Here is a 56102-nt window from a genome sequence, read left to right on the forward strand (position 1 = left end):
CAGGACTCTGCCGCCCACGTTTCTCTTTCTTCAATCTTCAATTGTCAAAGAACAGACATCGCTTCACGCAATGTCGCAGCCCGTTCGCTTTTCGGCTTCGGGCCACTCGAGTGTCGCTCACGCGGCTCTCTTGAATTTCAACAGAGGGCAGACCTAGAAGCAAACTTCTTCGTCGCCAGCGGCGCACCGCCCTCGTTCGTGGGCCGTATATAGTCGGACCTCCCTCGACGCGTCAACACCGATTTCGAACTTTTTTGAATTTTTTGCGACGAATTTTTCGAACCACTTTTTCGATAGCCGACTGCCCTTGCGGCAGCCCCTGGGTTATCCGCAACGAGGCCCTATTGCCGCCGCATTAGGGCGTGAAACCGGCCCCTATAAGGAAGGCGCGCGCGTACATGCGAGGCGCGCCGACGACGGATGACAGGGCGCCCTGCGCAAGGGGGCGCATGATTGGGGATATCGGCCCCGGCCTGCCGCTTCGTTTGACTTCAACCGCCGTGACAGGCAATTGTCATGGCCACAACGACAACGACAAGCCGTTTCGCCTGGGGAAGAAGCAGCCTTTCTGGATGCCAGACACCGAAGAGGTCATAGCCGAACTCGGCAACGAGCCGCCGCTGATCGCGGACGGCCGCAGCGGTCCGCCCGACCGCCGCGAAGTCTCGGCGCGCTGGCTGTCGGGCACCTTCCTCACCGGCGTGACATCGAGCGTGTTGATGGGCGTGGCCTTGTTCGCCGCCCTTGACGGGCGCCAGCAATTGGCGACCCCGCCGGAAATCGCCGAGCTCATCGGTCTTGCCAGCGGCGGCGATGATTCCGGCGAGCAGGCAAAGACCACAAGGCTGGTGGCACCCCGCCAGATCGCCCGGGCGAAGGACCGGCGGCGCATGGAAGTGTCGATGGTCACCAAGGTCGGCGACCGTGACGTTATCCACACCATGCCCTTCGTGCAGATCAAGATGGCCCTGGCCGCCGGCCACACCACCAGCCGCCCCTACCCGCCTTTCGACCCGATGCAGGTGTTCGGCGACGACGGCGACGACAACGCGCAGCCGGCAACGGCTACCGCGGTCGCCGGACAGATCTACGGCGCCAAGGTCGAAAGCGAGATGAGCCTGAAGACGGTCGATTTCCCAATCGAGACAGCCTCCTTCGACGAAAAGAGCGATCTCTCCGCCGATGAGGTTGAAAAGGTGGTGCGGGACGCCGGCACCGGCTTGAGCGACGGCGCCGTCCAGGTGGCAGCGCTGCACTATATCGATCCGCAGCGGTTCGGCGATGCCTTCGCCGAATCGATGGCCGGCTCCTACGACGTGAAGATCACCCAGGAAAATGTGTCGGTGGCGCCGCGCGCCACGCCGGACGACCAGACGCCTGCCTTTGCCGAGGAAATCATTCCCTTCACCAAGGATACCGATATCGCCGAGGCCTATGCCGATTCGGGCTATACCGGCGACGACGCCACCGGCATGGCGGAGGCGATCGCCAAGCTCTTGAACGCCCCGGCGCTAAAGGCCGGAACAGTGTTGCGCGTTGGCCTCGAGGTGCGCGGCGACATCGCCAAGGTCGTGCGCACCAGCGTCTACGACAAGACGACGCACATCGTCACCATAGCGCTCGACGACCGTGGCCAGTATGTGCCGGCGCAGGAGCCGGAGCCCAATCCCGAGCTTTTGACGGCGTTCGATGATTCGCAGCCCGTCGTAGTGCGCGGAAACCTGCCCAATGTCTATGACGGCATCTACCGCACCGCCTATTCCTACGGCATGTCGAAAGCGATGACGCAGAAGCTGATCAAGCTGCTCGCTTCCGACGTGGATTTCCAGTCGCGGCTCTCGCCTTCCGACCGCCTCGAAGTGCTGTTTTCCCAACCCGACGGCGACGACCAGGCCTCCGACGACTCCGAGCTTCTCTACGTCTCGTCGACCTTCGGCGGACAAACGCGCAATTTCTATCGCTTCCAGATGCAGGACGGCAGCGTCGACTATTTCGACGAGAACGGCAGCAGCGCCAAGCAGTTCCTGCTGCGCAATCCGCTGCCCAATGGGCGCTTCACATCCGGCTTCGGCGCACGCCGGCATCCGATCCTTGGCTACGTCCGGATGCACACCGGCACCGACTGGGCAGCTCCGATCGGCACGCCGATCATCGCCGCCGGCAACGGCGTCGTCGAGAAGGCCGGCTGGGCCGGCGGCTACGGCAAGCAGATCATCATCCGCCACGCCAATGGCTACGAGACCTCCTACAATCACCAGAGCGCTTTCGCCAAAGGCATCGAGGAAGGCGTTCATGTCCGGCAGGGGCAGGTCATCGGCTATCTCGGCCAGACCGGCCTCTCTACCGGCCCGCACCTTCACTACGAACTGATCGTCAACGGCACCAAGGTCGATTCGATGCGCGTGCGCCTGCCGGTCGGCAAGGTTTTGAAGGGCGACGATCTCGTCGCCTTCAAGAAAGAGCGCGAGCGCATCGACGATCTTCTGAAGCAGGAAGACGGCAACTCGCTGAAGGTCGCCAGCGCCAAGACTGATTCGCAGCTCCCGAACTAATCTTGCTCATCGTTTGTCTTTTGCGGCCAGGGCGATGCCTGTCCGGGAACCGTGAACCAGGCGGTGAGTGAAGACAGCACGCAAAGCAGCGCCGTGATCGCTGCGACCGCGGCGAAAGCCGAATCGCTTGCCGCAATCCTGGCCGCTTCGATGTTGGCGGCCAGTCCGGAGGCGGGCGGCTCGCCGAAACCGGGCAGCCCGGCGGCATTGCCGGTCATCCGCGCGTAAACCCAGGCCGCCAGCGACCCCATCGCCGCCACCGCGATCAGGCCGCCGACGCGCGAGACAGCGTTGTTGATGCCGGATGCAGCCCCGGTATCCTTGTCCTCGACGGACGTCATGACCGCGGTCGACAGCGGCGACACGACCTGCGCCATGCCAAGCCCCATCAGCGCCATCAGCGGAAAGGTGCCGATCCAGAAATCGTGGATGCCGAAATGGGTAAGCAAGGCAAGGCCGGCGAAGGCGATGGCGACGACCATGCTGCCGCTGGCGATCGGGAAACGCGGACCTATGCGATCCGACCACTGGCCGACCGGTCCGGACAAAAGCGCGATCGGCGCCGACAGCGGCACGAATATGAAGCCGACCTCGGCCGCGCTCAGCCGCCAGCCGGCGATCAACAGCATCGGCAGGTAGAACAAATTGGCCGACAGCGCGAAATAAAGGAAAAATGTCGCCAGATTGGCGCCGGCAAAGGCCCTGATCCGGAACAGGCCGAGATCGATCATCGGGTCGCGCCGCCTGTGCTCGTAAAAGATGAAGACAGCAAGCAGGACCACGCCGGCAACGATCGCCGGGCCCGACATCAACCCTGCGCCTTCGGCATTCATCGCCGTCAAGCCGTAGGCGAGCAGGCCGAAAGCAAGCGTCGCCAGCGCCGCGCCGCCGAGGTCGAGGCTGCGTTTTTCGGTCGGCTTGTCGGCCGGCACCTTGGCCAGAAGCAGATAGATCGAGATCAGCCCAAGCGGCAGGTTGATGGCGAAGATCGCGCGCCAGACGCCATTGCCGAAAGTCGAGAGCACGAAGCCGCCCAGCACGGGACCGAGCGCCGTGGTCAGCGCCGAAGCGGCGGCCCAGATGCCGATCGCCCGACCGCGCTCCTTCTTCGGATAGGCTTTGGCGATGATGGCCAAGCTGCCCGGCACCATGATCGCCGCACCGATGCCCTGGATGGCGCGGAAGGCGATCAATATAGCCGGATCGGGCGCCAACGCGCAGGCGAGCGATGCCGCGACGAACAGCGCGATCCCGGCCACGAAGGCGCGCCGCAGTCCAAACCGGTCGCCGGCAGCGCCCCCCACCAGGATGAGCGCCGACAGCGTCAACGCATAGGCGTTGGAAATCCACTGCGCTTGCGCCAGACTGGCGCCGAGATCCGCGCGCAGCGCCGGCATGGCGATCGCCAGGACCGAACCGTCGATGAAGCCGAGCGCAGAAGCGAGGATCGCAGCGACCAGCACGAATTTTCGCCGGGTCTGAGGACAAAACGTGCCGTTCGCCCGCGCGGGCGAATGCGAATCGGCAGTGGTTTCATTCGCTGATGACATCGGATCCCTGCTTAGCCCCATCGCAAGGGCGCAACAACAAGCCAGAGCATCGCTGTTCTTGAAACCAGATGACAGAGCATGATGCCGAAAAGTGTGAAGCGTTTTTCGGACGACATCATGCTCTCTCTTTTTGATCCAGGGCCGGATGACGAGGTGGGCTCAATCCTGATGCAAACCGCCAACGGCGTGCTAGGTTCCGCAATCATGTGTGAGAGGGGGAAGCCATGAAGCGGCCGCTCGAACCGTCCGCGGAAGGACGCGGACGCATCGTCGGAGTGACCGACGGCGTTTTCGCCATCGCGCTAACCTTGATCGTGCTGGAGATCAGGGTGCCGTCGCACGAAGCGGTGCATTCGGAAGGCGAATTGCTCGCCGCGATCCTCGCATTGGCGCCGCGATTCCTGACCTATGCGCTGAGCTTCCTCACGCTCACCATCTTCTGGTTCGGACAGCAGGCACAGCATGGCCTGATCGCGAAATCGGACCGGCGGCTCGCGACGCTCAACCTGTGCTTCCTTGCCTTTATCGCGCTGCTGCCCTTCTCAACCGACCTTCTCGCCGATTTCCTGGCATTCAGGGGCGCGGTACTGGTCTACTGGCTGAACCTGCTCATGCTGGGCGCCACGCTGTTCGCGAGCTGGTGGTATGCCGACAGGAACGGCATGATCGCCGAGGATGTCGACGCGGAGACGCGACGCACCGTCTACAAGCGGATCGTCAAGGCGCAGATCCTGTGGGCGGTCGGCGCGGCGCTTTGCCTGATCACGCCGCTGCTCAGCATAGGCTTCATCCTGCTGGTGCAGCTCATCTATGCCGCGGCGCCGCGCGCCTTACTGCTGCGTAAACTCATCGGTTGAGGTCCCGCCGACATCCGCGATTGTTGATCCGCCCACGAACTCCACCGTGACGCCCGGCGATACCACCTTGGCAAGCTCGCGCGCATCCCAATTGGTCAGGCGAACGCAGCCATGGCTCTCGGTTTTGCCGATCTTGGAGGGATCGGGCGTGCCGTGGATGCCGTAGGTCGGCTTGTCGAGCGCGATCCACACCGATCCGACCGGACCGTTCGGTCCCGGCGGGATGGTCAGGATCTTGTCGTTCTGGCCCTGCTTGAAATTGATGTTGGGATTGTAGGTATAGTTCGGGTCGAGCGCGATGCGCGACACCGTGTGGATGCCGGTGGGCGAGGGCGTGTCGGCCGAGCCGATCGTCGCGGGATAGGCCGCGACCAGCTTGCCGCCCGCGTCGTAGGCGTAGACTTCCTTCTTGGTCTTGTCGGCGACGATGCGCGCCACCGGCGTCGACACCAGCTTGCCGAAATTGGCGACCTTGATCATCGTGCCCGGGCGATTGAAGTCCACGCCCTTGTTGATCGACTTCAGGTAGGTCTCGTCCATGTGGAAGCGCTCGGCCAGCGCTTCGGTGACCGAGGTGTAGCCCATACGGTCGAGCCTGGCTTTCTGGCTGTAGTCTTCGGGGATCGAGGCGACGTAGGGACCGGCCGCATCCTCAGGCGTGATCGTGTAGGAGGCAAAGGCGTCGCCGCCGGACTGGGCAAGCGCTGCCTGGATGCCGACCGCATCGGTCGACTTCAGATTGGTGCCGTTTATTTCGTTATAGGCGGCCAGCGCCTTGTCGACATTCGAGCCGAAACGCCCGTCGATCACACCCGGCGAGGCGCCGCCGCGGTCGAGCAGCACCTGCAGCGCCGCGACGTCCTGGCGCACGCCGAGCGACAACGACGGATCGACCGTGGCCTTGCCACCAGTGTTCGGCGGCAGTGCCGCCTGGGCATCCGGATTGGTCTGGAGCACTTCGCCCTGGCCCGGCTGCTCCGGATCGACCGACGCCTCGTTCAGCGGCTGGCGCTTGATTGTGTTGGACCTCGGCGCCTCCGGATAAGTGGTGGCATAGCCTTCATCGTTGTTGGGCGCCGGCGGATAGGCATCGACGGAATTGTCGTTGAGGTCATATTCGTCGACCGGCGGCGGGATGACCCGGCCATTTTCCTCGAGCTGCCGCCGGCGGAAGCGAGCCATGTCGTCGGGATTGTCGAGATAGTAGCGGTCGTCGTCTTCGGCCGGCGCGCGGCCGAGTTCCTGCATGCGCATCTGCCGGCGAAGCGCGCGGCGGTCGAGCCTGCTGCCCGGCGGCTGGATGGCGATGACCTTGCCGGTGTCGGCATCGACCAGCACGCGGTTGCCCCTGGCGTCGTAGTAGATATCGATATTGCCGTCCTGGGCCAGCATCAGCGTGCCGCGCTCAGCCGGGTGCGCAGCCTGCGCACCATCCGCGCTCGGCATGGCGAACGCACTGGAAGACACCAGCCCGGCCGCGAGTGCCGAAAGGGAAAAGATCAAGCGCAGCATGGGGGTCAAGCTCTCCGGTCGACTCGGGCTTCTGGCGGGCGAACCTTCGTCAGCAAACCAGCTAGCCAAATTAAGATTCCAACATGAACCGGGCATGAAGATGGCGGCTTTCCGGTACCTTGAGGAATATGAGCTCATGCATGTTGCAGCGGTTCTGGGGGCCGACATGCGAAACAACAGCTAAAGCGCATCGACTGCATCCTTTTCGGCGCGACGCGCCTTAGCCTGCGGCAAGCCCCAATTCCTTGCGTGCCTGTCTGGTCAGCTTGAGGACGACCAGGCGATGGCTCTCTCGCAGATAGTCCTCGAGCGCCGCATCATCCATGCTTTGGCTTGTCTGACGCTGGATCCATTTCATGCCGCGCGAGGCGAGATAGGGCGCCGGCCGGCAGCCCGGCTGATCTTTCAGCACGTCATAGGCCATCTCGGAACATTTGAAGGTGACGAAGAGCTCGCCGCCCTCGTTCCAGCCGCCGATGGCGAACACCTTCGCCGACCTTCCAGACATGGGCGCCGCCCCACTGAACGACATGCGTCGTGGCGGGCAATGAAGCGCAGAAGGCGTTGTAATCGTCGAGCTTCATGAAGTCCTTCGCCGTCATCCGAATCGGCAGCTGATTATGCGCAATCACTGCGAATAACAAAGCGCGCCGCACCATACGATGCGACGCGCTTCGCGTCATTCAAGCTCGCCCGAAATCAGGCGGCGGCTTCCGTCGCCACCACGGTCGGCTTCGAGCGGAAGTTCAACCGGTCGGAGCCCGCGGTGACCTTGACGGTCGAACCGTCGAGAATCTCGCCGAGCAGGATCTTCTCCGCCAGCGGATCCTGCAGCTCCTTCTGCATCACCCGCTTCAGCGGCCTGGCGCCATAGGCCGGATCGTAGCCCTTCGACGCCAGCCACTCGATGGCGTCGTGATCCAGCGACAGCGCGATCTTGCGGTCGGTAAGCAGATTCTCCAGCCGCTTGAGCTGGATCTCGACGATGCGGTCCATGTCCAGCCGGCGCAGCCGGTGGAACAGGATCACCTCGTCGACGCGGTTGAGGAATTCCGGCCGGAACGAGGCCTTCACCACGCTCATCACCTCGTCGCGCACGGCGTCGACATCCTGGTCGTCGCTGAGATTGACCAGATACTCGGCGCCAAGATTGGACGTCATGATGATCAGCGTGTTGCGGAAATCGACCGTGCGGCCCTGGCCGTCGGTCAGCCTTCCGTCGTCGAGCACCTGCAGGAGCACGTTGAACACGTCCGGATGCGCCTTCTCGATCTCGTCGAACAGCACGACCTGATATGGCCGGCGCCGCACCGCTTCGGTCAGCGCGCCGCCCTCCTCATAGCCGACATAGCCGGGAGGCGCGCCGATCAGCCGGGCGACGGAGTGCTTCTCCATGAACTCCGACATGTCGATGCGCACCAGCGCCGTCTCATCGTCGAACAGGAAGCTGGCCAGCGCCTTGGTGAGCTCGGTCTTGCCGACGCCGGTCGGTCCGAGGAACATGAACGAGCCGATCGGCCGGTTCGGATCCTGCAATCCGGCGCGGGCGCGCCGCACGGCCTTGGACACCGCCTGCACGGCTTCGCCCTGGCCGACGACGCGCTTGCCGATCTCGTCTTCCATGCGCAAGAGCTTCTCGCGCTGCCCCTCCAGCATCTTGTCGACCGGAATGCCGGTCCAGCGCGACACGACATGCGCGACATGGTCGGGCGTGACCACCTCTTCCACCATGCCGGTCTTGCCGTCCTGCGCCTCGGCTTCCTTGAGCTTCTTCTCGAGCTCCGGGATCTTGCCATAGGCAAGCTCGCCGGCGCGCTGGAACTCGCCCTTGCGCTGCGCGATCGCCAGTTCGTTGCGCGTCTCGTCGAGCTGCTTCTTCAGGTCGGCGGCAAGGCCAAGCTTCTGCTTTTCGGCCTGCCACTTGGTGGTCAGCTCGCTCGATTCCTCCTCGAGATCGGCGAGCTCCTTCTCCAGCCGGGCAAGCCGGTCCTTCGAGGCCTCGTCCTTCTCGACCTTCAGCGCCTCGCGCTCGATCTTGAGCTGCATGATGCGGCGGTCGATCTCGTCCAGCGCCTCAGGCTTGGAATCGACCTGCATGCGCAGCCTGGACGCCGCCTCGTCGACCAGGTCGATTGCCTTGTCCGGCAGGAAGCGGTCGGCGATGTAGCGGTTGGAAAGCGCGGCCGCCGACACAAGCGCGGAATCGGAGATGCGCACCTTGTGGTGCTGCTCGTATTTCTCCTTCAAGCCGCGCAGGATCGAAACTGTGTCTTCCACCGTCGGCTCGTCGACGAAGACGGGCTGGAAACGGCGGGCAAGCGCGGCATCCTTTTCGACATGCTTGCGGTATTCGTCGAGCGTGGTCGCGCCGACGCAGTGCAATTCGCCGCGCGCCAGCGCGGGCTTCAACAGGTTCGAGGCGTCCATTGCGCCGTCCGCCTTGCCGGCGCCGACCAGCGTGTGCATCTCGTCGATGAACAGGATGATGTTGCCGCTGGCCGAGGTTACCTCGTTGAGCACGGCCTTCAGCCGCTCCTCGAACTCGCCGCGATATTTGGCGCCGGCAATCAGTGCGCCCATGTCGAGCGCCATCAACTGCTTGTCCTTCAGCGATTCCGGCACGTCGCCATTGACGATGCGCAGCGCCAGGCCCTCGGCGATCGCCGTCTTGCCGACGCCCGGCTCGCCGATCAGCACGGGATTGTTCTTGGTGCGCCGTGACAGCACCTGGATGGTGCGGCGGATCTCGTCGTCGCGGCCGATGACCGGATCGAGCTTGCCGGCGCGGGCGTCGGCGGTGAGGTCGCGCGCATATTTCTTCAGCGCGTCATAGCCCTGCTCGGCGCTGGCCGAATCGGCGGTGCGGCCCTTGCGGATGTCGTTGATCGCCTGGTTGAGCGCCTGCGCGGTGACGCCTGCCTTGGACAGGATGTCGGCGGTTTTAGCCGACTTCTCCATGACAAGCGCCTGCAGCAGCCGCTCGACGGTGACGAAGCTGTCGCCGGCCTTCTTGGCCAGGTCCTCGGCGGTTGAGAACACCTTGGCGAGCGGCTGGGCGAGGTAAAGCTGGCCGTTGCCGCCTTCGACCTTGGGCATCGCCTCGAGTGCCGTTTCGACGCCGAGCTTGACGTCGCGGACATTGCCGCCGGCGCGCTCGATCAAGGATGCGGCGAGGCCCTCGTCATCGTCGACGAGCACCTTCAGTATATGTTCGGGCGTGAATTGCTGGTGGTTGCGCGACAGCGCCATGGTCTGCGCGGACTGGATGAAGCCGCGCACGCGCTCCGAGTATTTTTCAAGATTCATTCGCTGTCTCCTTCCATCACCGGCCCGCTTTGCGGCACCGGATCAGATTGCGGTGACGGACCCGCTCAAAAGAGCCGAGCCCTGTTCAGCGCAGATATGGTGTATGGGCCACGGTCCCTCAAGACGCCTTGATGTCGATCAATGCAGAATATTCCCAGGCGCGCATATGCAAAAACGGCGGAGATTTCTCTCCGCCGTCAGCGATGCTTGAGATGGCGTCTGGATCAGTTGTTTGCGTCGGCGGCTATGGGCTCGCCGGGAGCTTCGTTGACAACAGGTGCCGGCTCGCTGGCGGCAGGCTCCCTCGCCTGGTTCGCCTCTTCGGCCGGCTTGGCGCCGACCTCGTCGCTATTGTTCGCAGCGTTGCGCGTTTCGCCTGAACTTTCGGGACCGGAACCTTCGAGGCTCGAGCCCTCCGGCTGGTCGCCCTGCCCGCCACCGGCCTGGTCGGCATAGCTGCCGCGGGGACGCCGCGGACGCCGCGGACGGCGGCCGCCATTGTCCTGGGCGGCTTCGTTGAGCTCGGCCTGTGCGGCAAGGGCAGCCGGCGAGAAACTGTCGAACTGCGGCGCCTGCACGGCCTGTGAACCAGCCTCGCCGGTCGCCTCGGGCTGCGCCTGTCCCTCATTGCGGCGGTTCTGGTCGAACTGCTGGCCGCCCTGCTCGCCGCGCTGGGCGTTTTCGCCACGCTGACCGTTCTGGCCATACTGGCCGCCGCTGTTGCGGCGGTCACGATGCCGGTCGCGGCCATTGTTGTCGCGCTGGTTGTTGTCGCGACGGCTGTTGTTGTCGCGGCCGTTTTCCTGGTTGTAGGCGAGTTCCGCCGGCGTGCCTTCGATCACTGGCTGCGGGCCGGAGCCGTTCGCTGTGCCCGGCGCATCGGCGCCATTGCCGCTGTTGTTGCCGATATTGTCGAACTCCTCGCGATCCTCGTCCATATCGTCGTCGAAATCGTCGCGATTCTGCTGGGCGTTCTGGATCGGCATCTGCGCCTGCGCGGCGGCAATGATGCGATTATAGTGCTCGGCGTGCTGGAGGTAGTTCTCCGCCATAACCCGGTCGCCGGAGCTTTGCGCGTCGCGGGCGAGTGTGGCGTATTTCTCGGCGATCTGTTGAGCCGATCCGCGGATTTTCACGTCCGGGCCGTTGCTTTCGTAGTTGCGGGTCAGGGGGTTCGGCCCCTTGCGGTTGTTGTTGTTGCCACCGCCGCCATTGTTGTTGCGACCGCGCATGCGCCTGTTCTGCTGTTGTGGCCTCATTAGACTCTCTTCATAGTGAATTTTCGAAAAACTCTTCACGAACGGTGGCGCTCATGCAGCCAGCCGCTTCGTCTCTTCACCGGCGTTCGCCCGCATCAATTGCGTTGGCGCCACGTGCCATCCTGTCCCGGTTACATCACTTGCCGGATGATTCCCGCACGAAGCTTGGGCGTCGTTTGCGCAAGAAGGCAGCTATTTCCAAGGAAAACCGAATCGCTGGGAGCACTGCCTGCTTCGTCTCATCCGGTTGAGCCGGACCCTAACTGCATTCCCCGGTATTGCCAAGCGGTTTTTTCTCACTGCATCAGGGCTTTCAACGCTCGAACACCAGAACCCTGTCATTGCCGCCGAGATCGCGATGTGACCCGGTTAACACATAGCCGGCTGCCGCGAATATCCCGGTGACCTCGTTTTTCTGCGTATGGCCGATCTCGACCGCTACCTTGCCTTGCGCTTGCAGAAATTCCGCCGCTTCAGCGGCAATGACCCGATAGGGGTCCAAACCGTCCGCACCACCGTCGAGGGCCCGGTGCGGGTCGAAATCGCGGACCTCGTCCTGCAGATTTCCAATGTCTCGACTGAGTATATAGGGAGGGTTCGAGGCAATTACATGGTAGTGGCCCGAAACTTTTTCGAACCAGTTGGAATGCAAGGCTTTGAAGCGTTCGCCGAGCCCCAGGTCCCGGGCGTTTCCGGCCGCAACTGCCAATGCGTCGAGCGAAATGTCGACGCCCGTCGCGGTGGCCGCCGGAACGGCGCTGAGCAGCGCCAGCGCGATGGCGCCGGTGCCCGTGCCGAGATCGAGAATGCGGCATTCGCCAAGCCTTTCGGCCGTTGCCCGCGCAAAGGGCAGGACGGCGTCGACCAGCGTCTCGGTGTCCGGCCGGGGCTCCAGCGTCTCTGGCGAAAGCGACAGGCGCAAACCATAGAATTCGCGGTAGCCGAGGATACGGTGCACCGGCTCGCCTGCGACGCGACGCCTCAGGGCCGCTTCGATGGCCGAAAACGCCGCCGAACCCACTTCCTGTCCCGGTTCGGCGATGGCCTGGGTGCGGGTCGTGCCCGAGAAATGCTCGACGATCAGCCGCGAATCGAGCGCCGGATCGTCGATGCCGGCTATGGCCAGACGCTCGCGCGCTGCCCTGAGCAGCGGTCCGAGCGCAGCGGGCAGTCGATCAGCCATCGAGGCCCATATCGGCAAGCAGCTTCGACTGATGGTCGGCGATCAGCGCGCCGACGATCTCGTCCAACTCGCCCATCATCACCCGGTCGAGCTTGTAGAGCGTGAGGTTAATACGGTGGTCGGTGACACGGCCTTGCGGGAAATTGTAGGTGCGGATGCGCTCCGAGCGATCGCCCGAGCCGACCTGCGATTTTCGCGACGACGAGCGCTCCTCATCCGCGCGGCTGCGCTCGAGATCGTAGAGTCTGGCCCTCAGGATCTGCATGGCGCGCGCCCGGTTCTGGTGCTGCGACTTTTCCGCCTGCACCACCATGATGCCGGTCGGCAAATGGGTGATGCGAACCGCCGAATCGGTGGTGTTGACGTGCTGGCCGCCCGAGCCGGAGGCCCGCATCGTGTCGATGCGGATGTCCTCCGCCCGGATTTCGATATCGACCTCCTGGGCCTCGGGCAGCACGGCGACGGTCGCGGCCGAGGTGTGGATGCGCCCGCCGGCCTCGGTTTCCGGCACGCGCTGCACGCGGTGCACGCCGGATTCGAACTTCAGATGCGCGAACACGCCCTTGCCCGACACCGCGGCGATGATTTCCTTGTAGCCGCCGACCTCGCCCTCGCTCGCCGATACCACCTCGAAGCGCCAGCCGCGCGAGGCGGCATAGCGCTCATACATTCGAAAGAGATCGCCGGCGAACAAGGCCGCCTCGTCGCCGCCGGTACCGGCGCGGATTTCGAGGATGGCGTTCCTCTCGTCGGCCGCATCCTTGGGCAGAAGCAGGATCTGGATGTCCTTCTGCAGCATCTCGATGCGGCTCTCGACCTCCGGCAGGTCCGCTTCGGCCAGCGCGCGCATGTCGGCATCGGTCGCTTTGTCGGCAAGCATCGCCTCGAGGTCCGCCTGCTCCTGCTCGGCGGCGCGCAGCGCCCGGATCTTGCCCACCATCTCTTGGATATCGGCATATTCCGAAGCCATCTTCACATATTGATCGGCGGCGGGTCCGGCCGCCATCTGCGCCTCGAGCATGTCGAAACGCTTGACGACTTGATCCATACGGTCGCGGGGCAGGTTGATCATGATCTTCGAACTTCGATGGAATTCACGTCAGGGCGAGCCGAAAATGGGGAATTTCGAGAACCGGATCGGAATGTACATTTAGGTACATGAGCACCGGCCTACGCCGGCCATAGCCTTAATTTAGCTGCCGCGCCACTCACGAATGCTTCGGCCGGCGAAGGCCGGAAGCGCAGAAAATCGCCATTTGCAGACCGCCCTCACGTGAATCTAGAGCGGAATCGAACGATCGTCTGCAAAGGCCTGCAGCAAGGCTCGCATCGGCAATTTCTGGCTGGGCGCCATCAGATTGTCGTCGAAAAAGGCCTTCAGTTCCTGCAGCGGCAGCTCGGTCAGCATCGCCTTGACCGGGCCGATGGATGCCGGCGACATCGAGATCGAGCGGAAGCCCAGGCCGATCAGCGCCATGGCCGAGATCGGCTTGCCGGCCAGCTCGCCGCAGAGCGTCACCGGCGTGTCGTTGCGCGCGCCGGCATCGGCAATCGTCTTCAGCACCCGCAGGAACGGCGTCGACAGGTTGTCGAAGCGGTCGGCGAGCTGGGTGTTGCCGCGATCGACGGCCATGACGAACTGGAAGAGGTCGTTGGAGCCGACCGAAACGAAATCCACCGCCTTCATCAATTCGTCGAGCTGGAACAGCAGCGACGGCACTTCCAGCATCGCGCCGAGCTTGAGGCTGGTGGGCAGGTGATGCGCAAAGCGCGACAGATGCCGGACCTCGCGGTCGATGATCTCGCGCGCCTGCGCGATTTCCGACAGCTCGGTGACCATTGGCAGCATCAGCTTCAGCTCGCGGCCGCCGCTGGCCTTCAGCAGCGCCCGTATCTGCGTCCTGAGCAGGCCGGGACGGTCGAGGGTGAGCCGGATCGCCCGCCAGCCCAGCGCCGGGTTCTCTTCCTGCACCGCGCCCTTGAAATAGGGCAGCACCTTGTCGCCACCGATGTCGATGGTGCGGAAGGTGACCGGCTTGCCGCGCGCCGCCTCGAGCACGTCGCGGTAAAGCCGTTCCTGCGCCTCGGCGCGGGGGAAAGTCGAGGCGACCATGAACTGCAATTCGGTGCGGAACAGTCCGATGCCGGCGGCGCCCGATTCCGTCAGCTGCGGCAGGTCGACGGCCAGGCCCGCATTCATCAGCAGATCGACCGGAACCCCGTCCTTGGTCAGCGACGGCTTCTTGCGCAGCTCGCGATAGACCTCCTGCCGCCGCGCCCTGAAGCGGACTTTTTCGGCATAGGCGGCTTCCAGGTCGGATTGCGGCCTGAGGTGGATCGTGCCTTCCTCGCCGTCGACGATGATGGCGTCGCCGTTTTCCGCCATGGAAACGGCGCCCTTCATTTGTCCGGCGACGGGAATGCCCATGGCGCGCGCGACGATCACGACATGGCTGGTGGCGGCGCCGTCCTCCAGCACAAGGCCGCGCAGCTTGTCGCGCGGATAGTCGAGCAGCTCGGCCGCGCCCATCGAGCGGGCGACGATGATAGCGTCCTTGGGCAGCGAGGCCGCGACATCTTCCGGACCGCGTCCCATCAACTGGCGCAGCAGCCGGTTGGCGAGGTCGTCGAAATCGCTCATCCGCTCGCGCAGATAAGGATCGGTCATGTGCAGCATGCGCGCGCGCATGTCGCTCTGCACCTTTTCGACGGCGGCTTCCGCCGTCAGGCCGTTGCGGATCGCCTCTTCCAATCGCCGCACCCAACCGCTGTCGTTGGCGAACATGCGATAGGCCTCGAGCACCTCGCGGTGCTCGCCCTCGAACGCGACCTCGCGCCGCTCCAGCATGTCGTCGATGGAGAGCCGGAGCGAGCCGAGTGAGGACTGCAGCCGGCGCACCTCCTCTTCGCTGTCCTCGTTGAAGAGGTTGGTGACGACGATGCGCGGCTCGTGCAGCACGACATGGCCGAGCCCGACGCCCTCATTGAAGGAAAGGCCGGTGAAGCTCACCGGGCGGCGCAGGTCGAGCTCCAGCCCCGGCTTGGTCAGGCGGGCGAGATCGCCGGTGGCGATCATTTCGGCGATCACCATCGCCGTCGTTTCCAGCGCCTCGACCTCGTCGTCGCGGTAATGGCGCATGGTCTTGTTCTGCACCACCAGCACGCCCAGCGTGCGCCCTGCCCGCAGCACCGGCACGCCGAGGAAGGAGTTGTAGATCTCTTCGCCCGTCTCCGGCAGGTAGGCGAAAGCCGGATGCTCCTGCGCGTTGGAGAGGTTGAGCGGTCGCGCGCTGGCGGCGATCGTGCCGACCAGGCCCTGCCCGAGCCGCAGCTGCGCCAGGTGGACGGCGTTGGGGTTCAAACCCTCGGTGGCGTAGAGCTCGAGCACCGAATCGGCGCGCAGCACATAGAGCGAGCAGACTTCGGCGACCATGTTGGAGGCGATGTCGCGCACGATGCGGTCGAGCCGCTCCTGCGGCTCCAGCGGCTCCTGCATGAGCTCGCGAAGCCGTTTGAGCAGAACGCGCGGGCCACTGGCCGTATCACGCATCGCGGCTTGTTCTCCAATGGGCATTTCGCCCGCCGCAGTTTCTCCCGCGGCCGGCGTTCACGCAACAACTGACTCAGTTCTTGCTATTGCTTATCGAGCCCGTAGACGGAATGCAAAGTACGAACTGCAAGTTCCGTATAGGGACCGTCGATCAGTATCGAGATTTTGATCTCGGAAGTGGTGATGGCGCGGATGTTGATCGCCTTGTCGGCCAGCGCCTTGAAGGCGGTGGCGGCGACGCCGGCGTGGCTGCGCATGCCGATGCCGATGACCGAGACCTTCGACATGCCGGCTTCCGACTGGACGACATCGTAGCCGACATCGGGTTTCAACCTCTCCAGCACGGCAAGCGCCTTGTCGACGTCGCCGGACGGGACGGTGAAGGTCATATCGGTGAACTTGCCGTCCTCGGAGATGTTCTGGACGATCATGTCGACATTGATGTTGGCTTCGGCCAGCGGGCCGAAGATGCCGGCGGCAACGCCTGGACGGTCGCCGACGCGACGCAGCGAGATCTGCGCTTCGTCCTTGGCGTAGGCAATTCCGGTGACGACCTGCTGTTCCACGATCTCTTCCTCGTCGCAAATAAGCGTTCCGGGCGGATTGAGCAAATCCCCCATTCCGGGCGCGTCGGGATCGTCGAAGGACGACCGCACGAAGGTACGCACCCTGTGTACCATGGCAAGCTCGACCGAGCGTACTTGCAGCACCTTGGCGCCGAGCGAAGCCATTTCGAGCATTTCCTCGAACGAAATCTTGGCCAGCCGACGGGCTTTCGGCTCGATGCGAGGGTCGGTCGTATAGACGCCGTCGACATCGGTATAGATGTCGCAACGGTCGGCCTTGACGGCAGCGGCGATCGCCACGGCGCTGGTGTCGGAGCCGCCGCGGCCGAGCGTCGCGATGCGATTGTCCGGGCCGATGCCCTGGAAACCGGCGATGACGGCCACCTGGCCCTCGCCGAAGCGCTTGATCAGGAAGGCGCCGTCGATATCGAGGATGCGTGCCGCGCCATGCGCATTGTCGGTCTTGATCGGGATCTGCCAGCCCTGCCAGGATCGTGCATGGATGCCCATGTTCTGCAGCGTGATCGCCAGGAGACCGGCGGTAACCTGCTCGCCCGATGCGACAACCGCGTCATATTCGCGCGCGTCGTGCATGGGCGAGGCCTCGCGGGTCCAGCCGACAAGCTCGTTGGTCTTGCCGGCCATGGCCGAGACCACCACGGCAACCTCGTGGCCGGCATCGACCTCGCGTTTGACATGGCGCGCCACATTGCGGATGCGGGCGATGTCGGCGACCGAGGTTCCGCCGAATTTCATCACGATACGCGCCATGGAAGCGAAATGCCTTTGACTGAAGCCGGCTCGAGCCCGGAACGAGAGGAAACGCCGGGTTTAAGCCCGGCGCCGGAATGCGGCCTCCTTAGCCAAAACAGCAAGGCTTCGCAAGCGAGCGCGGCCACGAGCGGCCCAGCACCACCTCTACTGACAGAATCTTGTCGCCGACCATGCCATAAGACTGGCGAAACGGCCCGCTGGAGAGTCTCATGACCGAAACCCTGGAAATCGTCACCTTTCGCCTCAAGCCCGACGCCGAAGCCGGCTTTGTCGCCAGCAACGGCGTCATCACCGACTGGCTTGCCCGGCAGCCGGGCTTCCTCAGCCGGCATCTCGGCCGGCGCGAGGACGGAAGCTGGGTGGATGTGGTGCGCTGGCAGAGCATGGAACAGGCCGGGGCGGCAGCCGACCGCATCATGGCCGAGATCGGCGGCAGCGAGGCCGTGCAGGCGATCGAGCCGGCCAGCGTCGCCATGAACCATGCGACGATCGCGCTGTCGCGTTGATCGCGGCATTGCCGGTCGCGCGCTCGCGGCTCAGGCAGCGCACCGCCACAGGCCGGGATAGTCGAGAACGAAACCGGCCGGCGAGACCGTCAGGACGGCATCGTAGCCGTACACCGGCGCGGCATAAGCATATCGGCTGTCGTCGAGCCGCCGATAGATCTGTTCGAGACGCGAGAGCCTGAGTTCAGGAAAGGCCAGATAGGCGGCCGGCGCCGGCGCCGCCATGCCGGCGCCAAGCTCGAGCCGACGGATCGCCAGAAGGTTGGTGGCGGGCGTGAAGCCGAGATCGACGTCGACGAGGCCGGCAACCTCCGCCTGGCCTGCGCCGTTCAGCAGCCACTGGCCGTCGGCAAGACGTTCAATCCGATAATGCATCTCCCGCATGCCGCAAAAACCGTCGACCCGCGCCCTGCGGGTACGCCAGCTCAGGTCGCAATCCACCTCATAGGCAAGGCCGCACGGACCGGCGTCGTGGACGAAAAGCGCATGGCCCTTGAGGGTCCGGCTATGATCCGTCTCGCCAAGCAGGCAAGCGTCGTGCCCCTCCAGGTCGAGCCGTTTCCAAAGGATCGAAGCCAGAATTCGCATTTTCGCACACTCCCGTCTCGGCCTGCCGCTCCCTGTCGATAACAGCCTTTCGTTCGCCCATCCGATTTGTTTCGGCAGCGCGGCAACCAAGCTGCCAGGGGCTGACAGAACGCGGCCTGACCCATCGACATGGTTGGGCTTGCGGGCGGTCTGACGTCAGCAGCAAAAACCCGCCTTGACATTCCCTCCCCCGCGCCCGACTTCCTAGCGTTCCCCGACTTCTTGGCGTTCGAGGAGACCCGCCTATGCCAGAGCCCCGCCGATCGACCATCGATGCCGCAGAAGTGGAACGCTTCTCCGCCCTTGCCGCCGAATGGTGGAACCCGAATGGCAAGTTCCGTCCGCTGCACAAGTTCAATCCGGTGCGGCTTGCCTATATCCGCGACCAGGTTGCAGCCCGTTTCGGCCGCGATCCGCGCGCGGCGCGGCCCTTCGATGGCCTGCGCTTCCTCGACATCGGTTGCGGCGGCGGTTTGCTGTGCGAGCCGATGGCCAGGCTTGGCGCCGAAGTGGTCGGCGCCGATGCTTCCGCAACCAACATCGAAGTGGCGAAGCTGCATGCGGCGGAGGCCGGCGTCAGCGTCGACTACCGCGCCACCACGGCCGAGGCGCTGGCCGATGCCGGCGAGACCTTCGATGTCATCCTGAACATGGAAGTGGTCGAGCATGTCGCCGATGTCGACCTGTTCGTTGCCAAATGCGGCCAGATGGTCCGCCCCGGCGGCATCATGTTCGTCGCCACCATCAATCGCACGCTGAAGGCTCTCGGCCTTGCCATCATCGGCGCCGAATATCTGCTGCGCTGGCTGCCGCGCGGCACGCATCAGTTCGGCAAGCTGGTCCGTCCGGAGGAGCTTGCGAAGGCGCTGGGCGCCGCCGGGCTCACGGTGGTCGACCGCACCGGCGTCATCTATCATCCGCTGGCCGACCGCTGGCAGAGGTCCAGGGACATGGATGTCAATTACATGGTGCTGGCGGAGAAAGCTTCGGTCTGAACGGCAGCAAGCCGGCCCGCCCGCTTCACACCTCCAGTGGGCGCCGGCAAGGAGAACTAGCTCCGGAACGCCGCCGACTCGACCCGGACCGCCGCCGGCGCGCCGGCCTGGCTTTGCGCCTTGGTCGTGATGAAAACGCCGACGGTGATGATGGCGGCGCCCAGCCAGGTCAGAAGCTGGTAGTGCTCGCCGAGGAAGATCGTGCCGGCGAACAGGCCGACCGCCGCCGCCACATAGCCGATCTGGCTGAGATAGACCGGCCCGCCGACCGCCTGCAGGCGGAAGAAGAAGGCGAACATCGCCGAGGCCGACGCTACCTGGCCGACCACCACGAGCGGCACGCCGCCGAGCGGAATGAAGGCTTGCCCGCCCAGAAGGGTCGAAATGCCGATGAGGAGCAGCGTGGCCGACGCCAGGTGACTGCCGACCGCCAGCTCGATCGGGCCCGTGCCTTGCGGCCAGTCGACAGTGCGGTAGATGTTGCCGGCGGCAAGGCTGACCGGGATGAGCAGCCCGATCGCCACCCAGAAATAATCGGCCGGCTGCCCTGCCTCGCCGCGCGTCAGCGCGACCATGGCCGCGCCGACAAAGCCGACGGCGATGCCGATGACGCCGAGCAGATTGGGGCGCCTGACGCCAAGCACGATCGAGAACACCAGCGTGATCACCGGCGACAGGGTGAACATGATGCCGGTGTAGCCGGCGCCGAGATGCGGGATGGCCGAGAACATCAAAAGATTGGGAATGGCGTAGGAAATCGCCGCGGTGACGAAGAAATAGCGCAGCTTGTGCGGCGTCAGCCGGATGCGTTCGCCGCGCAGCAGAAGCGCCAGAAACAGCACGCCGCCTGCGCCCAGCGAGATGACGAAGGCCCAGACCATGGCCGGCACCCCGGCGGCGGTGGCGAGCTTGCCGAACGGCAGCGTCATGCCCAGCAGGCCGCCCGTCACGACCAGAAGCCAGATCGCTGAATCCCAGAGAAATCTCATTGGTTCGTCCTGTCGCTGCGAGACCGCTTGGCGGCCAGTCCTTCCTGCAGTAAGATAATGGAAAGATTCTTTATGTCAAGATACTTTTCGGTGAGCGATATGGATCGAGCGGGCAAAGCCATGGAGCAGTGGCGACGGGAGCGACCGGACCTTGACGTGTCGCCGATGGGCATCATCGGGCGGCTGAACGAGGTCTCGGCGCTCATCGCCCGTGATCGCCTGGCGCCGGTATTCGCCCGCTTCGGGCTGCAGTCCGGCGAATTCGATGTCCTGGCGACGCTGCGCCGTTCCGGCGCGCCCTATGCGCTGACGCCGACCGAGCTTTACGAGGCGACGATGGTGACGTCGGGCGCCATGACCGCACGCCTCGACCGGCTGGAGAAGGCCGGCCTAATCCAGCGCGCGCCGCATCCCAACGACCGGCGCGGTGTTGTGGTGCAATTGACCGGGAAAGGGCTTGAGCTCATCAACGAAGCGCTTGCCGCCCACGTCGCCAACGAGCATGAAATCCTCGCCGGCCTGACACGCGAGGACCGCGAAGTGCTGGCGAAACTGCTGGAAAAACTGATCGGAAGCTTGAGCTAGTCCCTGCTCAGTTCCGATCGTCCGGAAAGCTCGGAATCGGCATGAACTCGACGCCGTCCTCGACGAGGCTTTGCGCCTCTTCGGGCGTCGCTTCGCCGTAGATGCCACGCGGGTCGGTCTCGCCGAAATGGATCTTGCGCGCTTCCTCGGCGAACTTGTCGCCGACATAGTCGGCATTCTCGCGTACCTTCTCGGCCAGCGCCTTGAGCTGCGCCAGCGCCTGCTTCTGCGCCTCGCCGATGGCCAAAGCGACCTTCTCTCGGCTGCGGGACGTTGAGACGGCCGGCGCCATCAGCGCCTTCTCTATCCTGTGCGAGCCGCAGCGCGGGCAATCGACGAAACCGCGCTTCTTTTGGGTGTCGAAGTCGTCATTGCTGCGGAACCAGGCTTCGAATTCGTGCTCGTGTTCGCAGATCAGGGAAAAACGGATCAAGAGGCGGCACCTCTGAAACGCGGCGCTTCGCTTGTCCCGGCATTGACGGTGAAGTCCCGCGCATTCTTCAGATTGGGGATCTTGCGGCGCGCGGCAAGCGACTGCGCCGGATCGATCTCGGCGACGATCACGCCGGGCTCGTCATGCGCGGCCTCGGCGAGGATGCGCCCCCACGGGTCGACGATCAGCGAATGGCCATAGGTTTCGCGCCCGTCCTCATGCAGGCCGCCCTGCGCGGCGGCGATGACATAGGCGCCGTTCTCGATGGCGCGGGCGCGTAGCAGCACATGCCAATGCGCCTCGCCGGTCTGGCGCGTGAAAGCGGCCGGCACCGTCAGCACCTCGGCCCCGGCCATCGCCTCGGCGCGAAACAGTTGCGGAAAGCGCAGGTCGTAGCACACGGCAAAGCCCAGCCTCGTCCCCTCGATATCGGTCACGACCGCTTCCGTTCCGGGCTCGTAGGAGGCGGATTCACGCCAGCTCTCGCCATTGTCGAGGTCGACATCGAACATATGGATCTTGTCGTAACCGGCAATCAGGGCGCCGTCGGGCGAGAACAGGAACGCGCGGTTGGCGAGCTTGCCGTCGGCGCGCAGGATCGCCGTCGAGCCGACATGCAGATGAATGCCGAGCTCCTTCGCCAGCCTGCGCGCGGTCGCGACGACCACGTCCTTGTCTTCGGTGGTGAAGGCGGCCGCCCCCGCCCGCTTGTCGCGGATCAGCGCGCCGGTCATTTCCGGCGTCTGGACGTAGGTGGCGCCCCGATGTGCGGCATCGCGGACCAGCCTTTCCATGTCGGCCGCATTGCGCTCCGGGCTGGTCCCCGAACGCATCTGCACCGCCGCCGCCTTGAAAACACCCATGATCAAGCCCTCGCTTCGTTGGCAAGCAGCACGTCCAGCCGCCCCTGCGACTCCAATTCATGGAGATCGTCGCAGCCGCCAACATGCGTGTCGCCGATGAATATCTGCGGAAAAGTGGTGCGCCCATGCGCCCGTGAAATCATTTCCTGGCGCAGTTTCGGCGAGAATGAAGCGTCGTGCTCGGTATAGGTCACACCCTTGCGCTCGAGCAACCGCTTGGCGGCCGTGCAATAACCGCACATCATGCGCGTATAGATCGTCACATCGACCATCAGCAAAATCCTGGCTGTGCACATCGCCCACGCTTGCGCGAAAACGAGGTGCACCAAAACAACAACTTAAGCACTATATAGTTGCAGACTCATCGGCCCGGAAGTCCCCCGGCAGAACGCGCGCGAAGGTCAGCACGTCGACCGCGCCGGCGCCGCCCCTCTTCAGCGCCTTGGCGACGGCCCGCACCGTTGCGCCGGTGGTATAGACATCGTCGACCACGAGCACCCGGCGCCCTGCTATCTCGATTTCGGCGTCCGGCGGGACGCGAAACGCGGCGCGCACATTCTCCTCGCGCTCGTGCCGTTCGAGCCCGACCTGCTGGCGCGTCAGCTTCACGCGCCTGACCGCGGATGGCGAGAAGGGCAGCCCGCTGAGTTTTGCAACAGCCCGGCCGAGTTCCGCGGACTGGTTGAACTGGCGCCGGAAGAAGCGCCGCCAGTGCAACGGCACCGGCACGACTAGGTCGGCCTCCGCGATCAGTTCCGCGCCGGCCCGCATCATCCAGTTCGCCATCCAGGGCGCGAGGTCGGTGCGGTCCTGATATTTCAGCCCTTGCACCATCTGCCGCGCGACGCCCGAATAGAGGACGGCGGCCCGCGCCCGCTCGAAGGGCGGCGGATCGGCGATCGCCTCGGCGGAAAGAAACCCCTCGCCCATGTCGTGGGTGAAGGGCGTGCCCATCACCGGGCACCATGGTTTTTCCAGCAGCCTAAGCTTCGGCCAGCAGGCGCCGCACAGCACGCCGGGTTGCGACACATGACGACGACAGCCGGCGCACACCGGCGGAAACAACAGCCGCGCCGGCCAGGCCAGTGCCTGCCGCGTCATATCCTGGACCGCTATGGTCTTGATCTTGCGCACCGGATCGGCCACGTGAAAGGAAACCCCGCGCCACCTTAACACCACTCCGGCAGGCGCCGACAACAGGAAGCTTTTCATTGCAGCCCTTGATCGACACCGCGCTCTGGCTCGCGCGCAAGCGCCGGGCACTCGCGCGCCCCATCGAAGGCGCCGATTTCCTGATGCGCCGCGCCGCTGAGGACCTTGCCGACCGGCTGGGCGCCGTCGAACGCCGCTTCGGCAAGGCGGCCGCGCTGTTTTGTCAGACTTCAGCGGCCGTGGACGTGCTTGCCGGCAGCGGCAAGGTCGGCGAGATCGTGCGCGTTGAGATGGACAAAGCGCTTCTGGCCGGCAGCCCTGGGCTGGTAGTGCCCCCTGAGACCGTGCCGTTCGAGGAGGCGAGCCTCGATCTCGTCGTCTCCCTGCTGTCGATGCATGCGATGAACGACATTCCCGGCGTGCTTGCGCAAATCCGCCGGGCGTTGCGACCGGATGGGCTTTTCCTCGGCGCTTTCGCCGGCGCTGGCACTTTGGCGGAATTGCGCGAGAGCATGCTGGCGGCCGAGACGGAGCTTTACGGCGGCGCAAGCCCGCGCATCCTTCCCTTCACCGACGTGCGCGACGCGGGCGCGCTGTTGCAGCGCGCCGGCTTGGCATTGCCGGTCGCCGATGTCGAAACGGTCGCGGTGCGTTACGACACGCTGTTCGATCTCGCCGCCGATCTGCGCGCCATGGGCGAAACAAGCACGCTCGTCGATCGCAGCCGCAGGCCGGCCGGCAGACGGCTTTTTGCCCGTGCCGCGGAACTCTACGCCGAGCGGTTCGCGGATCCGGATGGCCGTATCCGAGCAAGTTTTTCGATTGTCTGGATGTCCGGCTGGGCGCCCGACGCCTCGCAGCAAAAGCCGCTCAAGCCGGGGTCCGCCAAGGTTTCGCTCAAGGCGGTCCTGGAGAACCCGTCCAGGACCTGAGTGCGCTCGTGATGCCGTCAGTGAGCGAAGGCGTTGGCAAGCTTGCTGTTGTTGTCGGTGAACAGCCACACCAGCCCATCTGCCGCCTGTTTGACCCCGGCGATGATGGCCAGCGACAACACCACGACGATCAGGCCATATTCGACGGCCGTAGCGCCCGTTTCGTCTTCAATGAATTGCTGCAGCAGGTTTTTCATGATCATCGATCCCTCATGCAGAAACTCTAATGTCCTACCTGTTAAGAAAGGTTAACGGCAAAAGCTTAACAGCGAGTGAAACGCCGTCGCGGCGGAAAATCATTAACCAAGTCAGCACTCGCCGCTGCGGCTGCCGTCATTGCGGATGACGCAGATTGAACTGGGAAAGGGCTGCAGCACGCTGCGGCGCACCGTATATGTATTCCGATGGCCGATCGATCCGGTCGCGGTCATGTCGAGCCCGCCCGCGAAGCCGTCGCGAGCGCTCTGCGGCCGGGTCTGGTTGTCCAGGAAAGGCGTTGCGATCAGCGCCAGCGCCACCGCCGCCGAGCCGAAGAGAAGCGTGATCCGCAGGATGCCCATGCCGGCATCCACCGCGCGAAACCCCCGGTCGGGCCGGATCGAATCCCAGTCTCTTTCAAGGCTCATGCCGTGTTTCCCAGTCATCGACGATATCGCCGCGCGAAACGGCCTCGCGCAATTTTTCACGTCGAGATAAATCTTCCATTAACGCTGACTAAACCAACTCCCGGAAACGTGCGGAAACCCTCCGCCGTCCGGAAACGGTGACCTGCTGCCAGGTCGGCGCGAAACTACAAAAGATCGATGAGGAACTGGATCAGCGGCGCGTCGGCCGGCGGCATCGGATAGTCGCGCATCTGCCGCGGTCTGACCCATTTGAGCCCTTGTCCTTCCCTGGGCTGCGCGATCCCGCGAAAGCGGCGGCAGACATAAAGCGGCATCAGGAGATGGAAATCGTCATAGGAATGGCTGGCGAAAGTGAGCGGCGCCAGGCACGGAATCTCGGTTTCGATGCCGAGTTCCTCATGCAGCTCGCGGACCAGGCACGCCTCCGGCGTCTCGCCGGGCTCGACCTTGCCGCCTGGAAACTCCCACAGGCCGGCAAGCTGCTTGCCTTCCGGGCGCTGCGCCAGAAGCACACGCCGGTCGGTATCGACCAGCGCGCAGGCGGCGACCAGCAGCAGTCGCTTTCCGGCCGGTTTGACCTCGCTCATGCGCCCGGCGGCCGTCGATAGTGGTAGCGATAGACTTCCTCGAAGCCGAGCGACCGGTAGAGCGAGAGCGCCGGCGCATTGCCGGCCTCGACCTGCAGCCAGGCCTCACGCGCGCCGCGCAGCCGTGCCCATTTCAGCGCCGACAGGATGAGATTGCGGCCATGGCCCTTCTTGCGCGCCGACTTTTCGGTAGCGACCTCGAACAGACCCGCGAGATCGCCGTCATGAACGCAGATCAGCGTCGCCAGCGGCTCGTTGCCGTCCTCGAGCGCGAACAGCCCCGCTTCCGGCTGGATGGCGCCGATGACCTCGGACAGGCCGGGCCGCAGCGAGGCGTCCGAGCCGCTCGTCCTCAGCGAGGCGCCGATGAAACGGCTGATGTCCTTGAGCGGAATCTGGTCCATGGCCGCGCCAAGCTCGACCTCCTTCAGCGGCAGCCGCATCACCAGGGATTCGTCGAACATGTTCCAGCCGGCCTTGTCGAGATGCGTGGACAAGACCTGCCCCGACAGCGGCGACATGCGAAAGGTCAGCGGCCGGCCATAGGCGTCGAAGCGTCTTGCGGCGCGGCCGATGCGCTCTTCGATGGCGTGCGTGTCGCCCGGATCGAGCGGATTGACCGAGTTGAGGCGCTTGGCGGGGAGACCTGCGGTCAGCCGCACCACCCAGGTCCCGTCATAATGGACGGCGGCCGCGGGCCAGGCGCGAAAACCCGCCGCCTCGTAGCGACGCACGACCGCGAGCACGCTTGCCGGATGCCTCGACACCGGCGCCATCAGCTCCGGTAATCGCCATTGATGGCGACATATTCCTTGGTGAGGTCGCAGGTCCACACCGTCGCCTTGCCGCGGCCGATGCCGAGATCGGCGCGGATGCGGATATCGTCGCGCTTCATATAGGCCGAGGTGGCTTCCTCCGAATAGGCCGGATCGCGCTCGCCCTCATGCGCCAGGCGGTTGTCGCCGAACCAGATCGACAGCCGGTCGCGGTCGGCTGGCTCGCCGGCCTTGCCTACGGCCATGACCACGCGGCCCCAATTGGCGTCCTCGCCGGCGACGGCCGTCTTGACCAGCGGCGAGTTGGCGATCGAGAGCGCGATGCGCTTGGCCGAGCGGGCGGACTTCGCGCCGGTGACGGTGACCTCGACCTGCTTGCGTGCGCCCTCGCCGTCGCGCACCACCTGCAGCGCCAGCGACTTCAGCACCTTGCCGAGCGCCCGGCGGAAGGCGCCGAGCCGCGCGTCCTTGGGATCGCCGATCGCCGGCGCGCCGCGCGCGGCGGCCTTGCCGGTGGCGAAGAAGAGCAGCGTGTCGCTGGTCGAGGTGTCGCTGTCGACGGTCACCGCATTGAAGGTCTTGGCCGTGCCGCGCGACAGCAGGTCCTGCAGCACGGAAGCGGCGATCGGCGCGTCGGTGGCGATGAAGGAGAGCATCGTCGCCATGTCGGGCGCTATCATGCCGGCGCCCTTGGCGATGCCGTTGATGGTGACGTCGGTGTCGCCGAGCTTGACCGTTGCCGTCGCCACCTTCGGATAGGTGTCCGTGGTCATGATTGCCTTGGCCGCCTCAGTCCACTGATCCGGCCTGCCGTCCTTGACCAGGCCGGCGAGCAGATGGCTGAATCTGGTCGTGTCGAGCGGCTCGCCGATGACGCCGGTCGAGGCCAGGAACACCTCGCTCTCGGAGCATCCGGCGGCCTTCGCCGCCGCCTCGCCGGTCAGCGCGGTCGAAGCCTGGCCCTTCTTGCCCGTGAAGGCGTTGGCATTGCCGGAATTGACCACCAGGACACGCGCCTTTCCGGCGGGCAGGTTCTGGCGGCAGAAGTCGACCGGCGCCGACGGGCATTTCGACCTGGTGAACACGCCGGCGACAGCCGTGCCCGGATCGAAGGCCATGGCCAGCAGGTCGGTTCTGTTGCGATACTTGATGCCGGCTTCGGCGGTCGCGATGCGCACACCCTCGATGACCGGCATCTTTGGATATTTCTTCGGTGCGAGCGGCGAAATCGTAGCAGACATCGGTATCCCGGAGCGGCAAGAACACGAAAGGAAGGAAGCCGGTTTGCCCGATAGCGCGCGCCGGCGCAAGAGGCGTTCTGGCCGCGCCCTGCCCGGCTTGGCCGGCGGCCTTGCAATTGGAAACACGTCGTTTCGTTTCATCGCCGAAGCCAATATGATCGGCTGCAGATTCACCGGCCAAGGAAGACCTCGATGGGCGAAGCCGCCGCTCGCGGGCGCAAGTCGATCGGCGCAAAACGCAGTCCCGAGAGCGCCGATGCCATCCTCAACGCCGCCGAGGCGGTGTTGCGCGAGGCGGGCTATGCCGGCTTCTCGATCGAGGCCGTCGCCCGGCGGGCGCGGGCGGGAAAGCCGACCATCTATCGCTGGTGGCCGAGCAAGGCGGCGCTGCTGATCGAGGTCTACCAGCGGCAGAAGCGCGTCGAGACGCCCGACACCGGAAACATCGAGGACGATCTGGCCGGCTTCCTCGAGAATCTGTTCGCGCATTGGCGCGACACCCCGTCGGGCAACATCTTCCGCTCGCTGATCGCAGAGGCGCAGTCGGACGAGACGGCCGCGGCCGCGCTCGCCGAATATTCAAAAGGACGCCGCAGCCATACCGGCCGGATGATCGAGCGCGCCAAGGCGCGCGGCGAGGTGGCGGCAGATGTCGATGCCGGGATCGTCGCCGACCTGGTCGCTTCCTTCGCCTGGCGGCATCTTTTGACCGAACGGCTCGACGAGGACGAGGCGGCGATCCGCGCCGCCATTCGCTACATCACGCGGGGCATAATGCACGCTTGACCCCCGAATGCTAAAAGGGCGCCCCAAGGCGCCCTTTCTGAACATCCAGCCGCAAGCGGACTACTTGCCGGCTTCCAGCGTGTCGACATCCTTCTTGAGCTTCTCGTCCGGAATATCGACCTTGGCGGCCGCGCGCAGCTCCTTGACCATGGCGAAATACTTGTCGCGGATCACCGCCTGCTTGGCCTGGTCCTTGACGTCGTCGAAGGCCGGCGGCTGCTTGGCGCGCTTGTCCTCGACCTTGATGACGTGCCAGCCGAACTGCGACTGCACCGGCTCCTTCGAATATTTGCCGACGTCGAGCGCGAACGCCGCCTTGTCGAATTCCGGCACCATCTGCCCCGGGCCGAACCAGCCGAGATCGCCGCCGCTGGTCTTGCCGCTCGGGTCGCTGGTGTGTTCGTTGGCGAGCTTCTGGAAATCGGCGCCACCGTCGAGCTGCTTGATAATCGCCTCGGCCTCTTCCTTCGTCTTCACGAGGATGTGACGGGCATGGATTTCATTTACCGGCGGCGTGTTGGCGATCTCCTGGTCATAGCGGGCGCGCACTTCGGCGTCCGTCACCTTGTCGACCACTTCCTTCTCGACGACCTCGCCATGCAGGGCTCGCGCCTGCAGGAAAGCCATGCGGCGCTGGAAGTCGGCGTCCTTGTCGAGGCCGCTGTCGACGGCCTTCTTGGCCATGACGCGGATTTCGATCGCCGCCGAGAGGGCCGCCGCGCGGCGCTGTTCAGGCGGCAGTTGCGCGAACTGCTGCGACAGTTCGCCTTCGGCGAGCCGAAGATCGGCCTCGGTCAGCGTCTCGCCATTGACGGTGGCAACCACGGCATTGGGATCGACCGGCGCCGCCGCGGGCGCCGTGGCGTCCGGCTGGGCGGGCTTGGTCTCCTGCGCCATCAGCGGCGACAGGCAAAGAGCCGAGAGCCCGAAGGCCAGACCGAGGCTGGCGAGCGAGGCGCGGCGGATCGACAGGGACATCAAGATAAACTCCAATGGGGATTGCCAATAAGGATCGCGTGAGCGGAAGGGTTCCAGATCAGTCGAATTGTGGCGGAATTTGGCGCTGCCGATAGGGCTAACGCGGCGTTGACATCGATTGAGCCCCCTCTTATCTGTCCAACGACTTGGCGTCCAGAACCGTTTTCCGGGCGCTTTTTGCGTTTGTCCGCACTCACGCGGATTTGATAGGCCCGCCAGGTGCCTGTCGCAAACGGCTAAATTGCTATCGAAAGGACCATTGGATGGTCAGTCTCGGCGGTCTCGCCCGTAAGGTTTTCGGTTCTTCCAACGACCGCCGCGTCAAGTCGACCCGGCCAAGGGTCGAAGCCATCAACGCCATGGAAAACGAGATGCGGGCGCTTTCCGATGCCGAGCTTGCGGGGCGCACGGAAAAGTTCCGCCAGGATCTGGCCAACGGCGCTGCGCTCGACGATCTCTTGGTTCCGGCCTTCGCCACGGTGCGCGAGGCGGCCCGCCGCGTGCTTGGCATGCGTCCCTTTGACGTGCAATTGATCGGTGGCATGGTGCTGCACAATGGCGGCATCGCCGAGATGCGCACCGGCGAGGGCAAGACGCTGGTCGCCACTCTGCCGGTCTATCTCAACGCCCTTGCCGACAAGGGCGTCCACGTCGTCACCGTCAACGATTATCTCGCCACCCGCGACTCCGAATGGATGGGCCGGGTCTACAAGTTCCTCGGCCTCAGCGTCGGCGTCATCGTCCACGGCCTGTCCGACGAGGAGCGCCGCGTCGCCTACGCCGCCGACGTCACCTATGCCACCAACAACGAACTCGGTTTCGACTATCTGCGCGACAACATGAAGTATGAGCGCGCGCAGATGGTGCAGCGCGGCCATTCCTATGCCATTGTCGACGAGGTCGATTCCATCCTGGTCGACGAAGCGCGCACGCCGCTGATCATTTCCGGTCCGCTCGAAGACCGCTCGGAAATGTACAACACCATCGACGCCTTCATGCTGAAGCTCGGCCCGGCCGACTATGAGGTCGACGAGAAGCAGAAAACGACGATCTTCACCGAGGACGGCACCGAGAAGCTGGAAAACATGCTGCGCGACGCCGGCCTGTTGAAAGGCGAGTCGCTCTACGACGTCGAGAATGTCGCCATCGTCCATCACGTCAACAACGCGCTGAAGGCGCATCTGTTGTTCCAGAAGGACAGGGACTACATCGTGCGCAATGGCGAGATCGTCATCATCGACGAGTTCACCGGCCGCATGATGCCGGGCCGCCGCTATTCGGAAGGCCTGCACCAGGCGCTCGAGGCCAAGGAGCACGTGCAGATCCAGCCCGAGAACCAGACGCTGGCCTCCGTCACCTTCCAGAACTATTTCCGCCTCTACAAGAAGCTCTCCGGTATGACCGGCACGGCGCTGACCGAGGCGGAGGAATTCGGCAACATCTACGGCCTCGAGGTCACCGAAATCCCGACCAACCTGCCGGTCATCCGCAAGGATGAGGACGATGAGGTCTACCGGACGGTCGAGGAGAAGTACAAGGCGATCGTCAGAGAAATCCGCGAAGCCAGCGCCAAAGGCCAGCCGACGCTGGTTGGCACCACCTCGATCGAGAAATCCGAGCAGCTGGCCGAGCGTTTGCGCAAGGACGGGTTCAAGGACTTCGAAGTGCTGAACGCCCGTCACCACGAGCGCGAGGCGGCCATCGTCGCCCAGGCCGGCAAGCCCGGCGCCATCACCATCGCCACCAACATGGCCGGCCGCGGCACCGACATCAAGCTCGGCGGCAATGCCGAGATGCGCATCGCCGAGGAACTGGGCGACATGCCGGCCGGGCCGGAGCGCGAGGCGCGGGAAAGGGAAATCCACGCCGACGTCGAGCGCCTGAAGGAAAAGGCGCTGGCCGCCGGCGGCCTCTATGTTCTGGCTACCGAACGCCACGAATCGCGCCGCATCGACAATCAGCTTAGAGGTCGTTCAGGAAGGCAGGGCGATCCCGGCCGCTCGAAATTCTTCCTGTCGCTGCAGGACGATCTGATGCGCATCTTCGGCTCCGAGCGCATGGACGGCATGCTGCAGAAGCTCGGCCTCAAGGAAGACGAGGCAATCATCCATCCCTGGATCAACAAGGCGCTGGAAAAGGCGCAGAAGAAGGTCGAGGCGCGCAACTTCGACATCCGCAAGAACCTCCTGAAATATGACGACGTTGCCAACGACCAGCGCAAGGCGGTGTTCCAGCGGCGCATCGAGCTGATGGACGGAGAAGGTCTCGCCGAAACCATTGCCGAGATGCGCGAAGGCGTCATCGAGGAGATCGTCGCCAAGAACATCCCCGAAAACGCCTATGCCGAGCAGTGGAATGTCGCCGGCCTCAAGGAGGAAGTGGCGCAGTACCTCAACCTCGACCTGCCGGTCGAGGAATGGGTCAAGGAAGAGGGCATCGCAGAGGACGACATTCGCGAGCGCATCACGGCCGCCGCCAACGCCGCCGCCAAGGAGCGCGCCGACCGCTTCGGCCCCGACGTGATGAACTATGTCGAACGCTCGGTGGTGCTGCAGACGCTCGACCATCTGTGGCGCGAGCACATCGTCAATCTCGACCATCTGCGCTCGGTCGTCGGTTTCCGCGGCTACGCCCAGCGCGACCCGCTGCAGGAATACAAGAGCGAGGCCTTCGAGCTGTTCCAGGCCATGCTCGGCAATCTGGAGCAGGCCGTCACCGCGCAGCTGATGCGCGTCGAGCTGGTGCGCCAGGCGGCCGATGCGCCGCCGCCCGAAGCGCCCGAGATGTTCGGCAGCCATATTGACGGCTCCACCGGCGAGGATGATTTCCAGGGCGGCGAGACCGCGCTTCTGGTGCGTCAGGACACCAACGCCGTCGTCGCACCGGAAAACCGCGATCCGAAGAACCCCGCGAGCTGGGGCAAGGTCGGCCGCAACGAACTCTGCCCCTGCGGCTCCGGCAAGAAGTACAAGCACTGCCACGGCACGTTCGCCTGACGCCTGTTTCCTTCTCCCCGTTCTGCGGGGTTGAGGAGTGGTCCGCGCAGCGGACGAAAAGCCAATTGCTTGGCTTTTCGAACGATGAACGCCCGGAGCCATAGCGAAGGGCCGGCTGGTGCCCGAAGGGCGGATGAGGGGCAGCACTGGGGCCGGCGGTTTCCTTCAGGCGCAGAAAACAAGCCTCACACCAGACCTGACGCGCGCGCCGCGGCAGCCGCTTCGCCGCGCGAGATGACTTCCAGCTTCTCCAGCACGGCCGAGACGTGGTGATCGACCGTCTTGGGCGAAATGGTCAGATGCGCGGCGATCTTCTTGTTGGAAAAGCCTCGCTCGAGAAGTTCCAGGACTTCCATCTGGCGCTGCGTGAGGCCGGCCTGATTGGCGCGCGTCGCCTGTCGCGGCCCTCTCGCGATGTGACTGACGCCGCTTTCCCGCATAAGGCTGCGCGCCTGCTGCGCGACCGCCCTCGCGCCAAGGTCCTCGAAAATGGCGAGCGCCTCGCGCTGCGCCGCTTCGTCGCCGAGCAACAAGGCCATTGCCTGTTCGAAAGGCGCCCCCATTTCGGCCCATAGCCTGGCGGCGGCGCGCCAGTCGCCCGTCAGTTGCTGGCGGTGCGGCTCCGCCATGCCGTCCGTGTCGCCGGGTTCGGATCCCGGCGACAACAGTTCCCGCCAGGTGGCAAGTTCGCCGATCACGGCCGGCGTCGGCGCGAGATTTTCGGCAACCGCGATCAGGCGCAAGGCTTCCTGCCTGTCGGCTTGTCCAAGCCAGGCCGATTCGGCCAGCACCTGGGCAAATGCCACGAGGCGCTGCAGCTCCATGCCCTTGTCCAGGAACCGCCTCATCTCTTCGACGATCGGCTCGGCCGACGGGTCGCCGCGGCGGATGCGCAATCGTGCCAGCGCCACCAGCGACGGATAGCGCACCAGCGGCGTCGTTGCGTCGTCGTCGACAACCTCATGCGCCATTGTCGCGGCGTCGTTCCACAAGCCGCGGCGAAGCAAAAGCTGCGCCTGCACGCCGCGCATGTAATCGCGCCATGTCGCGAGATCGTTCTCGACGCAATAGCCGATGCCGCGATCCAGAAACGACGCCGCCGCCTTGAAGTTGAGCCTGTTCATCTCGACGCAGGCGCAGTTCGTGAAGGCGCGCGCCGCATGCTCCTGGTAGTTGCCCGACAGAGCAATCCCAAGGCTGCGGGCGAGATCGCGCCGCCCCTTGGCAAGATCCAGCCATTGTCCGGCGGCGCCGACATTGTTCAGCGCATGACAGAGAATGTCCGTCCGGTTGAGCCGCTCCGCCAGCTCGACCGCCTTGCCGCCGAGCGAAAGCGCGTCCTCGAGCCGCTCGGCCAGCATCGCGAGTTGCGAGAGGTTCGAATAAGCCATCGCCAGCTCGGCGCTATCGGGCGCGGTCTCCAGAAGCTCCACGGCCTGCTCTCCGAAACGGTCCGCTGCCTCGCGATCGCCGAGCAGATAGGCAAAGCGCGACAGGCATCTGAGGCTGTCGCCTTCCTTGAGCCGGTCGCCTAGCGCCTGGCGCAGCTGGCGCGCCCGGCCCTGCGCCTCCATCGCCGCCTCGACGCGGCCGATCAGGTGGCACTCGAAGGCATGCCCTTCGTAAAGTTCCGCCCGCTTGTCGATCGGCAGGATATCCGCATAGCGCAGCGCGACCTCGTAATAGCCCGCCGCATCGCGATGCGCGCCGACGCGAGATGCCTCGCGCGCGGCAACCGGCGCGAGCTCGCGCACCACGTCCAGGCTTTGCGCTTCCACGGCATGATGCACCAGCCTTGCGGTGGCGACTTGCGGATTTTCCCGTAACGCCGCCAGCGCGCGCTCATTGTACTCGCGTCGTTTGCTGGGCGTCAGCGCCATCTCGATGGCCGTGCGGGCGATCTCGTGCCGGAAAGCATAGCCATCGCCGAAATCCTCGAGCAGGCCGTTGGCGACGCATTCGGCGAGCTGGCCGGCGGCGGCGATGCCGCAAAGGCCGCTCAGCGCCCAGGCATCGGCGCGACGCGGAAACACCGAGACCGCGTCGAGCATTGAGCGGGCGCCGGGCGACAATCTTTCGGCGCGCGCCAGCACGGCGTCGCGGACGCTCGCCGGCAACGCGCCATCGACTGCGGCGGCGAGCAGCTCGGTGACGAAGAAGGCGTTGCCCGCCGTTGCGCGGTAGATCGCTTCGCCGTCGCGCTCGGCCGCCTCGGCGAGCGAGAGCACCGCGCTTTCGCTGAGCAGCGGCACTTCTATGCGATGGATGTTGCCGGCCGGTATCTCGCCGAGCGCCCGGCGCACGCGCATCTGTCCTTCGCTGCGATCGGTGCGCGCCGTGATCAGAAGCAGGACGTGCGTGTTTGCAATGCGCCGGCCGAGGAAACGCACGAAATCGAGCGTCGCGTCATCGGCCCAGTGCAGGTCCTCGATGACGAGCAGGCAAGGACCTTTCGCTTCGAAGACGTCGAGCGCCTCGGAAAACAAGGGCAGCCGCTGCACCTGGCGGTCGTCGATCGCTCGCGGCGGCTCCCACTGCGCCTCGCGCGCCAGATCGTAGAGCGGCCCCAGGGGATCGGGAATGGAGAGATCCTCGCAGGCGCTGCGAAGCACGGTCAGACCCTTGCCCAAGCGGCTTGCGAACGCCTCGGCCAGCGCCGTCTTGCCGGCGCCGGCCTCCCCCGACAGGACCACGACGCGGCCGCGGCCGCCTGTTGCATCCGCCAGCAAGGCATCCATTTGCTGCAGCTGCGTCTGCCGTTCCAGAAGCATTGTCACTCTCTCGCCAAATCAGAATTTCCATCGTGGCGGGCCGCCGCCGCGATAGAATGGGAAACGGCGCGACAATGTGACTTTCCACACATTGAGGTGCCATCTTCCACATAAAACGTCGCAAAGATAGGGATTCGTCCCGGCCAATATGGGGAATGGCTCCGATGCGCGCCTGCCGCGAAGGTGATTTCTGCTGGGTCGCGCTTGAACCGAGCGCAATTCACCAATGAAAGGAAACCGAATCGTGCCTCGCTACCTGATTGAACGTACCTTCCCCGATGGGCTTCACGTGCCGATGAACGATGCCGGCGCAACCGCGATGGGCGGCGTCATCGCCCGCAATGCCGAGAAAGGCGTCACCTGGGTGCAATCCTTCGTCTCGCCGGACAAGAGCAAGAGCTTCTGCATCTACGATGCGCCCTCGCCGGAGGCGATCCGCAGCACCGCGCAGAAGAATTCGCTTCCCGTCGACAAGATCACGGAGGTCCGGGTCCTCGACCCCTACTTTTATCGCTGATCGGGCAGACCATGTTGGGCAGACCATACCCGTCGCCGGCGGACCTGACGCCGTGCCAGAGGACGAGGCTGTATCCGCCGCGGCGGATATCGTCCCGCCACGGCGCGGCTTCATGCGACGGGCTGTGTCGGCGTTGCTTTCGCCCCTGCGAAACCGGCGACGCCTTCTGCCACCGCAGGACGACTACCTGAGACGCGACATCGGCCTGCATGAGCGGGAAAACCCGCGCGAGTACTGGGAATATTGGTGGCATCACAGCTGATCCCGGGCAGGGCAATTCCAGGAAGACTGCGCAGCGGTTTTCCGTCCCGAATTGCGCAAAACAAAGACTTGGAGCGGTTCGTTCGGTGAACCGCTCTGGTCGGGATCAGCGACCATCCCTTTTACAGACAGGCGCCGCCGGCGTTCGGAGTTGGCCTACCGGCCGACCGCCGCCGCTTGCGCGCCTCAATTGGAGAGACAAATGAACATTCAGAGCTTAATCAAATGCGTTGTCGGCGCTTCTGCTTCGATCATCATGCTGATGGCGGGCGCGGCCACGGCCGAAACCGTCAATCCGCTCGCCGAAAAGGTGCGGGCGCTCGACAGCCGCTTCGAGGATGTCGCGGTGGCGAAAGCCGAAGGCTATGCGCCGATCCCCTGCGCCAGCGGCCTTACCGGCGGCGCCATGGGCATCCACTACGTCAACGCCGCCTATCTGAAGGACGACGCTGTCGACGTCGCCAAGCCGGAAGCCGTGATGTACGAGCCGATGGCCGACGGCACGCTGAAGCTGATCGCGGTCGAATACGTCACCGCGAAGGGCCCGGCCTCGCTCGAAGGCCATCTGTTCAACTTCAACACCGCGCCCAACCGCTACGGCCTCGGCCCCTTCTACGAGCTGCATGTCTGGGCCTGGAAGCAAAACCCGACGGGCGCATTTGCCGACATGAACCCGAATGTCTCGTGCGACGCGATGCAGGGGATGTGAGACACCCTTCCCTTCTCTCCGTTTCACGGGGAGAAGGTGGCCCGAAGGGTCGGATGAGGGGCGGCGCCGACGATTGCGATTGGCCGCGTTTCGCAGCTAGTGACCTGAAATTAATGCCAAAACGGCAACAAAATACGAGACTGCAATCATGGCGTAGGCAATCTGGAGAAAGGTCATTCTGTCACCCTTAATTCGAGAATGACCTCCCAAATATTCCCAAAAATCTTGTCCCGCCACGGGAAAATTCAGCGCGAATTCCCGTACGAGATGTCTACTTATTTGCTATCATGCCCGCGCAGCTTTCTAGCTTTCTACGGCTTGCGCACTTCAGCGCAAATTTCCGAGACCGGCGCTGCCCCTCATCCGCCTGCCGGCACCTTCTCCCCGTGAACGGGGAGAAGGAAGCACCCCACCCACCCTTTCTTAAGGTGTTTCGGATAGACCCAAAACCTTGGAAAGAGGCGGAAAACGGAGAGAATTCGGGGTGCGCTTTTCCGCGGCAACGACTGCCGGGCGGTTCCTGCCGCAGCGCTGGGCGCTGTGCATGCGGCCGTTGCTTGGCCGCATCGACGCCGTGCTGTCCACCGCCGACGAGCGCGGCGAAGCCGGGCGCATGTCGCTGATCGCCTTCTCCATCCGCATCGTCAGCGCCTTGATCGCCTTCGTCAGCCAGGTGCTGATGGCACGCTGGATGGGTTCGTTCGAATACGGCATCTCGGTGCTGGTCTGGGTGACGATGGTCATCGTCGGCAATCTCGCCTGCCTCGGCTTCCACACCTCGGTCATCCGCTTCATCCCCGAATATCGCGAGCGCGGCATGCTGGCTGAGTTGCGCGGCATCGTGCAGGCGAGCCGGCTGTTCGTGCTCGTCGCCTCGACGCTGGTGGCAGGCCTTGGCGCGCTTGGCGTCTGGCTCGCCTCGGACTGGATCGAGAACTACTACGTCATCCCCTTCATCCTCGGCGTCATCTGCCTGCCGATGATCGCGCTCGGCGATCTCCTGCAAGGGCTGGCGCGCGCCAATTCCTGGGCGCTGCTGGCGCTGTCGCCCACCTATCTGGTGCGGCCGGTGCTGATCCTGGCGTTCATGGCGCTGATGCTTGGCCTGCACTACGTGCCCGACGCCAAGACCGCGATCTTCGCCTCCATCGCCGCAACCTATGTCACCACGCTCGGCCAGCTGATGGCCGTCACCTCGCGCATGGAGAAAAAGATACCGGCCGGGCCGATGGCGCTGCATTTCGGCCAGTGGATCCTCGTCTCGCTGCCGATCTTCCTGGTCGAGGGCTTCTTCTTCCTGCTCACGAACGCCGACGTGCTGATGGTTGGCGCCTATCTCGATCCCAATGACGTCGCCGTCTATTTCGCCACGGTGAAGACGCTGGCGCTGGTGCATTTCGTCTATTTCGCGGTCAAGGCCGGCGTTGCACAGCGCTACGCCCAGTTCACGCATGGCGAGCCGCATCGGCTCGCCGCCTTCGCCCGCGAGACCGTCTCCTGGACCTTCTGGCCCTCGCTGCTGATGGCGCTCGTGGTGCTGGCGCTTGGCGAGCCGATGCTGGTGCTGTTCGGTCCCGAATTCACCGCCGGCTACCCGCTGCTCTTCCTGCTGGTGCTGGGCGTCGTGGCGCGCGCCGCCGTCGGCCCCTGCGAAAGCCTGCTCACCATGAGCGGCAATCAGAACATCTGCGCCGCCGTCTATGCCATGACGCTTGCGCTCAACATCGGCCTCAACGTGATCCTCATCCCGCTGTTCGGCCTCTGGGGCGCGGCAATCGCCACCAGCCTCGCCATGGTCTTCGAGGCCGGTGCGCTCTCCTTCACCGTCTGGCGCAAGCTCGGCATCGTGATGGCGATCTTCGTGCCTGCAAACAAGGAAGTCGCCTGATGGCCGCCGTCCCGTTGCTCGAGGAGACCAGCGGCGGCCCCGCCGGCGCCATGGTCTCCAACCTTGCCGGCCTGGCGCGCGAGGTCGACCCCGCCCATATCGAGCTCTTCGCCAGCAACAGGCCGGAGCGCAAGCTCGCCATCTACCCGGCCTCGGCCGGCTTCGACCTTGTCGAGGAGCTCGACTATCTCAGCGCCCGCACGATCGAGCCGAACGTCTTCTTCAACCCGCGCTTCCTGGCGCCGGCGATGCCGCGGCTGGAAGACCGCGAGGTGCGGCTGGCCGTCATCCGCGACGGCGACGAGTACCGCAACCGGCTGCGCCTTCTGGCGCCGTTCTCGGTCGAGCGGCCGGCGATCCCGCTCGGCATCCCGGTGATGCGCACATGGTCGAGCCCGTTCGGACCGCTCGGCACGCCGCTGGTCGACCGCGACGATCCCATCGGCGTCATCGAGGATTTCTTCTCGATGCTGTCGCGGCCGCATCTCAAGCTGCCAAAAGTCTTCGTGCTGCCCGATATGCGCCTCGACGGTCCGGTGGCGAGCCTGCTCACCTCCTTTGCCGACAGCCGCGGCCTGACCATGGTGACCACCGGCAAGGTCGAGCGGCCGGTGCTGGAAAGCGATGCCGACGGCGAGGACTACCTCAAGGCCTCGCTGCGCGCGCATCACCATCGCGAATTCCGCCGCCTGAAGCGGCGTCTCGCCGACCTCGGCAAGCTCGAGCACACCGTGGCGCGCGGGCCGGACGAGATCCGCCACGCCATCGAAAGTTTCCTGACGCTGGAAGCGGCCGGCTGGAAAGGCCGCGAGCGCACCGCGATGGCGATCGACCGCTACCGCGCCGCCTTCGCCCGCGAGGCCGTGCACAGGCTGGCCGAACAGGATATGTGCCGCATTCATTTGCTGACGCTCGACGGCCGCACCATCGCCTGCCTGGTCGTCTTCGTCGAGGCCGGCGTCGCCTATACCTGGAAGACGGCCTATGACGAGACGCTCTCCGCCTATTCGCCGGGCACGCTGCTGATGATCGAGGTGACCAGACAGCATCTCGATGACCCGAACATCGTCATGACCGATTCCTGCGCGGTTCCGGACCATCCGGTGATGAGCCGTCTGTGGAGCGAGCGCAAGCCGATGGGCACGCTGGTGATCGGGCTGACGCCGGACGCCGACCGGCTGGCGCGTCAGGCCGCCTCGCAACTGCATCTCTACCGCGAGACCCGCAACATGGCGCGCATCCTGCGCAACCGCATGCGGAGCCTGCTGAAAAGGCGCTAGATGGGCGGCGAGACACCGGCTATGGCTTGCGGCGGCCGGACCCGGCCTGCCTTCACCACAAAGCACTTCAAATGATCGATATCGTCCTGCGCTTCGCCCGCCTTTGTGCGCCGCTTGTCCTGCTCGCCATGTTTCCGGCTCGAGCCGTGGCCGATACCTGTCCGGAGGATTGCAGCGATCCGCCGCCGCCTCCGGTCAACATCTACAGCCAGACCACTGCCGGCCATCTGAGCCCCGCCACCGCCGGCGCGCTGCCGCGCGTCTATGTGCCGAACCGCTCTTCCAACTCCGTCTCGGTGATCGACACCGTCACCTTGAAGGAAGTCGGCCGCGTCCCGGTCGGCAGCAAGCCGCAGCATGTCGTTCCGTCCTGGGATTTGAAGACGCTGTGGGTCGCCAACAACGGCACCGGCAGGAACGGCAGCCTGACGCCGATCGACCCGATGACGGCCAGGCCCGGCCAGCAGATCCCGGTCGACGACCCCTACAATCTGTATTTCATGCCGGACGGCAGCGCGGCAATCGTCGTCGACGAGGCGATGGAGCAGCTCGATTTCCGCGATCCGCACACCATGGCGTTGAAATCGAGCCTGCCGACGCCGACCTGCCCCGGCATCAACCACGCCGACTTCTCTGCCGACGGCTCCTACGCGATCTTCACCTGCGAATACGGCGACGGCGGCCTGGCCAAGATCGACCTGAAGAACCAGAAGCTGCTCGGCCGCCTCGACTTCTCCAGGATGGGCATGCCGCAGGACATCCGCCTGTCGCCCGACGGCAAGGTCTTCTACGTCGCCGACATGATGAATGACGGCGTGTTCCTGGTCGACGGCGACAGTTTTCGGGAAATCGGCTTCATCCCAACCGGCATCGGCGCGCACGGTTTCGTCGTCAGCCGCGACGGCAAGCGGCTCTACGTCTCGAACCGCGGCTCGCACAAGATGGAGCAGGGCAAGGCCAGGGGTCCGGGAAGCGTCACGGTGATCGACTTCGCCACCTGCGCCGTGGTCGCGCAATGGCCGATCCCCGGCGGCGGCAGCCCCGACATGGGCAATGTCAGCGCCGACGGCAGGCAGCTATGGCTGTCGGGCCGCTTCGACAGCGAGGTTTATACGATCGACACCACCAGCGGCGCGGTGACGAAAATCCGCGTCGGCGCCGAGCCGCATGGCCTCACCGTGTGGCCGCAGCCGGGGCGCTACTCGCAGGGGCATACGGGGAATATGCGGTAGGGCCTTCGGATGGCCTGCCATGCGAAGCTCATTGGGGCAATGGCCTGCCACCCGAAGCTTCGTAAAGGTGGCCTGCCATCCGAAGCTCGCAGAGCGAAGGGTGGCCTGCCATCCGAAGCTCGCAGAGCGAAGGATGGTGCCCCTAGCCGGGATCGAACCAGCACTCCTTGCGGAACTCGATTTTGAGTCGAGCGCGTCTACCAATTCCGCCATAGGGGCTCAGGCCGGGCGGCCTGGATGGGCGCGGACTATACGGGCGGATGGGTGTTCGTCAACTGGCCTGTTGCGGATTTACCGGCGCCGCTTCGGCCAAACAGCATCCGGCGGTCTTGTAAGGACCGCCGCCATTGTGCGCCGCAGGAAATCTTTCTAGAGAGGCGAATGTTTAAGGTGCCCGGTCGATAATGGCGGCTGCGGCGCTTTGGGTCCTTGTTTCGTGCATGCCGGTGGCCGAAAACCGCTGTGCCGTTTGGGGTGACATGCATTAGGCAGTTCCAGGAAAAGCACAGCGGTTTTCCGTCCGGAATTGTGTCAATCGCATTAGGAGAGCCGATGCTTCGCGGACTTTACGACTGGACCCTGTCGCTGGCGGCGCGCAAATCGGCCGAATGGTGGCTGGCCTTCATCGCCTTCGTCGAAAGCTCGGTCTTCCTGGTGCCGGCCGACGTGCTGTTCCTGCCGATGGCGCTATCCAAGCCCGAGCGCGCCTATCGCTATGCGCTGATCGCCACGGTCGCTTCGGTTCTGGGCGGCGTCGCCGGCTGGTTCATCGGCCACTATGCCTATGAGACGGTCGCCAAGCCGGTGCTCGAATTCTACGGCAAATATGACGAGTTCGAGCAGTTGCGCGCTTCGTCCGGCGTCGGCTTCATCATCCTGATGCTGGTCACCTCCGGCGCGGCCCATCTGCCGCCGATCAAGGTGGTGACGATCCTGTCCGGCGTCATCGGCGTCAATCTGTTGCTCTTCATCGGGCTGGCGATCGTGGCGCGCGGCGCGCGTTTCCTGCTGCTTGCCTGGCTGCTGCGCCGCTATGGCGAGGAGATCAGGGAGTTCATCGAAAAGCGCTTGGGATTGATTGTCGGCGCCGGCGCCGCTGCCCTGATTTTGCTCTATATCCTCGTCAGATACGCCCACGGGTAGCGACGCAACAACGGATCCAACAGATGACCGCGACCATGAATGCCGACACCGGACGCCAGCGCACGCGCGCGGCGCTCTTTCTCGCCGTCGCCATGGCCGCGACGGTCGGCTCGGCGCTCGCCTTCCAATATATCGGCGGCTACATCCCCTGCCATCTCTGCCTCGAGCAGCGCACGCCCTACTATATCGGCGTGCCGCTGATGGTGCTGGCGGCGATCGCCTCGATGCTGCGCGCGCCCGCCTGGGTGACGCGCGGCCTGCTCGCGATCGGCGGTCTGCTGATGCTCTACGGCCTCTATCTCGGCGTCTACCATTCGGGCGTCGAATGGGCATGGTGGAAAGGTCCGGCCGACTGCACCGCCGGCGCCGGTCCGGTCGACACCGGAGGCAAGGGCGTGCTCGACGCGCTCGACAAGTTCGTGCCGCCCTCCTGCGACAAGGCCGCACTTCGCATCCTCGGCCTGTCGCTCGCCGGCTGGAATGCCATCGCCAGCCTCGTCCTCGCCGCCGTCGCCTTCCGCAGCGCGCTCGCGCGGGATTGAGCCAATTGATCGAGAAACGCGACGCAGAGTTCGAGCAAAAATTCGGCAGGCTGAGTCGGATGGCGCGGCTTTCGAGAACCGGAGCGGAGCGTACTTAAGTACGTGAGCACCGGAAGCGCAGAAAGCTGCGGCAGGCGACCAGCATGGCGAATTTGTGCCGAACTCTAAGGCTCCAGTTCGACATCCCAGTACAGATAATCCATCCAGCTTTCATGCAGATGGTTGGGCGGGAACAGGCGGCCGTTGTTGTGCAGGTCGTGCACCGTCGGCTGATAGGGTTTCTGCAGCGGCCACATCTTGGCCTGGGCCGGCATCATGCCGCCCTTGCGAAGATTGCAGGGCGAGCAGGCGGCGACGACATTCTCCCAGGTCGTCGCTCCGCCGCGATGGCGCGGGATGACATGGTCGAACGTCAGATCCTCGGGCGTTCCGCAATACTGGCACTGGAAGCGGTCGCGCAGGAACACGTTGAAGCGCGTGAAGGCGGGATGCCTGGACGGCTTAACATAGGCTTTCAGGCTGACCACGCTCGGCAGCTTCATCGAGAAGGTCGGCGAAGAGACGGCGTGCTCGTATTCGGCGACAATGTTCACCCGGTCGAGGAACACAGCCTTGATGGCGTCCTGCCACGACCAGAGCGACAGGGGGTAATAGCTGAGCGGACGGTAGTCCGCGTTCAGCACCAGCGCGGGAAGCCCATCCGGAGATACGGCAACCGTCACGTCCTTCGCCTCCTTGCTTCTAGAACCGAACGGCGCGGATACTGTAAGCCCGACATGACAGGGATGTGAAGCGGATTGTCGTGCGTCGAAATCGCCAAAACCGCATGATTTTCAGGCTTTTTTGGCCATTTCGACAGTCGGCGCCGCATCCCTGCCCTTCAATTCCCGGTAATAGGCCCAAAAAAGCCGCGACGCGACACCCCGATACGGGCTCCATGATTCGGCCAGCCGGATAAGCATTTTCTCCGGCGGGCGCGGGTCGATGCCGAGCGCATGCCCGACCGCCGTCTGCAAAGCGACATCGCGCGCGGGAAACACATCTGGGTGGCCGGCGGCAAACAAAAGGTAGCATTCGGCCGTCCATGGGCCGATGCCGGGCACGGCCGTCATCGCTGCGATCGCCTCGCCGGCGTCCAGCGTGCACAGGTGATCGAGATCCAGCCCCCCAGCCACCGCTTCGGCGACGGCGAGCAGCCCGCGCTGCTTCGGCCGCGACAGCCCGGCCTCGCGAAACACGCCCTCGCCGGCGGCAAGGATTGCCTGCGGCGTCAGCGGATCGACAAGCTTCACCAGCCGCCCGAAGATGGCGTCGGCGCTGGCGCGGGAAACTTGCTGTGAAACGATAATGGACGCGAGGCTTTGAAAGCCAGGTTCCGAAAGCCGCAGCGGCACTTCGCCCGCCCGGCCGCGCACGGTCGCCAGCCGCGGATCGATCCGGCAGAGCGCGTCGAGCCCTGTCGCAATGTCGTCCAGCGAGGCGATGCGTTGCACGTTGCTTGTTCCCAGGGCGCCCGCGAAATGGCAATTGATGGCTAACTAGCAACCGGCGGAAGCGCCTTTCAACCCGAATACCGCCCGAGATATGACACTCCTGACATTCCGCTTCGCGCCGAGCCCCAATGGCGAATTGCATCTCGGCCATGCATACTCGGCTCTGCTCAACCAAAAGATGGCGGCGCAGACCGGCGGGCGCCTGCTGCTGCGCATCGAGGATATCGATGTCACCCGCTGCACGCCCGAATTCGAAGCCGGCATTTTTCGCGACCTTGAATGGCTGGGATTGCATTGGGAACTGCCGGTGCGCCGCCAGTCCGAGCATTTCGCCGAATACCGGGAGGTGCTCGAGCGGTTGATCGCCGAGGAACTCGTCTATCCGGCCTTCATGAGTCGCGGCGAGATCCGCGCCTTCATCGCCGAGACCGGCGGCCGCGATTGGCCGCGCGATCCGGACGGCGTGCCGCTCTATCCGCCGCTCGACAAGCACTTGCCGGTGCAGGAGCGCAAGCGGCGGATCGCGGACAACGTGCCCTTCGCCTGGCGGCTCGACGTCGAGGCGGCGATGGCGCGCGTCACGGCCAGCTTGTCCTGGGTGGAGTTCACCGACGAGACGATGTCGGCGACGCGAGCAATCGAAGCACAACCGCGGGCATGGGGCGACGTCATCGTCGCCCGCCGCGACATCCCGACCAGTTACCATCTCGCCGTCGTCGTCGACGACGCGCTGCAGGGTGTCAGCCATGTCGTGCGCGGCCAGGACCTCTATTCGGCGACCGGGGTGCAGTGCCTGCTGCAGCAACTGCTCGGCCTGCCGCAGCCGCGTTATTTCCACCACCGCCTGATCCTCGGTGCGGACGGCAGGAAACTGTCGAAGAGCTTCAAGGACACCGGCCTGGCCTCCCTCAGCGAGGCCGGCATGTCGCCGCAGGACGTCAGAAGATTGGTCGGTTTTTAGCCGGCTAGAGGCGCGCCATCCCGGCCTTGATCAACGCCAGCACGCTGATGAAGACAAAGGCGCCGCCCAGCCCGCAGCCCACCGCCAGCTTGAGATCGCTCAGGCTGATGCCATGCTTGCTGGCGACCGCTACCGCGACGAAAAAGCCGAAGATGAACAGCAGCGTGTTGCCTGTCGGGCCGAAGCCGCTCTCCTTCATGATTGCGTCGAGCGCCGTGCCGAAGAAGAAGCCGAAGGCGGCGATGATCGCGAAGGCGAACAAGAGCCAGGTCGTGTCCAGATGCAAAGGCATGCCTCACCATGGCGCGGCGACGCGCCATGCCCCTGTTGGCACGGTTTGATGAATTCAACTTAGCTTATGGATCAACCGTTTCGTTTTGCTTGCGGGATTGAACGGCATTAGAGCAATTGGCGTCATCAACCGTTCATCCCGGCAGCCTCCCCCATGCAGAGCATCAAGCGGTTCATTCCCGCCTCCTTCGTCGTTCTGTGGGCGACAGGCTTCATCGGCGCGCGCTATGCCATGCCCTGGGCGGAACCCTTCACCTTTCTTGCCATCCGCTTCGTGATCGCGGCGATCCTGTTCGCGGGGCTGACCGTTCTGCTTGGCTCGCGCAAGGCGACGCGCGAAGAGGCGCTGCACGCAACGGTGGCCGGCGTCCTCATGCACGGCGTCTATCTCGGCGCCGTCTTCTGGGCGATCCACAGGGGCATGCCGGCCGGCCTATCGGCCCTGATTGTCGGCCTGCAGCCGTTGATCACCGCCGTGCTCGCCGGAAAGTTCCTCGGCGAAGCGATCCTGCCGCGCCATTGGGCCGGCCTCGCCGTCGGCCTTCTCGGCGTCGTCATCGTGCTGTGGCCGAAGCTGGGCGCGCTGGGCGGCGGCGTCACGCCGGCGACACTGACGGCTTCGCTTGTCTCCGTGCTCGGCATGAGCGCCGGCACCATCTGGCAGAAACGCTATGCCTCCTGCGGCGATCTGGTGTCGGCGACGATGTGGCAGTATGTCGGCGGCTCCGCCGTGATGATCCTGGGCTCGCTCGCCTTCGAGACCCGCGCCGTCACCGTCAATGGCGAATTGATCTTCGCCATGGCCTGGCTGGTCCTGGTGCTGTCGATCGGCGCCATATTTCTGTTGATGGTGATGATCAGGGACGGTGAGATGTCGAAGGTCGCCTCGCTGTTCTACCTGGTGCCGGCCGTAACGGCGGTCATCGCCTGGCTGCTTTTCAACGAACAGCTCAATCTGCTGCAGATCGCCGGCATGGCGATCGCCACGCTCGGCGTCGCCCTGGCGACGGCGCGGCAGGCGAGGAAAGGGGAACTGGGGAATTGAAGAACTGAAGAACTGAAGAACTGAGGAACTGAGGAACTGAGGAACTGAGGAACTGGAGAATTGGAGAATTGGAGAATTGAAGAATTGAAGAATTGAAGAAGACGCGCGGAGCCAAGCGTCGGCGCCTTTTCCCCAGTTCTCAATTCCCCAATTCTTCATTTCTTCAGTTCTTCAATTCCCCAGTTCCTTAGTTCCTCAGTTCCTCTTCCTGGCCGGCATCGACTCACCCGACCCGCGCTCGGGCTTCGAGATAACGGCTGATCGCGGCGTTGAGTTCGCCGCCGAGGATGAAGATCGCCGAGATGATGTAGAGGAAGACGACCGCGATCATGATCGAGGCGAGCCCGGCATAGGTCGTCACATAGGACGAGAAATGGTCGAGATAGGTGGCAAAGATCGTCGACCCGACCAGCCAGGCGACCAGCGTGAAGACGATGCCCGGTATGATCGAGACGAAGCGCCGCTTGCCGGCCGGCAGCCAGATATGCACGGAGAACAGCCCGATGACGATGACCGTCGAGGCGATCACGTAACGCCAGATGGTGATCGTTCCCATATAGGGCTTGATCCATTCCAGATGCGCTTCCGCCAGCCGCGCCAGCAGCGGCGCGAACACCAGAAGCACGCTGATGGCGAGGAAGCAGGCGGTGGCGATCAGGACGAAGATGATGCTCTGCACCCTGCGGTGGACGATGCCGCGCGTCTCGGTGACGCGATAGGCGCGGTTGAGCGAGGTGCGCAGCGCCTCGATGCCGTTCGAGGCGAAATAAGCCGCCAGCAGCACGCCATAGGTCAGAAGGTCGGTGCGACGTACGGTGAGCACGTTCAGCACCTCATGCGCGATCGGCTTGGCGATCTGCTCCGGCCATGTGTCGAAGACCAGATGCACGGCCGTGTCGGCGAAGGCGCGCGCGCCGAGGAAGCTGGCCAGCGTGGTGGCGAAGATCAGGAACGGAAACAGCGCCATCAGCGAGGTGATCGCCAGATGGCTGGCCATCGCCCAGCCGTCATCGGTATTGAAGTGGCCAATCGCATCGTAGAGCACGCGCTTGAGGGCAACGATATTCCGCAGCAAGGACCCGCGCTCCGCTCGATTGTGTCGACGCCGCGAATATGGGAAGTGATTGCGGTAAATGGCAACCCCAGGTCTCACAACGCGCCCCGCGGCAGAAGAGTTGCGCACCGTCATTGTCACCGGCGCCTCCTCCGGTATCGGCGCCTACTGCGCGCGGGCGTTGAAGGCGGAAGGCTGGCGGGTCTTCGCCACGGCGCGCAAGCCGGCCGACATTGCGGTCCTCGAGGCCGACGGCTTGGAGGCCTTCTATCTCGACTATCGCGAGCCCGAATCCATCGCCGCCTTGGTCGATGCGGTGCTGGAGCGGACCGGCGGCACGCTTGACGCGCTCTTCAACAACGGCGCCTACGCCCAGCCTGGCGCCGTCGAGGACCTGCCGGTCGCAGCACTTCGCGAGCAGTTCGAGGCCAATTTCTTCGGCTGGCACGATCTCACCCGGCGCGTCGTTCCGGTCATGCGCCGCCAGGGGCACGGCCGGCTCGTCCACTGCTCCTCGATCCTCGGACTGGCTCCGGTCCGCTTCCGCGGCGCCTATTCGGCCTCCAAGCACGCCATCGAAGGCCTGATGCTGTGCATGCGCCAGGAGCTCGAAGGCAGCGGCATCCACCTTTCCCTCATCGAACCGGGACCGGTGAGGTCGAAGATCGCCAGCAATGGCCTGCCCTGGTTCTTGAAGAATATCGACGTCGAGAATTCCGTCCACCGCGCCGATTATCAGGCGCAGCTCGCAAGGCTTCAGGCGGGCGGCAGCGTGTCGAAGCTGAAGCCGGGACCGGAGATCGTGCACAGGGCGTTGCGCCACGCGCTTCTGTCACAGCGCCCGCGCCCGCACTATGTGGTAACGGTGCCGGCCAGGATCGGCGCGGCGCTGAAACGCATCCTGCCGGCCTCCCTGCTCTACCGCGTGCTCGCCAGGCGAGCGTGACCGAACCTGAACCGGAGCCAGCCAGATGCTCATCATCTTCAAGATCCTCGCCATCGTCGCGATGGCCGCCGTGGTGATCGTGCTGGTCCGCGGCCTGATCAACATGATGCGCGGCGGCTCCGGCTTCACCTCGAACAAGCTGATGCAGGCGCGCATCATGCTGCAGGCCGTGGCCTTGGCGCTGCTGTTGCTGGTTGTCTATTTCACGCGCAAATAGAGGATCTCAGAGGGGACGGCGTGGTCAAGCTCAACAAGATCTACACCCGCACCGGCGACGACGGCACCACCGGGCTCGGCACCGGCGAGCGGCGGCTGAAATCCGACCTGCGCGTCGACGCCTATGGCACCGTCGACGAGGCCAATGCCTGCATCGGCATGGCCCGCGTCCACACCGGCGCCGAGCATCCGGCGATCGACGCCATGCTGTCGCGTATCCAGAACGATCTGTTCGATCTGGGAGCCGACCTCGCCGTGCCGGACGACGGCGAGCCGCTGGAACACGAGCCGCTGCGCATCGTCGCCGCCCAGACCGATCGCGTCGAGCAGGACATCGACGCGCTCAACAAGGAATTGCACCCGCTGAAATCCTTCGTGCTGAACGGCGGCACGCCGGCCGCGGCCGCCCTCCATCTTGCCCGCACCGTGGCGCGCCGCGCCGAGCGCCTGATGGTGGCGCTGGCGCAGGATCCGGCCGAGCATGTCAGCCGCGAGGCGCTCAAATACATCAACCGCGTCTCGGATTTCCTGTTCGTCGCCGCCCGCGCGGTCAATGACAATGGAAAGGCCGACGTGCTATGGGTTCCCGGCAAGAACCGCTGAATCCGGAGGCGGGAGGGTCCGATGTTCATCCCGCTTTACGACACCAACAGGCTGCGCCACATCCGGCTGCAATATGTGACGATCGGCCTGATCGTGGCGAACGTGCTGGTCTATCTGGCGACCACGCTCGGCGGTGAAAACTTCACCAATGCCGCGGTTCTCGGCCTCGGCTTCATCCCGTCGGTGGTTCACGACAAGGTCGAGCTCTCGCCCGAATTCGTCGTCATCCCCGAGAGCCTGAGCTACCTCACCTATTCCTTCCTGCATGCCGACATCTTCCATCTTGGCGGCAACATGCTGTTCCTCTGGGTGTTCGGCGACAATGTCGAGGATGCTCTCGGCCATATCCGCTATCTGATCTTCTACCTCGCCTGCGCCGTCGCCGGCGCCTTCTTTCAGGGATTGGTGGCCTGGGATTCGCAGGTGCCGTTGATCGGCGCCTCGGGCGCCATCGCCGGCGTCGTCGCCGCCTACCTGATCCTCTACCCCCGGGTGAAGGTCTGGGTACTGGCCTTTGCCCGCATTCCGCTGCGCATCCCGGCCTTCATCCCGCTGCTCCTGTGGATCCTGTTCCAGATCGTGATGTTTGCGGCGGGCGGCGAGGACCAGATCTCCTGGGCCTGCCATATCGGCGGCATCATCGCCGGATCGATCCTGGTGCTGGTGCTGCGCAGCCGCGGCGTGCCGCTGCTGGCTGGCGCCGACGGCGAGCCGGACCCGACGCCCAACGTCCAGCAGCCGCCTGTTCCTGTGGAGCCGACCGCGAGCGATCCGGCGCAGCCGGCGGCGCGATGGGGCCGTGGAGCAGCGGCGCCCCGGGACTGAACCGATTTGGGTGCGTCGTGGGATATTGACGCGCCGATTTGTCGCCACTACGGAAACGGCACAGTTGGGCGGATATTCCGTCCGTGATGTCGGCTTTCGACAACTCTGACAGGGCGCACGCTGCTATAGCGCCCCGACTATCTCAGGAGAGGTGACAGGAAAATGAAGATCCTTGTGCCCGTGAAGCGGGTTGTGGACGCCAACGTCAAGGTCCGGGTGAAGGCCGACGGACTGGGCGTCGAGCTTGCCAACGTCAAGATGGCGATGAACCCGTTCGACGAGATCGCGGTCGAGGAAGCCATCCGCATCAAGGAAGCCGGCAAGGCTGAAGAAATCATCGTCGTCTCGATCGGCCCGCAGCAGGCGCAGGAAACCTTGCGCACCGCGCTCGCCATGGGCGCCGACCGTGCCATCCTGGTCAAGACCGACGAGCAGACCGAGCCGCTGGGCGTCGCCAAGGTGCTGAAGGGCGTGGTCGAGGCGGAGGCGCCCGGCCTCGTCATCCTCGGCAAGCAGGCGATCGACGACGATTCGAACCAAACCGGCCAGATGTTGGCGGCACTGCTTGGTTGGTCGCAGGGCACCTTCGCGTCCAAGATCGTGCTCGAAGGCGATCAGGCCAAGGTGACGCGCGAGGTCGACGGCGGCCTGCAGACGGTTGAGTTGAAGATGCCGGCGATCGTCACCGCCGACCTTCGCCTCAACCAGCCGCGCTATGCCTCGCTGCCCAACATCATGAAGGCCAAGAAGAAGCCGCTCGACGAGAAGAGCCCGGCCGACTACGGCGCCGACGTCAAGCCGCGCCTCAAGGTGATCAAGACCGAGGAGCCAGGCGGCCGCAAGGCGGGCGTCAAGGTCAAGAGCGTGGCCGAGCTGGTCGAGAAGCTGAAGAACGAAGCCGGCGTGCTTTAAAGCGATCGGGAAAGGACAAAGAAAATGGCAATTCTCCTCATCGCCGAACACGACAACGCAAGCCTTTCCGAGCAGACCGCCAAGGCGCTGTCGGCCGCTCTCCAGATCGGCTCCGATGTCGACGTGCTGGTGGCCGGCAAGGGCGCCAAGGGCGCGGCCGATGCCGCCGCCAAGTTGAAAGGCGTGCGCAAGGTGATGCTCGCCGAGGCCGACGAGCTAGCCGAGCGTCTCGCCGAGCCGATGGCGGCGCTGGTCGTCTCGCTCGCCGGCTCCTATGACGCGATCGTCGCGCCGGCGACCTCGTCGGGCAAGAACATCGCGCCGCGCGTGGCGGCACTCCTCGACGTCGCCCAGGTGTCCGAGATCATCGAGGTTGTCTCGCCGGATACCTTCAAGCGGCCGATCTATGCCGGCAACGCCATCCAGACCGTGCAGTCGACCGACGCCAAGAAGGTCATCACCGTGCGCACCGCGTCCTTCGCGGCGGCGCCGGAAGGTGGCTCGGCCGCGGTCGAGACGGTCGGCGCCGCCGCCAACCCCGGCCTGTCGTCTTTCATCGAGAACAAGCTCTCCGAGAACGATCGTCCGGAATTGACCTCGGCCAAGATCATCATCTCGGGCGGTCGCGCGCTCGGCTCCTCGGAGAAGTTCCAGGAAGTCATCCTGCCGGTCGCCGACAAGCTCGGCGCCGCGGTCGGCGCCTCGCGCGCCGCGGTCGACGCCGGCTACGCGCCGAACGACTGGCAGGTCGGCCAGACCGGCAAGGTGGTCGCGCCCGACCTCTACATCGCCGTCGGCATTTCCGGCGCCATTCAGCACCTGGCAGGCATGAAGGATTCGAAGGTGATCGTCGCCATCAACAAGGACGAGGAAGCCCCGATCTTCCAGGTCGCCGACTACGGCCTGGTCGGCGATCTCTTCGTCATCCTGCCGGAGCTGCAAAAGGCACTTTGACGCCACCGGTTCTGGCATACTAAAATCGGAAGGGTGGGGTAGACGAAGTCGCCCCGCCCTTTTAGTTTGCACTGCACAAAAAGCGGGCCGTCAAGGCCTGAAGCCAATCCGGCGGTTTGCGTCCGGATTGCAGGAAATAAACAACAGGAGCGTTTCCGCGCTTCAAGACGCGGAAGATGCTCCGGACGGGATCGGGGTCATGAGCAAGATCGAGACGATCGGCATTGTCGGCGCGGGTCAGATGGGTGGCGGTATCGCCCATGTCTCGGCGCTGGGCGGCTACAAGGTCCTGATCCACGACGTGTCGCCCGACCGTATCGAGAAGGGCATCGCCACCATCAGCGGCAACATGGCACGCCAGGTCGGTTCCGGCAAGCTCGAGGAGAAGGCGCGCAACGAAGCGATGGCGCGTATTTCCGCCGCCCCGACCATGGCCGATCTCGCGGCCGCCGATCTGGTGATCGAAGCGGCGACCGAGGACGAGACGGTCAAGCGCAAGATCTACGCGCAGCTTTGCCCGCAGCTCAACCCCGAAGCGATCCTGGCGACAAACACCTCGTCGATCTCGATCACCCGGCTTGCCGCGCAGACCGACCGGCCGGAACGCTTCATCGGCATTCATTTCATGAACCCGGTGCCGGTGATGAAGCTGGTCGAGCTGGTGCGCGGCATCGCCACCGAGGACCAGACCTTCGAGGCTGCCAAGAGCTATGTGAAGCACCTCGACAAGACGATCACCGTTTCCGAAGATTTCCCGGCCTTCATCGTCAACCGCATCCTTTTGCCGATGATCAACGAGGCGATCTACACACTCTATGAGGGCGTCGGCACGGTCGACGCCATCGATACCGCGATGCGGCTCGGCGCCAACCACCCGATGGGACCGCTGCAGCTTGCCGACTTCATCGGCCTCGACACCTGCCTGTCGATCATGCAGGTGCTGCATGAGGGCCTGTCGGATTCGAAGTACCGCCCCTGTCCGCTGCTGGTGAAATATGTCGAGGCCGGCTGGCTCGGCCGCAAAACCGGCCGCGGCTTCTACGACTATCGCGGCGACCATCCGGTGCCGACGCGCTGACCTTCCCCGGCTGAACCCTTTCGAAACGGCTCAGGACGCCGCGGCGAGCGGCGGAGGCGGCAGGCCGCCTTTCGAAATTTCGTCTTCGTCGGGCGCGGCGGAAACGCAGCCGCGCCCGGCCGCCTTGGCGGCATAGCAGGCGGCGTCGGCGCGGGCGATGATCTCGTCCACTTCGCCGTAACCGGCGCGGATCGGCGCAAGCCCGATGCTGGCGCCAATCGAATGTGGGCGCCCGTCCCATCTGAAGTCGAGGTTGCCGATGGCGTCGATGATCGAGCGCGCCGCAATCGGCCCGCGCGCAGCGGCGCCCGATTTGAGGACGACGGCGAACTCGTCGCCGCCAAGCCGCGCGACAATGTCTTCCGGGCCAAGCACATTGCGCAGGGCGTCGGCCACGCGCTTGAGCAGCGCATCGCCCGCGGCATGGCCGCCGGTGTCGTTGACCGCCTTGAAGTGATCGAGATCGACGAACATGAACTGATGCTCGCCGCCATTGAGGCGGCACTGGTCGACCAGGTCCTCCATGATGCGGATGAAGCTCGAGCGATTGGCGAGCCCGGTCAGCGCGTCGTGGGCGGCGGCGTAGGCCAGCTGGCGCTGCAGGGCGCGCGCGTCGCTGAAATCCTGGAAGACGATGACGAGGCCGCAGAACTCGTCGCGGTCGTTCATGATCGGCGACACCACCTGGCGGATGCTGCAGCGCGTGTCGTCGCGCCGGACAAGGACAGCGCGCGTGTTCTGGTCGCAGTGCGGCTGCTCGCTCGTGGAAGGGCGCGAGAGCCCGATTTTCTGCCCGCTTTCCTCGTCGACCGCCCAGTAGACATGGCCGAGCTGCTTGCCCAGAGCCTCGCCGACTACGACGCCGGTGAGTTTTTCCGCGACCGGGTTCATGAAGGTGATGCGGTTGGCGGCATCGGTGCAGATCACCGCGTCGCCGATCGACTGCAGCGTCACCCTGAGACGCTCTTTCTCGTCGGCTAGCATAGCCGCCGAAACCATCAGCCGCGCCTCGGCCTCCTTGCGTTCCGTGATATCGGTCAGGCTGCCGATTGCCCGGATCAGCCGGCCCTCGCCGTCGCGCTCGATCGCCTTGCCGCGGTCGAGAATCCAGATCCAGCGGCCGTCCTTGTGCCGCATCCGGAACTCGGCCTCGAAAAAGGGCGTCTCGCCGGCAAGATGCGCGCGATCCGCCTCGGCGACGCGTTCCTGGTCGTCGGGATGAATCATGGTCAGCCAGCGATCGGGGTCGCCGTCGAGCTCGCCATCGGCATAGCCCAGCATCTTCACCCAGGTATCGGAATAGGTGGTGCCGCCCCTGCGCATATCGAGGCTCCAGATACCCTGTCCGGCACTGGTGAGCGCGAAATTCCACCGGTCCTCTGCCTCGGCGATGCGCGCTTCGGCCTGTTTGCGCGCATCGATGTCCTCGATCTGCGACACCAGATAGAGCGGACGACCTGTCTCCTCTTCACGGATGACCGAGCCGGCGAGCTGCGCCCAGACCGGGGTGCCGTCCTTGCGCAGATACCGCTTCTCGAAATGGAAGGAGTGGATCTTGCCTTCCTTCAGGCTCGTCATCGTCTCGCGGCCGATCTGCAGGTCGTCGGGATGCGTGATCTGGAAGAAAGTCAGCGCCTCGATCTCCGCGCGGGTGTATCCCAGCATGTCGGCGAAGGCAGGGTTGGCCTGAACGATGCGGCCGTCGAGGCCGACAATGGCGACGCCGATCGCCGAATCCTCCATGGCCCGGCGGAAGCGTTGCTCGCTCTCGGCAATCTGCCGGCGATCGTCGATGATCTTGCGGATGAACAGCGCCGAGACAAACAGCGTGACGGCCGTGACGGCGACGGATATCTGCAGGCAGACCTTCAGCGCGTCCGTGCCGAGTTCCAGCGCCGGCAACAGGACCGATGCCGTCAAGGTAACGAGTCCGGCTGCCATCAAGACGGGCACGGCGCGCTTGCCGGCCCGCGGACTTTTCCAACTCAACCACGCCACAATGCGATCCCACCCAATGCGCGACTGCGCGTTGCCACACCCTGGCGGATCGATTTTAAGGAATGGTTGCACGAGCGGCAGCGGCCGCTCCGATAACCGGCAAACAATTGCCGGTATGATTAAGGTACTGTTTCAAACTGTACCGACGGATCGGTGTGTAATCCTACCAGCGGACGAAAAACCGCCCGCCAAGCGCGCCGAGCGCGGTGAGAAAAGCAATCGCGACCGTATACCAGGTGGCGACGAAGAGCGGCGAATCGTCGAAGCAATGCGCGGCGTAGAAGGTAGCCGCGAGCCCGCCCGCGAGCAGGCCCGCCACCGCGCCCGCCAACACCGGCCGCGTCGGCGCGCCATAGCGCAGCATGCCGAGGAAGATCGCCAGCGGGCCGATGCCGATCAGCGGAATGAAGCTCATGCAGATCATCATGTTCGAGCCGATAAGCCGCTTGCCCCAATCGGCCTCGGGCACGACGAAAAGCTCGAGAACCACCGCCAGCACCACCAGAAGCGGCGCGGCAATCATCCAGGCCATTGCGCGCCTGGTCGAGGCGCCCGGCATCGACAGCGCGCGGATCAGCGCGAAGGCGCTCACCGCGAGCGTCAGCGTGAACACGAATTTGGACATGAAGCGCATCGTGTGCATGGCCGGCATGATGTCGGGACGCGGCCCGATGGTCGCGAAGAAGACCGTCGCCGCGATCACCATGGCCACGCCGACCGCCAGCCACCAGGCTTTGCCCATCGGCATCGCCTCGTCGCGGGCATCGGCGTCGAGCGCCTTGATGAGATCCTCTGTCCTCATGTCGCTGTTCGTCCAAATCTTTTGGCGATCGCGGCCAGGCCGCGATGCAGCGAAACGCGCACCGCCGTCTCGCTGATGCCGAGCTTGGCCGCCGTCTCGCCGATCGACTGCCCGTCGACCGAGATCAAGGAGACCACGGAGCGTTGCGACGGCGGCAGGCCGTCTAGCGCCCGGTTGATGTCGCGCTCGCTCACCGTTTCCGTCTCCGGCTCGGCGAAGGTTTCGGCGATCTCGTCGATCTCGACCTCGATGCGCCGCCCGCGTCGGCGGAACGCGTCGATCAGCTTGAAACGGGCGATCGCATAGACCCAGGGCAGCACCGGCGCATCCGGCCGCCAGGTGTGGCGTTTTACATGAATGGCCAGCAAGGTTTCCTGCACGACATCCTCGGGATCGACCCCGCCTTGAACGATCTTGCGCCGGACAAAGCCGCGAACGA

Annotated in this window: 52 protein-coding genes, 1 tRNA gene and 1 pseudogene (1 of these 54 running past the window's edge); 24 read left to right on the plus strand and 30 right to left on the minus strand. The window is 64.6% G+C overall.

The features are described from left to right. The first annotated feature begins 572 nt into the window (after nucleotides 1–572). A complete protein-coding gene (locus FJ419_RS12485) occupies nucleotides 573–2552 on the plus strand; it encodes a M23 family metallopeptidase (protein WP_181170684.1) in 1980 nt (659 codons plus the stop codon). Here the strand turns inward: FJ419_RS12485 and FJ419_RS12490 are convergent. Then, nucleotides 2549–4102 carry an MFS transporter gene (locus FJ419_RS12490; protein WP_140692493.1) on the minus strand — a complete coding sequence of 518 codons (1554 nt, stop codon included), beginning with the start codon at nucleotides 4100–4102 and terminating at the stop codon, nucleotides 2549–2551. The genes FJ419_RS12485 and FJ419_RS12490 overlap by 4 nt on opposite strands. A 224-nt stretch (nucleotides 4103–4326) precedes the next feature. On the opposite strand from FJ419_RS12490, the gene FJ419_RS12495 reads away from it, so the two are divergent. Beyond that, nucleotides 4327–4959 (plus strand): TMEM175 family protein, encoded by a 633-nt coding sequence (locus FJ419_RS12495; RefSeq protein ID WP_140692497.1) that lies wholly within the window; start codon nucleotides 4327–4329, stop codon nucleotides 4957–4959. Here the strand turns inward: FJ419_RS12495 and FJ419_RS12500 are convergent. From FJ419_RS12500 to FJ419_RS12535, 8 genes and pseudogenes are all read right to left on the minus strand, one after another. Then, the gene (locus tag FJ419_RS12500; protein ID WP_140692499.1) at nucleotides 4933–6471 is read right to left on the minus strand and encodes a L,D-transpeptidase family protein; all 1539 of its coding nucleotides are present in this window, start codon (nucleotides 6469–6471) and stop codon (nucleotides 4933–4935) included. The two genes, FJ419_RS12495 and FJ419_RS12500, sit on opposite strands and share 27 nt — an antisense overlap. Nucleotides 6472–6691: 220 nt before the next feature. Further along, nucleotides 6692–7055, minus strand: a pseudogene (locus tag FJ419_RS12505) (MmcQ/YjbR family DNA-binding protein). A gap of 115 nt (nucleotides 7056–7170) precedes the next feature. Continuing rightward, entirely contained in the window at nucleotides 7171–9777 is a 2607-nt protein-coding gene (gene clpB, locus FJ419_RS12510) for an ATP-dependent chaperone ClpB (RefSeq protein WP_140692500.1), read from the minus strand. A gap of 224 nt (nucleotides 9778–10001) precedes the next feature. Next, nucleotides 10002–11036: a DUF4167 domain-containing protein gene (locus FJ419_RS12515; RefSeq protein WP_246679194.1), complete on the minus strand. Its 1035-nt coding sequence runs from the start codon at nucleotides 11034–11036 to the stop codon at nucleotides 10002–10004. 313 nt (nucleotides 11037–11349) lie between these two features. After that, nucleotides 11350–12219: a peptide chain release factor N(5)-glutamine methyltransferase gene (prmC, locus tag FJ419_RS12520; protein ID WP_140692502.1), complete on the minus strand. Its 870-nt coding sequence runs from the start codon at nucleotides 12217–12219 to the stop codon at nucleotides 11350–11352. Then, entirely contained in the window at nucleotides 12212–13291 is a 1080-nt protein-coding gene (gene prfA, locus FJ419_RS12525) for a peptide chain release factor 1 (RefSeq protein ID WP_140692504.1), read from the minus strand. The genes prmC and prfA overlap by 8 nt, the downstream gene beginning before the upstream one ends. Nucleotides 13292–13498: 207 nt before the next feature. Next, nucleotides 13499–15769: a phosphoenolpyruvate--protein phosphotransferase gene (ptsP, locus tag FJ419_RS12530; protein ID WP_140692506.1), complete on the minus strand. Its 2271-nt coding sequence runs from the start codon at nucleotides 15767–15769 to the stop codon at nucleotides 13499–13501. Nucleotides 15770–15852: 83 nt separating this feature from the next. After that, complete coding sequence (locus tag FJ419_RS12535) at nucleotides 15853–17106, minus strand: aspartate kinase (RefSeq protein ID WP_140632774.1); 1254 nt, start codon at nucleotides 17104–17106, stop codon at nucleotides 15853–15855. Nucleotides 17107–17318: 212 nt separating this feature from the next. On the opposite strand from FJ419_RS12535, the gene FJ419_RS12540 reads away from it, so the two are divergent. Continuing rightward, nucleotides 17319–17615 (plus strand): hypothetical protein, encoded by a 297-nt coding sequence (locus FJ419_RS12540; protein ID WP_140692509.1) that lies wholly within the window; start codon nucleotides 17319–17321, stop codon nucleotides 17613–17615. Nucleotides 17616–17645: 30 nt separating this feature from the next. Here the strand turns inward: FJ419_RS12540 and FJ419_RS12545 are convergent, their stop codons facing one another. Further along, on the minus strand, nucleotides 17646–18203 hold the full coding sequence (locus tag FJ419_RS12545; RefSeq protein WP_140692512.1) for a putative glycolipid-binding domain-containing protein: 558 nt from the start codon (nucleotides 18201–18203) through the stop codon (nucleotides 17646–17648). Nucleotides 18204–18448: 245 nt separating this feature from the next. On the opposite strand from FJ419_RS12545, the gene ubiG reads away from it, so the two are divergent. Next, nucleotides 18449–19198: a bifunctional 2-polyprenyl-6-hydroxyphenol methylase/3-demethylubiquinol 3-O-methyltransferase UbiG gene (gene ubiG / locus FJ419_RS12550; protein WP_140692516.1), complete on the plus strand. Its 750-nt coding sequence runs from the start codon at nucleotides 18449–18451 to the stop codon at nucleotides 19196–19198. 56 nt (nucleotides 19199–19254) lie between these two features. Here ubiG and FJ419_RS12555 read toward each other — a convergent pair whose 3' ends face one another. Continuing rightward, nucleotides 19255–20187 carry a DMT family transporter gene (locus tag FJ419_RS12555; protein ID WP_140692519.1) on the minus strand — a complete coding sequence of 311 codons (933 nt, stop codon included), beginning with the start codon at nucleotides 20185–20187 and terminating at the stop codon, nucleotides 19255–19257. A 99-nt stretch (nucleotides 20188–20286) separates the two neighbouring features. Here FJ419_RS12555 and FJ419_RS12560 point away from each other — a divergent pair, with 99 nt between their 5' ends. After that, the gene (locus FJ419_RS12560; RefSeq protein ID WP_140693626.1) at nucleotides 20287–20772 is read left to right on the plus strand and encodes a MarR family transcriptional regulator; all 486 of its coding nucleotides are present in this window, start codon (nucleotides 20287–20289) and stop codon (nucleotides 20770–20772) included. Nucleotides 20773–20779: 7 nt separating this feature from the next. Here FJ419_RS12560 and FJ419_RS12565 read toward each other — a convergent pair whose 3' ends face one another. The 4 genes from FJ419_RS12565 to FJ419_RS12580 all read right to left on the minus strand — a co-directional run bounded on the left by FJ419_RS12565 (nucleotide 20780) and on the right by FJ419_RS12580 (nucleotide 23214). Next, nucleotides 20780–21205 (minus strand): DUF1178 family protein, encoded by a 426-nt coding sequence (locus tag FJ419_RS12565; RefSeq protein WP_140692522.1) that lies wholly within the window; start codon nucleotides 21203–21205, stop codon nucleotides 20780–20782. After that, complete coding sequence (locus FJ419_RS12570; protein WP_140692525.1) at nucleotides 21202–22068, minus strand: carbon-nitrogen hydrolase family protein; 867 nt, start codon at nucleotides 22066–22068, stop codon at nucleotides 21202–21204. Before FJ419_RS12570 ends, FJ419_RS12565 begins: the two co-directional genes overlap by 4 nt. Before the next feature lie 2 nt (nucleotides 22069–22070). After that, entirely contained in the window at nucleotides 22071–22340 is a 270-nt protein-coding gene (gene grxC / locus FJ419_RS12575) for a glutaredoxin 3 (RefSeq protein ID WP_140543583.1), read from the minus strand. Nucleotides 22341–22413: 73 nt separating this feature from the next. After that, nucleotides 22414–23214, minus strand: coding sequence for a ComF family protein (locus tag FJ419_RS12580; RefSeq protein ID WP_140693630.1), 801 nt, complete (start codon nucleotides 23212–23214; stop codon nucleotides 22414–22416). Nucleotides 23215–23279: 65 nt separating this feature from the next. On the opposite strand from FJ419_RS12580, the gene FJ419_RS12585 reads away from it, so the two are divergent. After that, nucleotides 23280–24152, plus strand: coding sequence for a methyltransferase domain-containing protein (locus FJ419_RS12585; protein ID WP_140692528.1), 873 nt, complete (start codon nucleotides 23280–23282; stop codon nucleotides 24150–24152). Between the two features lie 17 nt (nucleotides 24153–24169). Here FJ419_RS12585 and FJ419_RS12590 read toward each other — a convergent pair whose 3' ends face one another. The 5 genes from FJ419_RS12590 to argJ all read right to left on the minus strand — a co-directional run bounded on the left by FJ419_RS12590 (nucleotide 24170) and on the right by argJ (nucleotide 27382). Continuing rightward, the gene (locus FJ419_RS12590; RefSeq protein ID WP_140543577.1) at nucleotides 24170–24349 is read right to left on the minus strand and encodes a Flp family type IVb pilin; all 180 of its coding nucleotides are present in this window, start codon (nucleotides 24347–24349) and stop codon (nucleotides 24170–24172) included. 111 nt (nucleotides 24350–24460) lie between these two features. Next, on the minus strand, nucleotides 24461–24778 hold the full coding sequence (locus FJ419_RS12595) for a hypothetical protein (protein WP_140632803.1): 318 nt from the start codon (nucleotides 24776–24778) through the stop codon (nucleotides 24461–24463). 164 nt (nucleotides 24779–24942) lie between these two features. Beyond that, nucleotides 24943–25365, minus strand: a complete 423-nt coding sequence (locus tag FJ419_RS12600) for a (deoxy)nucleoside triphosphate pyrophosphohydrolase (RefSeq protein WP_140543571.1) — start codon at nucleotides 25363–25365, stop codon at nucleotides 24943–24945. Next, nucleotides 25362–26141, minus strand: a complete 780-nt coding sequence (locus FJ419_RS12605) for a GNAT family N-acetyltransferase (RefSeq protein ID WP_181170685.1) — start codon at nucleotides 26139–26141, stop codon at nucleotides 25362–25364. The genes FJ419_RS12600 and FJ419_RS12605 overlap by 4 nt, the downstream gene beginning before the upstream one ends. Further along, a complete protein-coding gene (gene argJ, locus FJ419_RS12610) occupies nucleotides 26141–27382 on the minus strand; it encodes a bifunctional glutamate N-acetyltransferase/amino-acid acetyltransferase ArgJ (RefSeq protein WP_140692531.1) in 1242 nt (413 codons plus the stop codon). Before argJ ends, FJ419_RS12605 begins: the two co-directional genes overlap by 1 nt. Nucleotides 27383–27574: 192 nt before the next feature. Between argJ and FJ419_RS12615 the strand changes: the two genes are divergently transcribed. Continuing rightward, nucleotides 27575–28168: a TetR/AcrR family transcriptional regulator gene (locus FJ419_RS12615; protein ID WP_140692534.1), complete on the plus strand. Its 594-nt coding sequence runs from the start codon at nucleotides 27575–27577 to the stop codon at nucleotides 28166–28168. A gap of 60 nt (nucleotides 28169–28228) precedes the next feature. Here FJ419_RS12615 and FJ419_RS12620 read toward each other — a convergent pair whose 3' ends face one another. Beyond that, a complete protein-coding gene (locus FJ419_RS12620; RefSeq protein ID WP_140692538.1) occupies nucleotides 28229–29146 on the minus strand; it encodes a peptidylprolyl isomerase in 918 nt (305 codons plus the stop codon). Between the two features lie 263 nt (nucleotides 29147–29409). Here FJ419_RS12620 and secA point away from each other — a divergent pair, with 263 nt between their 5' ends. Next, a complete protein-coding gene (gene secA, locus FJ419_RS12625; RefSeq protein WP_140692542.1) occupies nucleotides 29410–32142 on the plus strand; it encodes a preprotein translocase subunit SecA in 2733 nt (910 codons plus the stop codon). Between the two features lie 185 nt (nucleotides 32143–32327). Here the strand turns inward: secA and FJ419_RS12630 are convergent, their stop codons facing one another. After that, nucleotides 32328–34913, minus strand: coding sequence for a LuxR family transcriptional regulator (locus FJ419_RS12630; RefSeq protein ID WP_140692547.1), 2586 nt, complete (start codon nucleotides 34911–34913; stop codon nucleotides 32328–32330). A gap of 244 nt (nucleotides 34914–35157) precedes the next feature. Here FJ419_RS12630 and FJ419_RS12635 point away from each other — a divergent pair, with 244 nt between their 5' ends. The 5 genes from FJ419_RS12635 to FJ419_RS12655 all read left to right on the plus strand — a co-directional run bounded on the left by FJ419_RS12635 (nucleotide 35158) and on the right by FJ419_RS12655 (nucleotide 40800). Then, nucleotides 35158–35430, plus strand: a complete 273-nt coding sequence (locus tag FJ419_RS12635) for a DUF4242 domain-containing protein (RefSeq protein ID WP_095767571.1) — start codon at nucleotides 35158–35160, stop codon at nucleotides 35428–35430. A 517-nt stretch (nucleotides 35431–35947) separates the two neighbouring features. Beyond that, nucleotides 35948–36400, plus strand: coding sequence for a hypothetical protein (locus FJ419_RS12640; protein ID WP_140693632.1), 453 nt, complete (start codon nucleotides 35948–35950; stop codon nucleotides 36398–36400). A gap of 484 nt (nucleotides 36401–36884) precedes the next feature. After that, a complete protein-coding gene (locus FJ419_RS12645; protein ID WP_140692551.1) occupies nucleotides 36885–38288 on the plus strand; it encodes a lipopolysaccharide biosynthesis protein in 1404 nt (467 codons plus the stop codon). Next, nucleotides 38288–39568: a GNAT family N-acetyltransferase gene (locus tag FJ419_RS12650; RefSeq protein ID WP_140692555.1), complete on the plus strand. Its 1281-nt coding sequence runs from the start codon at nucleotides 38288–38290 to the stop codon at nucleotides 39566–39568. Before FJ419_RS12645 ends, FJ419_RS12650 begins: the two co-directional genes overlap by 1 nt. A gap of 71 nt (nucleotides 39569–39639) precedes the next feature. Next, nucleotides 39640–40800: a YncE family protein gene (locus FJ419_RS12655; RefSeq protein WP_140692559.1), complete on the plus strand. Its 1161-nt coding sequence runs from the start codon at nucleotides 39640–39642 to the stop codon at nucleotides 40798–40800. A gap of 134 nt (nucleotides 40801–40934) precedes the next feature. On the opposite strand, the gene FJ419_RS12660 is transcribed toward FJ419_RS12655, so the two are convergent. Beyond that, nucleotides 40935–41019, minus strand: a tRNA-Leu gene (locus FJ419_RS12660). 333 nt (nucleotides 41020–41352) lie between these two features. On the opposite strand from FJ419_RS12660, the gene FJ419_RS12665 reads away from it, so the two are divergent. Next, on the plus strand, nucleotides 41353–41943 hold the full coding sequence (locus tag FJ419_RS12665) for a YqaA family protein (protein WP_140692563.1): 591 nt from the start codon (nucleotides 41353–41355) through the stop codon (nucleotides 41941–41943). A 23-nt stretch (nucleotides 41944–41966) separates the two neighbouring features. Next, nucleotides 41967–42485, plus strand: a complete 519-nt coding sequence (locus tag FJ419_RS12670; RefSeq protein WP_140546279.1) for a disulfide bond formation protein B — start codon at nucleotides 41967–41969, stop codon at nucleotides 42483–42485. 164 nt (nucleotides 42486–42649) lie between these two features. Here FJ419_RS12670 and FJ419_RS12675 read toward each other — a convergent pair whose 3' ends face one another. After that, entirely contained in the window at nucleotides 42650–43207 is a 558-nt protein-coding gene (locus tag FJ419_RS12675) for an HNH endonuclease (RefSeq protein ID WP_027167440.1), read from the minus strand. A 111-nt stretch (nucleotides 43208–43318) separates the two neighbouring features. Continuing rightward, entirely contained in the window at nucleotides 43319–43978 is a 660-nt protein-coding gene (locus tag FJ419_RS12680; RefSeq protein WP_140546278.1) for a DNA-3-methyladenine glycosylase, read from the minus strand. 91 nt (nucleotides 43979–44069) lie between these two features. Here FJ419_RS12680 and gluQRS point away from each other — a divergent pair, with 91 nt between their 5' ends. Continuing rightward, complete coding sequence (gluQRS, locus tag FJ419_RS12685; RefSeq protein WP_140692566.1) at nucleotides 44070–44939, plus strand: tRNA glutamyl-Q(34) synthetase GluQRS; 870 nt, start codon at nucleotides 44070–44072, stop codon at nucleotides 44937–44939. 4 nt (nucleotides 44940–44943) lie between these two features. On the opposite strand, the gene FJ419_RS12690 is transcribed toward gluQRS, so the two are convergent. Continuing rightward, nucleotides 44944–45231 (minus strand): hypothetical protein, encoded by a 288-nt coding sequence (locus FJ419_RS12690; RefSeq protein ID WP_140692569.1) that lies wholly within the window; start codon nucleotides 45229–45231, stop codon nucleotides 44944–44946. Between the two features lie 153 nt (nucleotides 45232–45384). On the opposite strand from FJ419_RS12690, the gene FJ419_RS12695 reads away from it, so the two are divergent. Further along, a complete protein-coding gene (locus FJ419_RS12695; RefSeq protein ID WP_140692572.1) occupies nucleotides 45385–46275 on the plus strand; it encodes a DMT family transporter in 891 nt (296 codons plus the stop codon). A gap of 223 nt (nucleotides 46276–46498) precedes the next feature. On the opposite strand, the gene FJ419_RS12700 is transcribed toward FJ419_RS12695, so the two are convergent. Then, a complete protein-coding gene (locus FJ419_RS12700) occupies nucleotides 46499–47350 on the minus strand; it encodes a YihY/virulence factor BrkB family protein (protein WP_140632851.1) in 852 nt (283 codons plus the stop codon). A 58-nt stretch (nucleotides 47351–47408) separates the two neighbouring features. Between FJ419_RS12700 and FJ419_RS12705 the strand changes: the two genes are divergently transcribed. The 7 genes from FJ419_RS12705 to FJ419_RS12735 all read left to right on the plus strand — a co-directional run bounded on the left by FJ419_RS12705 (nucleotide 47409) and on the right by FJ419_RS12735 (nucleotide 52863). Next, nucleotides 47409–48275 (plus strand): SDR family oxidoreductase, encoded by an 867-nt coding sequence (locus tag FJ419_RS12705; protein WP_140692575.1) that lies wholly within the window; start codon nucleotides 47409–47411, stop codon nucleotides 48273–48275. Between the two features lie 25 nt (nucleotides 48276–48300). Next, a complete protein-coding gene (locus tag FJ419_RS12710) occupies nucleotides 48301–48492 on the plus strand; it encodes a twin transmembrane helix small protein (RefSeq protein WP_095767495.1) in 192 nt (63 codons plus the stop codon). 20 nt (nucleotides 48493–48512) lie between these two features. Next, nucleotides 48513–49094, plus strand: a complete 582-nt coding sequence (locus FJ419_RS12715; RefSeq protein WP_140692578.1) for a cob(I)yrinic acid a,c-diamide adenosyltransferase — start codon at nucleotides 48513–48515, stop codon at nucleotides 49092–49094. Nucleotides 49095–49115: 21 nt separating this feature from the next. Beyond that, entirely contained in the window at nucleotides 49116–49919 is an 804-nt protein-coding gene (locus FJ419_RS12720; RefSeq protein WP_140692582.1) for a rhomboid family intramembrane serine protease, read from the plus strand. A 162-nt stretch (nucleotides 49920–50081) separates the two neighbouring features. Next, the gene (locus tag FJ419_RS12725) at nucleotides 50082–50831 is read left to right on the plus strand and encodes an electron transfer flavoprotein subunit beta/FixA family protein (RefSeq protein WP_140632863.1); all 750 of its coding nucleotides are present in this window, start codon (nucleotides 50082–50084) and stop codon (nucleotides 50829–50831) included. A gap of 24 nt (nucleotides 50832–50855) precedes the next feature. Further along, a complete protein-coding gene (locus FJ419_RS12730; protein WP_140692585.1) occupies nucleotides 50856–51785 on the plus strand; it encodes an electron transfer flavoprotein subunit alpha/FixB family protein in 930 nt (309 codons plus the stop codon). A 199-nt stretch (nucleotides 51786–51984) separates the two neighbouring features. Continuing rightward, nucleotides 51985–52863, plus strand: a complete 879-nt coding sequence (locus FJ419_RS12735; protein ID WP_140632869.1) for a 3-hydroxybutyryl-CoA dehydrogenase — start codon at nucleotides 51985–51987, stop codon at nucleotides 52861–52863. Nucleotides 52864–52893: 30 nt separating this feature from the next. On the opposite strand, the gene FJ419_RS12740 is transcribed toward FJ419_RS12735, so the two are convergent. From FJ419_RS12740 to FJ419_RS12750, 3 genes are all read right to left on the minus strand, one after another. Beyond that, nucleotides 52894–54783, minus strand: a complete 1890-nt coding sequence (locus FJ419_RS12740) for a PAS domain S-box protein (RefSeq protein ID WP_246679195.1) — start codon at nucleotides 54781–54783, stop codon at nucleotides 52894–52896. 241 nt (nucleotides 54784–55024) lie between these two features. Continuing rightward, the gene (locus FJ419_RS12745) at nucleotides 55025–55663 is read right to left on the minus strand and encodes an NrsF family protein (protein WP_140692592.1); all 639 of its coding nucleotides are present in this window, start codon (nucleotides 55661–55663) and stop codon (nucleotides 55025–55027) included. Then, nucleotides 55660–56102: the 3' portion of a sigma-70 family RNA polymerase sigma factor gene (locus FJ419_RS12750; protein WP_140542601.1), read on the minus strand. The gene runs 100 nt beyond the window's last position; only the last 443 of its 543 coding nucleotides appear in the window; its start codon lies off the right edge, out of view; the stop codon is at nucleotides 55660–55662. The genes FJ419_RS12745 and FJ419_RS12750 overlap by 4 nt, the downstream gene beginning before the upstream one ends.

It is taken from the genome of Mesorhizobium sp. B2-6-2 (genome assembly GCF_006440615.1).
Lineage (GTDB): Bacteria > Pseudomonadota > Alphaproteobacteria > Rhizobiales > Rhizobiaceae > Mesorhizobium.

Excerpts from the sequence above, each read along its gene's own strand:
- prmC (WP_140692502.1), bottom strand. The coding sequence starts at position 12,219 with ATGGCTGATCGACTGCCCGCTGCGCTCGGACCGCTGCTCAGGGCAGCG.
- FJ419_RS12730 (WP_140692585.1), top strand. The coding sequence starts at position 50,856 with ATGGCAATTCTCCTCATCGCCGAACACGACAACGCAAGCCTTTCCGAG.
- gluQRS (WP_140692566.1), top strand. The coding sequence starts at position 44,070 with ATGACACTCCTGACATTCCGCTTCGCGCCGAGCCCCAATGGCGAATTG.
- FJ419_RS12720 (WP_140692582.1), top strand. The coding sequence starts at position 49,116 with ATGTTCATCCCGCTTTACGACACCAACAGGCTGCGCCACATCCGGCTG.
- FJ419_RS12745 (WP_140692592.1), bottom strand. The coding sequence starts at position 55,663 with ATGAGGACAGAGGATCTCATCAAGGCGCTCGACGCCGATGCCCGCGAC.
- FJ419_RS12495 (WP_140692497.1), top strand. The coding sequence starts at position 4,327 with ATGAAGCGGCCGCTCGAACCGTCCGCGGAAGGACGCGGACGCATCGTC.
- FJ419_RS12670 (WP_140546279.1), top strand. The coding sequence starts at position 41,967 with ATGACCGCGACCATGAATGCCGACACCGGACGCCAGCGCACGCGCGCG.
- FJ419_RS12600 (WP_140543571.1), bottom strand. The coding sequence starts at position 25,365 with ATGAGCGAGGTCAAACCGGCCGGAAAGCGACTGCTGCTGGTCGCCGCC.
- FJ419_RS12630 (WP_140692547.1), bottom strand. The coding sequence starts at position 34,913 with ATGCTTCTGGAACGGCAGACGCAGCTGCAGCAAATGGATGCCTTGCTG.
- ptsP (WP_140692506.1), bottom strand. The coding sequence starts at position 15,769 with ATGCGTGATACGGCCAGTGGCCCGCGCGTTCTGCTCAAACGGCTTCGC.
- FJ419_RS12615 (WP_140692534.1), top strand. The coding sequence starts at position 27,575 with ATGGGCGAAGCCGCCGCTCGCGGGCGCAAGTCGATCGGCGCAAAACGC.
- clpB (WP_140692500.1), bottom strand. The coding sequence starts at position 9,777 with ATGAATCTTGAAAAATACTCGGAGCGCGTGCGCGGCTTCATCCAGTCC.
- prfA (WP_140692504.1), bottom strand. The coding sequence starts at position 13,291 with ATGATCAACCTGCCCCGCGACCGTATGGATCAAGTCGTCAAGCGTTTC.
- FJ419_RS12490 (WP_140692493.1), bottom strand. The coding sequence starts at position 4,102 with ATGTCATCAGCGAATGAAACCACTGCCGATTCGCATTCGCCCGCGCGG.
- FJ419_RS12545 (WP_140692512.1), bottom strand. The coding sequence starts at position 18,203 with ATGCGAATTCTGGCTTCGATCCTTTGGAAACGGCTCGACCTGGAGGGG.
- FJ419_RS12515 (WP_246679194.1), bottom strand. The coding sequence starts at position 11,036 with ATGAGGCCACAACAGCAGAACAGGCGCATGCGCGGTCGCAACAACAAT.
- FJ419_RS12485 (WP_181170684.1), top strand. The coding sequence starts at position 573 with ATGCCAGACACCGAAGAGGTCATAGCCGAACTCGGCAACGAGCCGCCG.
- argJ (WP_140692531.1), bottom strand. The coding sequence starts at position 27,382 with ATGTCTGCTACGATTTCGCCGCTCGCACCGAAGAAATATCCAAAGATG.
- FJ419_RS12650 (WP_140692555.1), top strand. The coding sequence starts at position 38,288 with ATGGCCGCCGTCCCGTTGCTCGAGGAGACCAGCGGCGGCCCCGCCGGC.
- FJ419_RS12560 (WP_140693626.1), top strand. The coding sequence starts at position 20,287 with ATGGATCGAGCGGGCAAAGCCATGGAGCAGTGGCGACGGGAGCGACCG.
- FJ419_RS12735 (WP_140632869.1), top strand. The coding sequence starts at position 51,985 with ATGAGCAAGATCGAGACGATCGGCATTGTCGGCGCGGGTCAGATGGGT.
- FJ419_RS12690 (WP_140692569.1), bottom strand. The coding sequence starts at position 45,231 with ATGCCTTTGCATCTGGACACGACCTGGCTCTTGTTCGCCTTCGCGATC.
- FJ419_RS12695 (WP_140692572.1), top strand. The coding sequence starts at position 45,385 with ATGCAGAGCATCAAGCGGTTCATTCCCGCCTCCTTCGTCGTTCTGTGG.
- ubiG (WP_140692516.1), top strand. The coding sequence starts at position 18,449 with ATGCCAGAGCCCCGCCGATCGACCATCGATGCCGCAGAAGTGGAACGC.
- FJ419_RS12710 (WP_095767495.1), top strand. The coding sequence starts at position 48,301 with ATGCTCATCATCTTCAAGATCCTCGCCATCGTCGCGATGGCCGCCGTG.
- FJ419_RS12620 (WP_140692538.1), bottom strand. The coding sequence starts at position 29,146 with ATGTCCCTGTCGATCCGCCGCGCCTCGCTCGCCAGCCTCGGTCTGGCC.
- secA (WP_140692542.1), top strand. The coding sequence starts at position 29,410 with ATGGTCAGTCTCGGCGGTCTCGCCCGTAAGGTTTTCGGTTCTTCCAAC.
- FJ419_RS12590 (WP_140543577.1), bottom strand. The coding sequence starts at position 24,349 with ATGAAAAACCTGCTGCAGCAATTCATTGAAGACGAAACGGGCGCTACG.
- FJ419_RS12555 (WP_140692519.1), bottom strand. The coding sequence starts at position 20,187 with ATGAGATTTCTCTGGGATTCAGCGATCTGGCTTCTGGTCGTGACGGGC.
- FJ419_RS12535 (WP_140632774.1), bottom strand. The coding sequence starts at position 17,106 with ATGGCGCGTATCGTGATGAAATTCGGCGGAACCTCGGTCGCCGACATC.
- FJ419_RS12500 (WP_140692499.1), bottom strand. The coding sequence starts at position 6,471 with ATGCTGCGCTTGATCTTTTCCCTTTCGGCACTCGCGGCCGGGCTGGTG.
- FJ419_RS12665 (WP_140692563.1), top strand. The coding sequence starts at position 41,353 with ATGCTTCGCGGACTTTACGACTGGACCCTGTCGCTGGCGGCGCGCAAA.
- FJ419_RS12725 (WP_140632863.1), top strand. The coding sequence starts at position 50,082 with ATGAAGATCCTTGTGCCCGTGAAGCGGGTTGTGGACGCCAACGTCAAG.
- FJ419_RS12605 (WP_181170685.1), bottom strand. The coding sequence starts at position 26,141 with ATGGCGCCGGTGTCGAGGCATCCGGCAAGCGTGCTCGCGGTCGTGCGT.
- FJ419_RS12640 (WP_140693632.1), top strand. The coding sequence starts at position 35,948 with ATGCTGATGGCGGGCGCGGCCACGGCCGAAACCGTCAATCCGCTCGCC.
- FJ419_RS12655 (WP_140692559.1), top strand. The coding sequence starts at position 39,640 with ATGATCGATATCGTCCTGCGCTTCGCCCGCCTTTGTGCGCCGCTTGTC.
- FJ419_RS12540 (WP_140692509.1), top strand. The coding sequence starts at position 17,319 with ATGACCGAAACCCTGGAAATCGTCACCTTTCGCCTCAAGCCCGACGCC.
- FJ419_RS12570 (WP_140692525.1), bottom strand. The coding sequence starts at position 22,068 with ATGGGTGTTTTCAAGGCGGCGGCGGTGCAGATGCGTTCGGGGACCAGC.
- FJ419_RS12595 (WP_140632803.1), bottom strand. The coding sequence starts at position 24,778 with ATGAGCCTTGAAAGAGACTGGGATTCGATCCGGCCCGACCGGGGGTTT.
- grxC (WP_140543583.1), bottom strand. The coding sequence starts at position 22,340 with ATGGTCGATGTGACGATCTATACGCGCATGATGTGCGGTTATTGCACG.
- FJ419_RS12705 (WP_140692575.1), top strand. The coding sequence starts at position 47,409 with ATGGCAACCCCAGGTCTCACAACGCGCCCCGCGGCAGAAGAGTTGCGC.